The organism is Tunturiibacter psychrotolerans (genome assembly GCF_051013365.1).
GTDB classification, from domain to species: Bacteria; Acidobacteriota; Terriglobia; order Terriglobales; family Acidobacteriaceae; genus Edaphobacter; species Edaphobacter psychrotolerans_A.
In genome coordinates this window covers 5,355,916-5,413,586 of sequence record NZ_CP132941.1, presented here as the reverse complement: position 1 = coordinate 5,413,586, position 57,671 = coordinate 5,355,916, and the positions used below count along the sequence as shown (strand labels likewise).

At 55.2% G+C, this 57,671-nt stretch carries 42 protein-coding genes (2 of these 42 only partly in view); 16 read left to right on the top strand and 26 right to left on the bottom strand.

Annotated elements, in window-relative coordinates; translation table 11 throughout:
• A protein-coding gene (locus tag RBB76_RS23090; protein WP_429630808.1) for a glycoside hydrolase family 2 TIM barrel-domain containing protein crosses the window boundary here: on the top strand, positions 1 to 1,875 show its 3' portion. It extends 636 nt beyond the left edge of the window; the window shows 1,875 of its 2,511 coding nt (coding positions 637-2,511); its start codon lies beyond the left edge, outside the window; it ends in the stop codon at positions 1,873 to 1,875.
• Positions 1,876 to 1,887: 12 nt separating this feature from the next.
• Here the strand turns inward: RBB76_RS23090 and RBB76_RS23085 are convergent, their stop codons facing one another.
• From RBB76_RS23085 to RBB76_RS23075, 3 genes are all read right to left on the bottom strand, one after another.
• Entirely contained in the window at positions 1,888 to 4,818 is a 2,931-nt protein-coding gene (locus RBB76_RS23085) for a sensor histidine kinase (protein WP_429630810.1), read from the bottom strand.
• Positions 4,819 to 4,920: 102 nt separating this feature from the next.
• Positions 4,921 to 5,784: a TIM barrel protein gene (locus RBB76_RS23080; protein ID WP_429630812.1), complete on the bottom strand. Its 864-nt coding sequence runs from the start codon at positions 5,782 to 5,784 to the stop codon at positions 4,921 to 4,923.
• A 24-nt stretch (positions 5,785 to 5,808) separates the two neighbouring features.
• A complete protein-coding gene (locus tag RBB76_RS23075) occupies positions 5,809 to 6,630 on the bottom strand; it encodes a sugar phosphate isomerase/epimerase family protein (protein ID WP_429630814.1) in 822 nt (273 codons plus the stop codon).
• 312 nt (positions 6,631 to 6,942) lie between these two features.
• Here RBB76_RS23075 and RBB76_RS23070 point away from each other — a divergent pair, with 312 nt between their 5' ends.
• From RBB76_RS23070 to RBB76_RS23055, 4 genes are all read left to right on the top strand, one after another.
• A complete protein-coding gene (locus RBB76_RS23070) occupies positions 6,943 to 7,395 on the top strand; it encodes a hypothetical protein (protein WP_429630816.1) in 453 nt (150 codons plus the stop codon).
• 710 nt (positions 7,396 to 8,105) lie between these two features.
• Positions 8,106 to 9,839, top strand: a complete 1,734-nt coding sequence (locus tag RBB76_RS23065) for a CRTAC1 family protein (protein WP_429630818.1) — start codon at positions 8,106 to 8,108, stop codon at positions 9,837 to 9,839.
• A gap of 386 nt (positions 9,840 to 10,225) precedes the next feature.
• Positions 10,226 to 11,869 carry a multiheme c-type cytochrome gene (locus RBB76_RS23060; RefSeq protein ID WP_429630820.1) on the top strand — a complete coding sequence of 548 codons (1,644 nt, stop codon included), beginning with the start codon at positions 10,226 to 10,228 and terminating at the stop codon, positions 11,867 to 11,869.
• A gap of 125 nt (positions 11,870 to 11,994) precedes the next feature.
• Positions 11,995 to 13,017: a LacI family DNA-binding transcriptional regulator gene (locus RBB76_RS23055; protein WP_429630822.1), complete on the top strand. Its 1,023-nt coding sequence runs from the start codon at positions 11,995 to 11,997 to the stop codon at positions 13,015 to 13,017.
• 11 nt (positions 13,018 to 13,028) lie between these two features.
• Here RBB76_RS23055 and fucP read toward each other — a convergent pair whose 3' ends face one another.
• Genes fucP through RBB76_RS23035 form a run of 4 tightly spaced genes read right to left on the bottom strand, consistent with a single transcriptional unit; the run spans position 13,029 to position 17,295 of the window.
• A complete protein-coding gene (fucP, locus tag RBB76_RS23050) occupies positions 13,029 to 14,381 on the bottom strand; it encodes an L-fucose:H+ symporter permease (RefSeq protein WP_429630824.1) in 1,353 nt (450 codons plus the stop codon).
• A gap of 29 nt (positions 14,382 to 14,410) precedes the next feature.
• Positions 14,411 to 15,424 carry a zinc-binding alcohol dehydrogenase family protein gene (locus tag RBB76_RS23045; protein WP_429630826.1) on the bottom strand — a complete coding sequence of 338 codons (1,014 nt, stop codon included), beginning with the start codon at positions 15,422 to 15,424 and terminating at the stop codon, positions 14,411 to 14,413.
• Positions 15,425 to 15,452: 28 nt separating this feature from the next.
• Positions 15,453 to 16,370, bottom strand: a complete 918-nt coding sequence (locus tag RBB76_RS23040; RefSeq protein WP_429630828.1) for an amidohydrolase family protein — start codon at positions 16,368 to 16,370, stop codon at positions 15,453 to 15,455.
• Positions 16,363 to 17,295 (bottom strand): aldo/keto reductase, encoded by a 933-nt coding sequence (locus RBB76_RS23035; protein ID WP_429630829.1) that lies wholly within the window; start codon positions 17,293 to 17,295, stop codon positions 16,363 to 16,365. The genes RBB76_RS23040 and RBB76_RS23035 overlap by 8 nt, the downstream gene beginning before the upstream one ends.
• Positions 17,296 to 17,658: 363 nt before the next feature.
• Here RBB76_RS23035 and RBB76_RS23030 point away from each other — a divergent pair, with 363 nt between their 5' ends.
• Positions 17,659 to 19,170, top strand: coding sequence for an alpha-L-fucosidase (locus RBB76_RS23030; protein WP_429630831.1), 1,512 nt, complete (start codon positions 17,659 to 17,661; stop codon positions 19,168 to 19,170).
• A gap of 177 nt (positions 19,171 to 19,347) precedes the next feature.
• Here RBB76_RS23030 and RBB76_RS23025 read toward each other — a convergent pair whose 3' ends face one another.
• Positions 19,348 to 20,160, bottom strand: a complete 813-nt coding sequence (locus RBB76_RS23025) for a tetratricopeptide repeat protein (protein ID WP_429630833.1) — start codon at positions 20,158 to 20,160, stop codon at positions 19,348 to 19,350.
• 648 nt (positions 20,161 to 20,808) lie between these two features.
• Between RBB76_RS23025 and RBB76_RS23020 the strand changes: the two genes are divergently transcribed.
• Entirely contained in the window at positions 20,809 to 24,480 is a 3,672-nt protein-coding gene (locus tag RBB76_RS23020; RefSeq protein WP_429630835.1) for a carboxypeptidase regulatory-like domain-containing protein, read from the top strand.
• Positions 24,481 to 24,598: 118 nt separating this feature from the next.
• Here the strand turns inward: RBB76_RS23020 and RBB76_RS23015 are convergent, their stop codons facing one another.
• From RBB76_RS23015 to RBB76_RS22985, 7 genes are all read right to left on the bottom strand, one after another.
• Complete coding sequence (locus RBB76_RS23015; RefSeq protein WP_429630837.1) at positions 24,599 to 25,870, bottom strand: tagaturonate epimerase family protein; 1,272 nt, start codon at positions 25,868 to 25,870, stop codon at positions 24,599 to 24,601.
• Between the two features lie 405 nt (positions 25,871 to 26,275).
• A complete protein-coding gene (locus RBB76_RS23010; protein ID WP_429630839.1) occupies positions 26,276 to 28,159 on the bottom strand; it encodes an alpha-L-arabinofuranosidase C-terminal domain-containing protein in 1,884 nt (627 codons plus the stop codon).
• A gap of 130 nt (positions 28,160 to 28,289) precedes the next feature.
• On the bottom strand, positions 28,290 to 29,000 hold the full coding sequence (locus tag RBB76_RS23005; RefSeq protein ID WP_429631162.1) for an L-ribulose-5-phosphate 4-epimerase: 711 nt from the start codon (positions 28,998 to 29,000) through the stop codon (positions 28,290 to 28,292).
• Positions 29,001 to 29,043: 43 nt separating this feature from the next.
• The gene (gene araA, locus RBB76_RS23000) at positions 29,044 to 30,498 is read right to left on the bottom strand and encodes an L-arabinose isomerase (RefSeq protein ID WP_429630841.1); all 1,455 of its coding nucleotides are present in this window, start codon (positions 30,496 to 30,498) and stop codon (positions 29,044 to 29,046) included.
• Between the two features lie 21 nt (positions 30,499 to 30,519).
• The gene (locus RBB76_RS22995) at positions 30,520 to 30,762 is read right to left on the bottom strand and encodes a hypothetical protein (RefSeq protein WP_429630843.1); all 243 of its coding nucleotides are present in this window, start codon (positions 30,760 to 30,762) and stop codon (positions 30,520 to 30,522) included.
• A 38-nt stretch (positions 30,763 to 30,800) separates the two neighbouring features.
• Positions 30,801 to 32,543: a sodium:solute symporter family protein gene (locus RBB76_RS22990; RefSeq protein ID WP_429630845.1), complete on the bottom strand. Its 1,743-nt coding sequence runs from the start codon at positions 32,541 to 32,543 to the stop codon at positions 30,801 to 30,803.
• 566 nt (positions 32,544 to 33,109) lie between these two features.
• Entirely contained in the window at positions 33,110 to 34,717 is a 1,608-nt protein-coding gene (locus tag RBB76_RS22985) for a ribulokinase (protein ID WP_429630847.1), read from the bottom strand.
• Between the two features lie 182 nt (positions 34,718 to 34,899).
• Here RBB76_RS22985 and RBB76_RS22980 point away from each other — a divergent pair, with 182 nt between their 5' ends.
• Positions 34,900 to 35,976 carry a LacI family DNA-binding transcriptional regulator gene (locus tag RBB76_RS22980; RefSeq protein WP_429630848.1) on the top strand — a complete coding sequence of 359 codons (1,077 nt, stop codon included), beginning with the start codon at positions 34,900 to 34,902 and terminating at the stop codon, positions 35,974 to 35,976.
• 110 nt (positions 35,977 to 36,086) lie between these two features.
• Here RBB76_RS22980 and RBB76_RS22975 read toward each other — a convergent pair whose 3' ends face one another.
• Entirely contained in the window at positions 36,087 to 38,627 is a 2,541-nt protein-coding gene (locus RBB76_RS22975) for a glycoside hydrolase family 95 protein (protein WP_429630850.1), read from the bottom strand.
• A gap of 122 nt (positions 38,628 to 38,749) precedes the next feature.
• On the opposite strand from RBB76_RS22975, the gene RBB76_RS22970 reads away from it, so the two are divergent.
• Positions 38,750 to 40,201 carry a glycoside hydrolase family 27 protein gene (locus RBB76_RS22970; protein ID WP_429630852.1) on the top strand — a complete coding sequence of 484 codons (1,452 nt, stop codon included), beginning with the start codon at positions 38,750 to 38,752 and terminating at the stop codon, positions 40,199 to 40,201.
• A 68-nt stretch (positions 40,202 to 40,269) separates the two neighbouring features.
• Positions 40,270 to 40,539, top strand: a complete 270-nt coding sequence (locus RBB76_RS22965) for an SUMF1/EgtB/PvdO family nonheme iron enzyme (protein WP_429630853.1) — start codon at positions 40,270 to 40,272, stop codon at positions 40,537 to 40,539.
• Between the two features lie 575 nt (positions 40,540 to 41,114).
• Here RBB76_RS22965 and RBB76_RS22960 read toward each other — a convergent pair.
• The 7 genes from RBB76_RS22960 to RBB76_RS22930 all read right to left on the bottom strand — a co-directional run bounded on the left by RBB76_RS22960 (position 41,115) and on the right by RBB76_RS22930 (position 46,893).
• On the bottom strand, positions 41,115 to 41,396 hold the full coding sequence (locus RBB76_RS22960; RefSeq protein ID WP_429630855.1) for a hypothetical protein: 282 nt from the start codon (positions 41,394 to 41,396) through the stop codon (positions 41,115 to 41,117).
• A gap of 270 nt (positions 41,397 to 41,666) precedes the next feature.
• Positions 41,667 to 42,308 (bottom strand): VIT1/CCC1 transporter family protein, encoded by a 642-nt coding sequence (locus RBB76_RS22955; RefSeq protein WP_429630857.1) that lies wholly within the window; start codon positions 42,306 to 42,308, stop codon positions 41,667 to 41,669.
• The gene (locus tag RBB76_RS22950; RefSeq protein ID WP_429630858.1) at positions 42,305 to 42,856 is read right to left on the bottom strand and encodes a ferritin family protein; all 552 of its coding nucleotides are present in this window, start codon (positions 42,854 to 42,856) and stop codon (positions 42,305 to 42,307) included. Before RBB76_RS22950 ends, RBB76_RS22955 begins: the two co-directional genes overlap by 4 nt.
• Before the next feature lie 42 nt (positions 42,857 to 42,898).
• Positions 42,899 to 43,711: a hypothetical protein gene (locus RBB76_RS22945; RefSeq protein WP_429630860.1), complete on the bottom strand. Its 813-nt coding sequence runs from the start codon at positions 43,709 to 43,711 to the stop codon at positions 42,899 to 42,901.
• Positions 43,704 to 45,080 carry a multicopper oxidase family protein gene (locus tag RBB76_RS22940; RefSeq protein ID WP_429630862.1) on the bottom strand — a complete coding sequence of 459 codons (1,377 nt, stop codon included), beginning with the start codon at positions 45,078 to 45,080 and terminating at the stop codon, positions 43,704 to 43,706. The genes RBB76_RS22945 and RBB76_RS22940 overlap by 8 nt, the downstream gene beginning before the upstream one ends.
• A gap of 63 nt (positions 45,081 to 45,143) precedes the next feature.
• Positions 45,144 to 45,707 carry a YceI family protein gene (locus tag RBB76_RS22935; protein WP_429630864.1) on the bottom strand — a complete coding sequence of 188 codons (564 nt, stop codon included), beginning with the start codon at positions 45,705 to 45,707 and terminating at the stop codon, positions 45,144 to 45,146.
• 55 nt (positions 45,708 to 45,762) lie between these two features.
• Entirely contained in the window at positions 45,763 to 46,893 is a 1,131-nt protein-coding gene (locus tag RBB76_RS22930) for an NAD(P)/FAD-dependent oxidoreductase (RefSeq protein WP_429630866.1), read from the bottom strand.
• Positions 46,894 to 47,106: 213 nt separating this feature from the next.
• Here RBB76_RS22930 and RBB76_RS22925 point away from each other — a divergent pair, with 213 nt between their 5' ends.
• A complete protein-coding gene (locus tag RBB76_RS22925) occupies positions 47,107 to 47,886 on the top strand; it encodes a hypothetical protein (RefSeq protein WP_429630868.1) in 780 nt (259 codons plus the stop codon).
• Positions 47,887 to 47,977: 91 nt separating this feature from the next.
• Here the strand turns inward: RBB76_RS22925 and RBB76_RS22920 are convergent, their stop codons facing one another.
• From RBB76_RS22920 to RBB76_RS22910, 3 genes are all read right to left on the bottom strand, one after another.
• Complete coding sequence (locus tag RBB76_RS22920) at positions 47,978 to 48,613, bottom strand: DUF2306 domain-containing protein (RefSeq protein WP_429630870.1); 636 nt, start codon at positions 48,611 to 48,613, stop codon at positions 47,978 to 47,980.
• Between the two features lie 97 nt (positions 48,614 to 48,710).
• On the bottom strand, positions 48,711 to 49,424 hold the full coding sequence (locus tag RBB76_RS22915; protein WP_429630872.1) for a methyltransferase domain-containing protein: 714 nt from the start codon (positions 49,422 to 49,424) through the stop codon (positions 48,711 to 48,713).
• On the bottom strand, positions 49,414 to 50,475 hold the full coding sequence (locus RBB76_RS22910) for a type III polyketide synthase (protein ID WP_429630874.1): 1,062 nt from the start codon (positions 50,473 to 50,475) through the stop codon (positions 49,414 to 49,416). The genes RBB76_RS22915 and RBB76_RS22910 overlap by 11 nt, the downstream gene beginning before the upstream one ends.
• Before the next feature lie 394 nt (positions 50,476 to 50,869).
• On the opposite strand from RBB76_RS22910, the gene RBB76_RS22905 reads away from it, so the two are divergent.
• The 5 genes from RBB76_RS22905 to RBB76_RS22885 form a co-directional block, all read left to right on the top strand.
• Entirely contained in the window at positions 50,870 to 51,565 is a 696-nt protein-coding gene (locus RBB76_RS22905; protein WP_429630876.1) for a response regulator, read from the top strand.
• Positions 51,546 to 53,018 carry an ATP-binding protein gene (locus RBB76_RS22900; protein ID WP_429630878.1) on the top strand — a complete coding sequence of 491 codons (1,473 nt, stop codon included), beginning with the start codon at positions 51,546 to 51,548 and terminating at the stop codon, positions 53,016 to 53,018. Before RBB76_RS22905 ends, RBB76_RS22900 begins: the two co-directional genes overlap by 20 nt.
• Positions 53,019 to 53,117: 99 nt before the next feature.
• A complete protein-coding gene (locus RBB76_RS22895) occupies positions 53,118 to 53,435 on the top strand; it encodes a PadR family transcriptional regulator (RefSeq protein ID WP_429630880.1) in 318 nt (105 codons plus the stop codon).
• On the top strand, positions 53,422 to 54,867 hold the full coding sequence (locus tag RBB76_RS22890) for a TolC family protein (RefSeq protein WP_429630882.1): 1,446 nt from the start codon (positions 53,422 to 53,424) through the stop codon (positions 54,865 to 54,867). Before RBB76_RS22895 ends, RBB76_RS22890 begins: the two co-directional genes overlap by 14 nt.
• 18 nt (positions 54,868 to 54,885) lie before the next feature.
• A protein-coding gene (locus tag RBB76_RS22885; RefSeq protein WP_429630884.1) for an efflux RND transporter permease subunit crosses the window boundary here: on the top strand, positions 54,886 to 57,671 show its 5' portion. 361 nt of this gene lie beyond the right edge of the window; the window shows 2,786 of its 3,147 coding nt (coding positions 1-2,786); its start codon is at positions 54,886 to 54,888; its stop codon lies off the right edge, out of view.

The following is a 57,671-nucleotide window of genomic DNA, read 5'->3' as shown; positions in this document are numbered from 1 at the left end:
CGCACGCCTTCTGTAGATGCTCAGAGCGCAACGATCATCGTTTCGACGCGTCTCTCCAACCTCGGCACGCAAGACACAGACCTCAGCCTCACCGCCGAGATTCTCGACCCGTCCGGCAACGTCATTCAACACACCACAACGCCACATCCGCTTTCGAAGGGCACCGGTGCGGTAGTGGACCAGCAGTTCACCATTGCCGCTCCCTCGCTTTGGTCGCCACGAACGCCGCATCTCTACCAGACTCGTTGCACCATCCAAATCGGCGACGCGCAAATCGATCAGCAGACAACTACCTTCGGCATACGCTCTGTCCAATTTGACGTCGACCGCGGCTTTCTCCTCAACGGCGAACACATTAAGATGAAAGGCGTCTGCATCCACGGTGACGGAGGCTCAGTTGGCACTGCGGTGCCCGAACGCATCTGGCAACGCCGCCTGCAGCTTCTTCAGGAAATGGGCTGTAATGCAATCCGGCTAAGCCACAACCCCCCTGCGCCGGAGCTGCTGGATATTCTCGACCGCATGGGCTTCCTCGTCATGGCCGAAGCCTTCGATGAGTGGAGACAACCAAAACTTCAGACTCCCGACTTCGGTTATCACAAATACTTCGATGAGTGGTCCGAGCGCGATATGACCGCAATGATCGAGCGCGACAGAAACCATCCTTCCATCGTCATCTGGAGCGCAGGCAACGAAGTCCCGGATCAGAGCGAACCTCAGGGGCCCGCGACTCTGCAGACTCTTATGGATATCATTCGTAAGAATGATCCGACGCGGCTTATCACTGTCGCGTGCGATCAGATCGCCGCAGAGCCTAAAGCGGCGCTCCCGGCATTCCTCGAGAAACTCGACGTAATCGGTTACAACTACGTGGATCGATGGCGCGACCGTCGCGAAAAGGCCTACAGTATAGACCGTCATGATTACCCGCAACGCCGCTTTATTGGCACGGAAACGACCGCTCCCTATGGTGCGCGTGGAGTCTACGCAGTCGATCAGTCAGACGATCTCTTCTTCGAGCGAACCTCCAATAACGCCATCGAGGTAGAGCAACTGCAAAAATTCATTCAGACTTACGATTACGTATCCGGAGACTTCATATGGGTAGGCATCGACTATCTCGGAGAAGCACGTTGGCCAAATAAGCTCGCGGCGACCGGCCCTCTGGATACCTGTGGCTTTAGAAAAGACATCTTTTACTTCTATCAAAGCCTCTGGACAAAAGAAGCAGTTCTTCACCTCTCGCCGCACTGGAACTGGGTGGGTCAGGAAGGTAGAACAATTCCCGTGACCTGCTATACCAACTGTGACACAGTGGAGCTCTTCCTCAATGGAAAAAGTCTTGGCGTTAAAGGCTATGCCTTCCCGAGGCCAGGAATGGTGGGGACATATGGCAACTACCCACCTCGCGCAAAAGCACTTCAAACAACTGCAGATCTCCATCTCACCTGGGACGTCCCCTACGCCGCGGGAGTGCTCTCTGCCAGAGGCGTCAAGGATAGCAAGGTCGTCCTCACGTTTGAAAGAAAGACTACGGGTATTCCAGCTAAGATTCTGCTTACAGCCGACCGGGATCGCATTCGCACGTCGCCCGAGGATCTCTCTCACATCACGGTTTCGATCGTCGACGAACAAGGACATGTCGTACCGACTGCCAACGACGAGATCACCTTCTCCGTAAAGGGAGCGGGTCGAATTCTCGGTGTCGACAACGGTAAACCGGACAGCCACGAACCATATAAGGCCACGAGCCGACGCGCCTTCAGCGGTCTCGCGCTCGTTCTCCTTCAGTCCAGCGGAACTGCAGGCGCGATAACCCTATTCGCCTCTGGCCCTTCGCTGACCTCTGCGGACATCACAATCAACGCCAGCTGAAACTGCTCCGTCTCATCGCCATGCCTCGGCCTTCTTCAATACAAGCGCAGTTCGCGCAATAGACAGCTCGGCACGTGTTCCCTTCCCGGGCTCGCTCGTCAGCTCAAATTCGCCCGAGACGCGTTTCATCCGCTCATACATGCCTATGATCCCATAGTGTCCCTCGGCCGGCACAATCCCGATCTGAAACCCGACACCGTCATCGACCACAAGGATGCTCAGACGTTTCGCATCGTAGCAAGTCGTAATAGATATCTTGTTCGGTTGTCCATGCAGAGCCGCGTCATACACCGCCTCCCTCACAACCATCAAAAGTTCTCTCGAGATCGAGCCCGGTACAGAATAGACTTCACCCTCGACCTTACAATCCACCTCAACTTCAAACTCTTTAGTCGTCTGCTTTGAGATTGCCTCGATCGAAGTCGGCAGATCAATCGCCGCGCCATCATCATGTCTCAGATTCCACACCGCATAGCGGGCCTCATCGATAGTCGCGCGAACTTGTGTCCTCGCGTGTGACAGCAGGTCCTCGACCACTGGGTTAGGCTCTTGTCGTCGGCTCGCAACTGCCTCAAGCAACGCCGATACGCTGGTGCACCCCTGAATCACAGTGTCATGCATCTCCCGTGCCAGTCGTCCGCGCTCTTCCAGAACCGCCTTGAATCGTAGCCTTACCTGGTGCATCCGAAGCCGGTAGATGACCCATGTCAATAACAGCAGCCCCGCCACGCTCAGCACCAGGAACCACCAGGTCTGCCATAGAAACGGCTCGCGATGCACCTCCACATGAGCTTCCATCACCCTTGCAGGATCGCCTACGTCAAATGCCTCCACCTCGAACCGATAGCGGCCCGCAGGGAGGTTTGTATAGGAGGCGGTCAGATTGGTACCCGCATACACCCACTCTTTATCAAAACCCTTCAACCTATATTGGTAACGAATTCCGCCCTGCGGCTGTAATGAAAGCGGCGCATAGCCGAACTCCAGGCGAGTCATTCTTGCGGGCAACTCAACCGTGCCCGCAAACGGAAGGCTACGCCCATCGAGCGTTACGCTTTGCAACGAGATGCGCGGCAGCGACGGAGCGGAAGGCCTATTCAGCACGATATGCGTCGGGCCCTTGCTGCTCGGAAACCAGACGCTCCCGTCCGGTGCCAGGTACCCCGAAGGCTGACGTCCACCGTACATCTGTGCATCCTCCGCACCGTACGGCATCGTGTACAGCGACACGCTCAGATGATCCGCGGATATCGGAACTTTGTGCAGCTGCCGCTCATCCATCGATGAGATCGTGTTCGGACCGCTCAGCCAGAATCTCCGGTGAGGATCTTCCAGTATCTGATAGATGCTGTTGCTCACCAGGCCCTGCGCAGTGCTGAAGTGCGCAATCTGGCCATCCTGATACCGAAAGAGCCCATGGTCGCGCGTCCCATACCAGATCGTATGAGTCTGATCCTCGTAGATCGACCACACCTTCTCCTGCCGCAGTGTCTCGGTGGCCACATCCTTGACGAACCGGCCTTCATGCCAGTGACTGAGCCCCTGCTCCGTGCCGATCCAGACATCCCCCGTATGGTCTTCGAACAGGCTGCGAATGCTGAAGTGCACCAGACCATCCTTCATCGTCAGCTTGCGCATTCCCTGCGGTGTCAGATGACTTAGACCCTCGTCGGTACCGATCCACACCTCCCCCCGGCTAGTCTCCAGAAACCCTCTCACAAAATTGTTCGTAAGCTCACGCGGTGCCGAGTAGTGCACGGTCCCGTGCTTCGTGATGCGAAAAGCGCCGCTACCATCAGTGCCAACCCACAAATCGCCTTCATGGTCGCGAAACACATTCCGCACCATCACCCCCGGCAGCTCCTTGAACTGGTAAGGCCGCGCCACGCCGTCACTGATCTTGTAAACTCCAGAGCTCACCGCCCAAAGGCTTCCGTCGCCGTTCCCCGAGATCGTCGCAAAGTCCGCATCCGAGCCGCCCGGCAACGGTACGACATGTACGGACGTCTGGTTGAGCCGAACCAGTCCTGCCTGCAGCCCCAGCCATATCTGGTGATCGGAATCCTCAAAGATCTTTAGGACTGTGTTGCTCGGCAACAGTCCCGTAAGGTGCGAAAACACTCCCTGTTTATAAGTCCACAGACCATTTCCAATCGTGCCGATCCACAGTGTCCCATCGGCTGCCTGCTTCAGGGTACGAACAGTGCCTTCAACCTCTGGCACGCGTTTGAATTTTTCACCCTCTAGCCGTTCCAGGCCATTGACCGTCCCCACCCACAGCGCTCCATCCGTCGTCTGCAGAACCGTCTTGACCCGGTTGCTGCTATAACTGCCTGGCAAATCATAAAAATGAAGCTTCCCGTCTTCGATGGAGAGAAGCCGCGAGCCTCCCACCCAGATCCTGCCCTCTTTGTCTTCAGAGATCGCGTGAACCGCCAGCGGTTCCATTCCCTCCGCCATCTCCACGCGCTCCACCCTGTTCCCCTTAACCTTGAAGAGCCCGTTATCAGTGCCTACCCACACCGTCCCTTGCCGATCCTCAAGCACAGCCCGCACAAAGCCGTCTGTCAGACCGCTCGTCACCCCATAGCTCCTCACCTGCCCGTTCAACAGATGCAGCAGCCCTCCGCCCTCCGTCCCGATCCACAATCCGCCGTCACTCGAAGGCTCCAGGCAGAAGATGCTATTCACCCCTAACGCTGGCATGGACGACGACGCTTCGTACATCGAAGACCGAGTCCCGTCGAAGCGCGTCAGGCCACCCGTCGTTCCCACCCACAAATACCCTTCCTTCGTCTCAGCAAGTGCCTGTACGGTGTCCTCAGGCAGACCATCCTGCACTCTCCACACTGTCCGCGTGTACTGCGGCTGTGCGGGACTCACGCCAAACATCCCGTGCGTCATCATCAGCAGGAGCAACAGCCCTAACATGGAAACCCGCACTCTAGCGATCCTGTCTCTCTGATTCGGCAAGCGATTCGTTTCGGCCGTCGTGGACGACGCTCGATTCTACAACGCCTCACCGGCCAACAGGAACAACCGCCACTAAACCGTCCCAAGCGCCCTCTGCGCTTCCGCCTTCGTCTTCTTCAGCGAAGCCACAGGATCCTCCGTAGGGTAGTACTCCATCGCGATCCAACGGTTGTACTTCAGCTCCGCCAGCTTGCGATAGATCGTCGTATAGTCGATCTCTCCGGTTCCTGCCTCATGTCTTCCCGGAACGTCCGCTACATGAACCAGCCCCACCATGTCCACATTTTTCTCAAGCTTTTCGATCAGATTTCCGAAGCTCCTCTGCTCATGGTAGAAGTCATAAAGCACCTTCACCTGTGGCATATTCACCGCGCGCGCAATCTCAAACCCATCGCGCACGCTTGCCAGGTAGATCGGCGGATTCTCAATCAAATCGATCGGCTCGATCACGATCTCAATGCCTTCTTTCGCCGCAATCTCCGCCGCACGCTTCAGATTCTCGACCGCTGTCTCACGCTGCCCCGTCGCTCCCGCAACCCGTTTGCCGGACAGCAGAATCACCTGCGGGCACTCCAGCTCCTTTGCATAGCGCAAATGTTCAACGAACTGCTCCCGAAAAGCCTCCGTCTCCTCCGCCACCGCGAACCCGGCTCGAATCCCACTCATCGAATCCACCACCAGCCCCAGCGAACGTAGTCTCGCCATCACCCGCCGCCGCTCCTCCGGCGACCACTTCTGAAACTCTCCCGTCAGCTCAATCCCCTGGTAACCCGCCTCGGCAACGATCTCCACGCAGCGGTCGAAAGGTGCCTTAATCTCCAGCGCCCACAGCATAAAAGAAAATCTCACACCTTTCGCCACAGTCTCCCTGGCGTGAATCCACCCAGGATTCGCCAACGCAGCGGTCATCATTTGAGCAAACGCTCGACGGTTCATCTCTCTCCCAAATGGCAGCGCGATCTAGATCGCACGCAGATAACGATAGTCCACTCCAACTGCTTCCATCGCCGTCATCGAAATAAACGGCGGCTCCTGCTCAATGTAGTAGTCCTTGATTCCCGCCTTCGCCGCTGCCGCAAGAATCGGCTTGTAATCGATATGCCCTCGGCCCAGTTCCGTACCCTGCGGTCTCTGATCTTTGGCGAGCGAAAAAATCGGCTCAGGCGTCGCCACAAAGTCCTTCACATGCAGCATTCGAAAGCGCCCCGGATTCCGCACAAAAAGATCAGCCGGACTCACGCCTGCCGACACCGCCCACCCGCAGTCCAGCTCGAAGGCAACCGCCTCCGGATTAGTCTTCGTCAGCAAAATGTCATAACCGGATTGACCGCCCTGCAGCTTTTTAAACTCGAAGTTGTGATTGTGATACGCATACTGCAATCCTGCCTTCTTCGCCTGTCTCCCAATCTCGTTCAGTCGCTCCGCCATCATCGCGTAGTCCTCAACCGTCGCCCCCTGCCCGTCCAGCCTCTTGGGCAGTTGCGCAGAACTCACCACATAATGCGCGCCAACCGCGTGGGCATCGTCGAACAGGTGCCCCAGCTCACCATCGCCCAGCGGCATATGTGCGCTCGGGCATGTCAGTCCAGCCTGATCCAGACGTACCCGGAACTCTCTCGCTCCCAATCCCGCGAATCCCGCCGACTCAACCCTCGCATATCCAATCGCGCGTAGTTTCTTTAGCGTTCCGGTCACATCCTTTTGTAACTCATCGCCGACAGTATAGAGCTGCAGACCAATCGGCACACTCGCCGACAAAGACCTCATCGGCCGCGCTGCCATCGCTGCCGCTCCTCCGCACGCAACAAACCACCGCCTCGTATACAAACTCGTAGCCCTCGCATCCCCTTAGTCTTCGCGACGTTCACTTTATGCGCTCGGCCCGTGTCGCGAATCCGACGAAAGTCGAAGCGCACCTGCTTCGCAAACTCTCCTCTGTAACCCTCATTACAGAAAGGATTTGTTCGACTTTAGGAGGATGACACCTGAACCCACCGAATCCTACCATCCGCTTGCTTAGAAATCGTTACAACAATGCGTCTGGCTCATTTGCAACCCTCTTCCACAACCCAGAACCCTGACGAGAAAAACACAATGCGTCGCTTCCTTCCCGCTGCCTGTAACTGGAATCTGCTCTCCAAGCCTCTCCTCCTCCTTGCGCTTGCCGCAACTTCAGGGATCTGCCTCGCACCGGCAGACCACATACGGTCCGTGCGGCTCGACGATCAGGGCGTCGTCCGCTGGACCGACGACAACTCCGAAGTCAGGCTGCTTGGCACAAACTACTCCCCTATGCCCGCTCACGACTACATGACCTTCGGCTTCTACGCCAAAAACACCGAAGACCGCCACAAAACCATCGACCAGGACCTTGCCCACTTCGCCCGCATGGGTTGGCACATCGTCCGGCTAGCCACGTGGGGAGACTGGGAGAGCAACGACGAACAAGGCAATCTCATCCAAAACGACCACGTCGATCTCATGGACTGCCTCATCGCAAAAGGAGAGAGAGAGGAATCTACTTCCTCGCCTGGCTCACACTTGTAGAGATCGACGGAACCGGCTGAACTACCAATCTCGATCTGACAACAGAGTGGCAGCAGTTCAACATTCCTTTGGATCGGTTGACCGCCAGCCGAAGCGTCAAGCCTCCCCATGGCTACCCAGGCATGTGGTGGCTCTACTGGTGCGATCCTGCCGAAGGACGCGCCACCCGGGAGACAAGGTCCGACTAGCCAACGTAGAACGCCTCCAGCTATCGCACCGTCAAAAAGTAGACCCAGCCAACCACACAAGCATCCAGGACGATCCCTGGATCGAAATCAGCCCCGTAAAACTAGTCACGCAATAAACCAGGTGCCACTCGCGGAGGAAAGATCAGAGGGTGAGTGATGGGCAAATGGGTGAGGGGTAAAGCAAGAGTGATCCAAGCCCTGAGCAGCCTGCACTCAGGAAACACCCGCCGCCCCTACTCACACTCATCCGCAAATAAACTTGCGAAGGCTGCCACTTATTTCGACGCCAAAAAGAGCGCTGCCAAAACACCAGGTTTACCATGCAGAACACCACGATCTCACCACAAAAAAACCACGTCGTAACACGCGAGCAGCGACCGCACCCGGCAGGTATGCGTGCGGGTCTGCAAATGCTCCCTTTAGGGTAATACCGCCGATCCAAAGGCGGTCTGTTCACATGGCCATGACGAATCGTCCTGCATGTTATCTTCATTTCCTCTGCAAAAAAGGAGAATGGATCTGATGTTCAAGAGTTTGATGATTCTTTGTTTCCTGTGCGTGATCCTGGTCTCGATTGCGTCAGCGCAAACAAAAACGGCTGAAGACGTGACGTCTTCGGAACCCGCATCTACAATTGCGTCCCCGGGTACGTTTGTGGACATCACAGCAAAGAGCCATCTTCTCTTCAACGGTCAGGCGAGCCATACTCCAACAAAGTATCTGATCGAGACCATGGGGTCAGGGGTGGCCCTTTTTGACTACGACAACGACGGCTTGCTGGATATTTTCTTTGTGAATGGCGCACCCCTGTCCAGTCCAACGCCGAAGGGCACCATTCCGCAGAAGACCGATTCGAAGTACTGGAATCGACTCTTTCATCAGAAAAAGGATGGAACCTTTGAAGATGTTACAGAGAAGGCTGGCCTCCAGGGAATTGGCTATGGGATGGGCGTAGCCGTTGGCGACTACGATAACGACGGATATGAAGACCTGTACGTTACAGGCTACGGTGGAAACCGTCTCTATCACAACAACGGGAATGGCACCTTCACCGATGTCACCGAAAGATCCAGTACAGGTGGCGGCGGATGGTCAACCTCGGCTGCCTGGGTTGATCTCGATAATGATGGCCTTCTGGATCTCGTTGTCCTCCGCTATGTTAAGTGGGACTTTGACGAAGTCTGGTGCGGAGAGCACCGGGAGGGCTATCGATCGTACTGCCATCCCGATATCTTCCCCGCGATCTCTGCGCTGGTCTACCACAACGACGGGGACGGAAAATTCAGTGAAGTTTCGGCAAAGATGGGGCTCGACAAGCCTGGCAAGGGACTGGGTATCGCCATCGGTGATTTCGACAGGGATGGAAAGATTGACCTCGCAGTAGCGAATGATTCCATGCTGGAGTTCCTCTACCGAAATAAGGGTAATGGAACATTTGAGGAAGTCGGCTTGCCAGCAGAGATTGCCGTTGATGGCGAAGGCCGAACATACGCCGGCATGGGTATCGACTTCCAGGATTTCAACGGAGACGGTCTACCTGATCTGGTAATCACCAACCTTGCTAACCAAAAATATGCCCTGTACAGCAATAACGGAGACGGCAGCTTTACTTACGACAGTTACATGACGGGGATTGGCGGCATGACCCTGTTGCATTCAGGTTGGGGCATACACTTCCTCGACTACGACAACGATGGGCGAAAGGATCTGCTAGTCGCGCAAGGCCACGATCTTGACACGATCCAACTCAACTATCCTCAACTTCGCTATAAAGAACCGATGTTGCTGGCCCACAATACTGGCAAACGCTTTGTTGATGTTTCAAGTCAATCTGGAGACGTGTTCCATCAAGCTTGGGCTGGCCGAGGGCTGGCCGTAGGGGACATCGACAACGACGGTCGAATCGATGCTGTTGTCACGACCAATGACGGTCCTGCTTATCTGCTGCGCAACGAAACTCCAACTTCGAATCACTGGATCACTTTGACCCTGGTAGGTCACCGCAGCAACCGCGACGGGATTGGGGCAGAGATCAAGATTACTACCTCGCTTGGCCCTCAATACAACATCGTTTCTACAGCCGGAAGCTATCTCTCCTCCAGTGATCGGAGAGCTCACTTCGGCTTAGGTTCAGACACAACTGTAAAGACAATCGAAATTCATTGGCCGAGCGGAATTGTACAGACCCTCAACGACATCCCCGCGGATCAAATTCTCAAGATCGATGAGCCTGCAGGGACGCCTGCAAAACGATGAAACAGTTTCGTACCTCTTAAACCTGAGAATTCACTGTTCTGGCCCACATTTCAGCAGCGTAAAGTGGTGTCTACTATATCGTTTTCTGTAAGGTAATAACCGCTGACCACAAGGGTGGTTCTGTAGAAGCCAAAGATAACGTCTCACTGAGTGAGAGGAACATGACCTTCAACGAAGCTAACGGTCGTCAACTGGCAGCAGGACATCCTGGGATCAGGATCACCAAAAACCTTAGCTCGCTCGCCACGAACGCAGTCTTTCGCTCCATTCAGTTGAGAACGGTCCTCTTTTCGTTGACTTTGATTTGCCCGTTGGATTAGCGGATAACTAGACGCGTGATCGCTCCTCACCAATTAAGGTTCCCGTCATCTCGTCTGAAGCGGATTTTGCCGCTCCTAGCGATCGGTATCTTCACCCTGAGCGGGACTGCGCAGGATAGAGTCGCAAACGACGTCCGCGAAGCCGATGCTCCTTGTGGGCATTGCCACCGCCAAATCTTTGAGAGCTATCTCAAGACGCCCATGGCAAACGCGAGTGGCCTTGCCAACGAAAGACTCTACCCTGGCTCGTTTCGGCACGATCCGTCAGGCGTCGTATATGCAATCACCGATCAGTCTGGGCAAGCAACACTTGCTTATACCCTTCCTACCACACCTCCAATCCAAATTAGCGAACGGTTGCAGTACTTCCTAGGCTCCGGCCACCTCGGATTAACCTATCTCTACTCGAAGTCCGGCTATCTGTTGGAATCCCCCATAGCTTATTACTCAGCGCTGCGGGGCTACGCCATGAAGCCCGGCTTTCAGCGGAGTCGTGAACTTCCCCCGGCACTCACGCTTAACCCAAGTTGTCTCCGCTGTCACATGAGCAGTGTGCGGAAGCAAGTGAACGGCACTGATAATCTCTACACGGGGCTACCCTTTGAACACGCCGGCATTAGCTGTGAGAGTTGCCATGGTGACAGCCGTCAACATCTCGCATCCCGAGGACGAACACCGGTCGTAAACCCCATGAAACTATCCCCGCAGAAGAGAGACAGCACCTGTAGCGTCTGTCATCTCGAAGGCGACACCAGCGTTGAACACCGCGATCGCTCTGTACTCGACTTCAAGCCAGGCGATGACCTCAACGATTTCATGTCGTACTTCATCTACATCGGGGAGAACACCACTCGCCGCGCTGTCAGCGAGATCGAGCAGTTCAACTCCAGTAGGTGCAAGATTGCCAGCGGCCCTGGCATGTCGTGCATGAATTGTCATGACCCTCACATCTCGCCAGCGGCCGAAGAACGAGTAGATTTCTTCCGCACGAAATGCCTCGCATGTCACGCGCAGATCAAATACAAGACCCAGCACTACAGTTCGAGCCCTGACTGCACCAGTTGTCATATGCCCCGAACCGGGGCACAGAACATTCCCCATGTCGCATGGACCGACCACCGCATCCGCCAGCATCCCAACCAACCCGATCTTGCAGCAGTCCCCAATCATGCGCGAGAGTTAATCCCAATCCTGACCGAGAAGAGCAGCCAGCGCGATCTCGCTTTGGCTTACTACAACCTGGTGGTTGTCAAAGGGCTCACCGCCGAACGGCCAAGGGCGTGGCAGATGCTCATCGCTGCCGAGCGATCCGATCCCGATGATCTCGCTGTGCTCAGGGCGCTTGGAATTACAGCTGAGTTGAATGGGGACGACAGTCACGCAAAAAACTATTATTTGGCAGTCCTGAAGAAGACCCCGGAGAACCTGGCGGCTGGCACAAATCTAGGAACTCTTCTGGCAAAGTCAGGTGATCTCGAAGCAGCGGCGACTCTATGGCAACAGACCTTCCGTCAGAACGCAGACATCCCCGAGCTTGGCCAGAACCTCGCCAAGGCCCAATGCATGCTAGGGCAGAAAGAGGCCGCTGAATCGACCCTTAAAACTGTGCTCACCTACAGCCCCGGTTTAAGTCAGGCACGTCATTCACTCGCCGAGATGGAAGACGGCAGCGAGCCCTGCCTCAAGCGCCCAGCCAGCGAGAATAAATGAAATGGGCATCGCACCGCGGGCACTCTGTAAGAAGCTTTCTGAACTGAATCTAAGCAATCTGGCATTGCAGCCTTCGGATTCATGACGCGCTCCCATCTTGTATATTGCTCGTTATGCCTGTAAGGATGAAAGACATTGCCGCAGATCTCGGCCTCTCCGTCGTCACGATCTCAAAGGTCCTCCGCGATCATCCGGATATCGGGGATGAAACCCGTCAACGGGTCTTGCAGCGGGTAAAAGAGCTTCATTATCGGCCAAATGTCTCAGCCCGCAGCCTGGTGACTGGGCGCAGTTACCTTATAGGTCTTGTCGTCCCAGACCTCCTCCATCCTTTTTTCGCGGAGGTCGCAAAGTCTCTGGCCCGTGTCATCCGTATGCGTGGGTACTCGTTGATCATCGCATCGTCAGAGGAGGATCCCGAACTCGAAGAACAGGAGATCGAACACATGGTGGCGCGAGGTCCTGATGGCCTCATCATTGCCGCATCGACCCAATCGTCCGCGCTTCTTCAGAGACTGGACGAGCAGCAACAAGCTTATGTTCTGATCGATCGCAAATTTACCGGACTGTCTGCAAACTTCGTAGGTACAGACGATATCGCAGCGGGAGATCTCGCAACCACGCATCTCATCAACCGCGGCTGTAAACGCATCGCGCATATTCGCGGGCGGGAGAACAGCACGGGCGCGAAACGCCTGGAAGGATACAAGCGTGCGTTGGAGCGCGGCGGTCTGAAGTTCTCCGACAAGTACGTCATCCTACGAGAGACTGTGGACATCGAAAGCAGGCTTCAGGGGAACTCGGCCATGCAGCGTCTTTTGGCGATCCATCCAAAGCCTGATGGCGTCTTCTGCTACAACGACCCCATGGCCATTGGAGCGATGGAAGCAATACTCGCCGCAGGGCTTCGCATACCTCAAGACATCGCCATCATCGGATGTGGCAATCTGCATTACTCTGACCTATTGCGGGTGCCACTTTCGAGCATAGACCAGCAGAGCTCCCTAATAGGCGAGCGTGCGGGAAAGTTGATACTCAGTATTGTCGAGTCTAAGGTAACGCCGCGGCCGAAGAGTGTAGTGCTTGAACCCCATCTAGTAGAGCGCGCGTCCACTGCTCGTGCTCCGCGCCGCGCCGCGAAAGACTAAACGCCTGTTGTTCAGCTTCGGACGAACTCAGGCTCTCCGGACTTCGCCACTGCAGCTGAGAACGAGAACGCCGCCACGCATAGATACGATACCAGCGGAACGAGATATGCCAGCGCAATGCTATGGCGCCACTCGGAGATCAAACCCATCAGTGGGGTCAACACAGCGCCACCAACAATCGCCATTACCAGTAAAGAGCCACCGATCTTGGTATTCGGACCAAGCCCCTTCAACCCCAACGCAAAGATGGTGGGAAACATGATCGACATAAAGAAGCTGGTGAAGAACATGGCAAACAAACCAACCCATCCCGGGAAGAATATCGCAATAGCAACAAGTGCAACATTGACCAGGCTGTAGTAGCCCATGAGCTTCTGTGGCGCGATCCTTCGCATCAGCCAAGCAGACCCAAACCTTCCCAGGGCAAACGCGACAAGTGTGCCAGTCAGAAAGAGCCCGGCAAGCTTCTCGGTCTGATGCGCATAAGTTTGTACATATTGAATAAAGTAGCTCCAGGTTCCGACCTGAGCGCCCACATACATGAATTGAGCCGCGACCGCCATCAGGAAACGCGGATTGCCCAACAAGTCAGAGATCCGCCCATTGTTCCCCTCCGAGATCTCCATGGCGTCCTCGTTTGAAATTATTGGGAATTTAGTACACATCAGAATCACGGCTAGAACGATTGCAATCCCACCTAGTGCCAGGTAAGGCTTGACGACGCGCAAGGTCTCATAACGCAAGTAAATCTCATAAGTGTGTTGCGCCTTGCTTGAAGCAATTGCCGTCGGAGACAACTCCATCCCGGAGAAGATAAAGATAGTGCCGATAAGCACGCCGGTGATCGCGCCAAGAGGGTTGAACGCCTGGGCTAAATTAAGCCGCTGCTCAGAGCTTTCAGAAGGGCCTAACTGAGCAATAAAGGGATTCGAAGCTGTCTCCAGAAAAGCGAGCCCGCTCGCGATCACAAACAGTGCAGCCAAAAAAAACGAGTACCGCCCCGCGAGCGCTGCCGGCCAGAAGAGAAAGGTTCCGAGACCAAAGAGCAGAAGCCCGACGATCATCCCTATCTTGTACCCCGCCTTTCGCATCAACATGGCCGCGGGCATCGCCAGCAGGAAATACCCCATGTAGAAAGCCGATTGCACGAGTCCAGCTTCGAACCGGGTAATCGTAAAGGACTTCATGAATTGACGGATCAAAATGTCGTTCAGGTTGTTCGGAATACCCCACAGGAAAAACAGAGATGTCACCAAAACAAAAGGAACAGTACTGCCCTCTCTGATGAGTGTCTTGCGCGACGAAGGATCCAGCCTCTGCCTTGCGGCGGACTGTTCAACGGAGTGAGTAGGAACAGGGAGCATAGGTGTGTTCTCGCTGGGTAAGGATAAGGTTAGTCGAGACGAATCATAATCTTCGAGAAGCAAGAAGGATCGCTGCTCCATTCAGCAAGCGCTGCCGCCGCCTCCGCCAGGGGAACAACGATACTAACCGCTTCATCTACAGGAAAGCGACCCTGCTCCAGCATCCGAATGACAGCGCGAAAGTCTTCCGGAAGAGCATTCCTCGAGCCGAGGATATCCAGTTCTTTTTGTACGAAGAGCTTCGTCTCGTAGGCGACAGGCTCCTTCGCGTAGCCGATGTAAACAACGCGTCCCGTAAACGCTACCTCTTCCACTGCTGCACGAAACGTGTCCGGAAGGCCAATTGCCTCGATCACAACATCGGGACCGCGTCCGCCAGTCATCTCTGCCAGACGTTCATGCAACCCCTCACGTTTGGTGTTGATCGCGTCCGTCGCGCCAGCCTTCCGCGCGATATTCAACTTTTCATCGTCGACATCAATCGCAATGGTTCTCGCGCCCCTCGAGCCGGAAGCAGCCACGGCACCCAAACCCACGCCACCACAACCAATGATTGCCACAGTATCGGTCGCAGTAACACGCCCGCGTGCAACCGCGTGGAAGCCAACAGTCAGCGGCTCAACCAGGCAAAGCTCGTTCAACGAAAGGTTTGCCGGGTACAACTTCTCCGGCGGCAGTGCGATGTACTCCGTCAAAGCACCATCCCGCTGAACCCCAAGCGTCTGGTTGAACTGGCATGCGTTTGGCCGGCCGCGTTTGCAGGACGCGCATTGCCCGCAGCTTGTATAAGGCGAAACAGCGACGTTCGTCCCTGCGGACAGGGCAGGATGTCCCGGCGTATCCTCCAACACCGTAGCCGCGACCTCATGTCCAACAACGCGAGGAAATGAAACCATCGGATTCTTGCCGCGGTAACTGTTCAGATCGCTGCCACACAGGCCCACTCTCCTCACTTGCAACAGAACCTCACCTTTCAGGCATACCACACGCGGCACGTCTTCAATCGCCACCTCTCCCGGGCCCTTCAATACCAATGCCTGCATAGCAATCCCCTAACTCGAAGTCCATCTCTCAGTTTTTCGGATAAGAATCCAGTCTCGCGCCTAGCTGATAAACGTTTGCTGCGACCACTCCAAAGATGAGGTCCTTCTCCGAAGCGGTAAGCGCCGAAAGGAGCAGGTCCAGTGTTGCAAACCAACGCTCATAACTTGAGGCCACCGTGCACACAGGCCAATCGGAACCAGCCAGCAAACGCTGTGGGCCGAACGCTTCCAGGCCTATATCGAAATACGGTCTCAAATCATCCGTAGTCCATGTTTGCCAGGCCGCCTCAGTCACCAAGCCGGAGACCTTACAGTAGACGTGCTCCCGTTTCGCCAGTTCACGCATCTGGTTGCTCCAGGGCTTCAGAGCACCTGTTGCAATAAGGGGCTTTGCCATATGATCCAGTACAAAAATCTGATTAGGATGACGATCCACCATTTCAATCACCCGCGGCAGCATGTGGTTCACCACCAGAACGTCATACACGAGACCTGCTCTCCCGACGGCGGCAATTCCTTCATTGAAGTCAGCACGCAACATGTAATCGTCCGGCTCGGCCTGCAGAACATGGCGAAGCCCCTTCAGCAATCGATGCCGGCGAAGCTCCTCCAATACTGCTGGAAATTTAGAACTAGCAAGAGGCGCCCAACCAACCACGCCTAAGATCCAGCGTTCTGCATCCGTTTGTGCCTCCGCGAGTTCCAGCAGCCAACGTGTTTCCTCGAGGCTCTGTCGTGCTTGTACGCTCACCACACCATCTGTACCCGTGTTTTTCAACTCGAAAGCCAACTCCTCCGGAAGAAAGTCGCGTCGTAGCACGCCCATCGAATCGTCAATCCATCCATATTCTTCGGACGAGTAGCGCCAGAAGTGGTGATGAGCATCGATGCGTCTCCTCGTGCGACCTTCAGCGTTTCCCAGCTGGTCCTGACTCCGATCAACCATAATTTTCTTCCCGGCCGGAGGTCCACACCACGTTTTGGTCTCGCACAATGACCGCTTGTATCTCGGCGATCAACTCCTCATCGTCTACATCTTTGAGTGCTCTCAAATTCTCATCTACCTGCTGCCGTGTAGCCATACCGACTAGTGTGCTCGATACATAAAGATGGGCAAGACAAAAACGAAGCGCAACCTCCGGCAAACTCACACCATGCGCTCTGCAAACTGCCTCCGCTCGTCGACTTGCTGCATGCACTGCGGGCTCAGCGGGATGCCACTCGGGCGCTCCGTTCTCTGTGAGCATTCCCATGTGCAGCGGAGACGCGTTAATCAGGCCGATTTCGTGTTGGCGGGCGAACGGAACCAGAGCTTCGTCCATATCCGTGACCAGCAGGTTATAGCGGCAATAGCTCAACATAGCGTCTACAGGCACTGCAGCAGCCACGTGAAGCAACGTCTTCAGGGAATATCCTGTGATACCGATGTAACGAGTCTTTCCCTGTTTCTGTAAATGCTTCAACGCCGGAAGAGTTTCGTGAATAATTTGCTCCGTGTCGCCAAACTCTATGTCATGCACCTGCAGTAGGTCAACGTAGTCCGTGCGGAGTCGGCGCAGTGAGTCCTCCAGACCGCCGGCGACGCCTCTTGCGGAAAAATCAAATAAATCCACGCCATAGCGGCCGCATTTCGTAGCGAGAATAACGGAGTCGCGCCTCCCCGCAAGAGCAACCCCAAGACGTTCTTCCGCCAAAGTAACGCCATAGTAAGGAGAGACATCAAACAAGTTCACACCTTGATCGAGAGCGTGGTGGACAGCTCGTGTCCCCTCCTCTGGATCCGTCGGCGAAAATACATCGCCAAGAGGGGATGCCCCAAAGCCTAATAGAGAGACATTCAATTCAGTCAGGCCAAGCTTCCGGTAACGCATTCACAGACCCTTTCAAAAGTCGACAGCTCAAGCCTCGGATCGTAGTCAAAGAGTCTTCGAAGACAGCGCAGTAAGATTTCAGAATTGTGTGGTGCCGTTTAGAATGCTTCTCAGATTTCTGAGTGACGTGCAGAGCAAGGTCACATTTTATCGTTATAGTAAACGTTATAGTAAATCAGTGCCAGATAGACGGTGGAACAAATGATTCGAATTCGAAAGTCAGGAATGAACCGAGACTCCCCTACCCCGTTTCACGCAACATCCCTACTGGTCGCACCATGCCTTCTCGCTCTGAGCTCAGTCTGTCCGCCACTGCACGCTCAAGCTCCTCAGGCGGATCGTCCTACCGAACGTCAAAGCGCAATGGCAATCGACGAAGCATGGCAGAAGGCCAGCTCCAGATACGACAAACAGCGCGATGACATTCTTGCAACCGTTCAAAGAGTATCCGCCGCCGGCCCCTTCCAGCCCGACTGGCAGTCCTTCTCAAACTATGAAGTGCCCGAATGGTACAAGGACGCAAAGTTCGGCATCTTCATCCACTGGGGCGTCTACTCGGTTCCGGCATTCGGCAGTGAATGGTATCCCCGGGAGATGTACCTCAAAGGATCCGAGATCAATAAACACCACCTCGCAACATACGGCCCGTTGACCAGTTTTGGCTACAAGGACTTTATCCCCATGTTCAAGGCCGAAAAATTCGACCCCCAGGCATGGGCAAAACTCTTCAAAGAATCTGGCGCACGTTACGTCGTGCCCGTCTTCGAACACCACGATGGCTTTGCCATGTACGACAGCGATCTCTCTGACTGGACTGCGAAGAAAATGGGCCCCCATCGCGATGTGGATGGAGAACTCGCGGCAGCGATACGCGCAGAAGGCCTTCATCTCGGCGCCTCGTCACATCGTATCGAACACGATTGGTTCCTCGACGGAGGACGCAACCAAGACTCTGACGTTAACGATCCCAAGTATGCAGATTTCTACGGTCCAGCCCATCCCAGAATCGATGCCAACCACGACGTATTGGCAGAAGACTGGACATACGTCAGTCCCGCTTATGCCAGAGACTGGGTAGCACGCAATGCTGAAATTGTGCAGAAGTATAAGCCTGATTTGATCTACTTCGATTGGTGGATCGGACAGCCATCGGTACGTCCGTATCTCGCGCAGTTTGCCGCCTATTACTACAACGAGTCCTTGAAGCACGGTGCCGTCGGCATCATCAACTACAAGCTCGTCGATATGGAAGCGCACTCCGCGGTTCTCGATATCGAGCGCGGCCAGACCTCCTCAATTCTGCCAGTCACTTGGCAAACTGATACCTCCGTAAGCAACAAATCATGGGGCTATATAGAGAGTGACACCTTCAAAACTCCCTCCTTCATCATTCACCAGCTCACCGACGTCGTTAGTAAGAACGGTAATTTACTGATGAATATTGGCCCACGCTCCGATGGTACGATCCCGGATGAAGTGCAGCAGATCCTGCTGGGTGTAGGGAGTTGGCTAAAAGTAAACGGCGACGCTATCTACGGGACTCGCCCCTGGTCTGTCTTCGGAGAAGGTCCAACAAAAGTAAAGGAAGGCTCGTTCCACGACACAGACACCGTTCCCTATACCCCGCAGGATTTTCGCTTCACCACAAAGGGAGCTACCCTCTACGCGATTGAAATGGAATGGCCCGCAAACGGAGAGGCTGTGATACAAGCCCTCGGCAGCGGCAAAACTGGCGCGAGGAGTGTCCGCAGCGTAAGTCTTTTGGGGTATGACAGTAAATTGTCATTCACTCAGAAACCTGACGGTTTGCATATCCAGACTCCTTCCATCAACCCAGGCAGGTACGCCTACGCTTATAAGATCTCCTTTGAGTGACGGCGTGACCAACCGAATTGACGCCCTGAAATAAACCGAAGGTTGAAAGCTGCCAATCGACGCCCACATTCCGCAGTGCATCAGACCCTCGGCTGCGGTTTGTTCGTAGCTGTCCCTGCTGGTTTCGGATAAGCGGGAGTTACAGGACTCCCGAATCCAAGCCTTAGTATCCGACCTTCATTTGGTAGGCGTTGAGTGTGATCCGTAAAGTTCCGCACTCCGTCGCAGTTCGTTCCGGCTCTTTTCCATTTCACCGCTCTGCTTGTACGCCCGCCCCAGCACATAGTGAAACCGCGGGTTTGTCGGTTCCAGCTCTACGGCCTTCTCCATCGCTTTTTCCGCTTCGGGTAACCGCTTCAGAGCCAGCAAGGCTTGCCCCAACGCCTCCTGGCACTGCGCACAAGCTGGCGAAATTACGGTGGCCCGAATCAACTCCTCAGCAGCTTCCTGAGGTTGGTTATGGTCGATCAGCAGCAGTCCGAGGTTCAACAGCGGTTGCTCACTCTGTGACGCTGTGTTTTCCTGCAATCCAACAGCCCTGCGATACGCTTCCATCGCTTTCTCCGGCTGATTCTGAGCCGCAAGCGCCAGTCCCAGGTTGTTCTCTATCTTCACGCTACCGCTGTCGAAAGCAAGTGCTTGCCGAAACGAAGACTCCGCACTGCTATAGTCGCCTTTGCTGTACTGTGCGCGTCCCAGGCTGTACCAGGTTTCTGCATCGTTCGGAGAAAGCTCGGCTGCACGCTTCAGCCAACGGACAGCATCGACGTAATCCTCCAGGAGAATATAGTCAAGACCGACGAGACGCAGTTCTTTGCCCGTAGGACGGCGTTCAGCAGCCGCTTGCGTGAAGATGCGTAGCGATTCCTTTGGTTGATCTCTTCGCATCAGGACCTCCCCAAGTAGATACAGACCTTCCGCAGAATGTGGTGCCCGTTGTACAAACTCCCGCAGGATTTTCTCTGCGGCTGCAAAGTCAGAACGGTGCATGTCCTCCTTCGCGCTCCGTAACGGACCTTCGTCAGCGAGTTCCGTTCCGCGACTTGAAACCGTCTGATCAACACACGGAAGGGCAAAAACTAACACACCACTCAACCCGCTCAAACTCTTAAGCGGAGACGACGACAAACCCATTAACGGAACCGTGAGCGGCCCAACAACACAAACAACCAATAAGAGTAGCGAAGGCCTTACTCGCCCGCTCCGAAATGCAGTTGAAGTGCCGTTTGCTCGCATCATGCCCGTTTTGAAGTTATTCAGTGTAAACATTTTCTTAGACTGTCCTGGAACTCGCGGAGTAGCATGCAAATTCTACACAGCTTCGCGACTACTCATGAACTCTAGAGCTCCTCTTTGAGGTTGAATTTAACCCTTCGGCCCTCAAATAGAGGACCAAAGTAGGTAATCCTGGGCAATGCGCCCAAGAAACTAATACTTTTGATTGACATTTTCAATAACGACCGAATAGGATCGTCGCGTTGAAAATGTTTGAGTAATCGTTTACTTGAATCGTTTACTTGAACGCAAATAGTTTGCCAACACCGAAGCTTTAAAAGCCAAGGACCGGCTACTGAATCGCTTAGCACGGGCTCCATCAATCCTCTTCACGAAGGGCGCCCACATTCTGGAGGTCTATCAATGCGAATTCCCATGAAACACGCCTCTCTCCTCGGATTGTTGATCACACTTCTCCTGCCCTTCAGCAACTATGCCAACGCGCAGTCCAACCAAGGAGCGATCTCAGGACTTGTCACAGACGCTAGCGGAGCGACCGTCGCCGGAGCTGCTGTCGTCGCGCTCAACGTCGCCACAGGCCAGGCGCAAACAACCGTCAGCAGTTCCGCCGGTGACTACCACTTCCCGTCCCTTCAAATCGGCAGCTACACCGTCAGCATAGCCGCGCGCGGCTTTCGAAAGGTCGACAGGACGAACGTAGTCGTGCAGATCCAGTCCGTCACCACGCTCGATGTGACTCTCTCCATCGGTTCCGAAACCGAAACAGTTACGGTCAACGTCGACGCCCCTCAGGTTCAGACTGAGAGCGCCGACGTCGGAACGGTCGTCTCGCCCAAGCAAGTGCTTGATCTTCCACTATCTACAAATGGTTCTGCCATCCGGAATTCGCAGGACTTCGTCTTCCTCACTCCCGCGACCTACGGCACTGGAACCAGCGGCGGTACCTTTGAGGGCGGCGTCTCCGGTGGCCAGGCCTTCGGCAGCGAAATCCTCTTCGACGGAGCCAGCCTTCAGGTCGAAAGCTTCGGCGACGGATTCGCCAACGAAATCCTTCCCTCTGTCGAAGCGACCGGTGAGTTCAAGGTCCTGATCGGCGGCATCCCGGCCCAATATGGTCGAACCACCGGCGGTATCCAGAGCTACGCCTCCAAGTCCGGCACCAACGACTATCACGGCACAGCCTTCGAGATCTATCGCAACACAGATCTTGATGCCAACACCTGGTTCAACAATCTCGATCGCGGCATCAACGGCCCCACCTCCAGCAACGGCACCCCGCCCGACAACAAAAATGACTACGGCGTCGCCCTGGGGGGACCCGTTCGCATCCCGCACCTCTACAACGGCAAGGACAAGACCTTCTTCTTCTTCGCCTGGGAGCAGTTTCGTCAGACCCAGGGCTACTCCAACCTCATCACTTTGCCAACGCCAGCGAACCTAAAGGGCGACTTCTCGGCCAACATCGGCGCACCGATTCTCGACTCAAATAACAACCAGATCATCAACCCCTGCGACGGAACTGCGATCCGCGCAGGCCAGGTCTTTAACCCCGCGACCACCCAGACCGTTAACGGTCAGCAGTGTCGCACCGCCTATCCCAACAACATCATCAACTCTCCAATTAGCCCTGTAGCCCAAGCCATCGTGGGCTACATTCCGCAGGCGTCCAATGCGCTCACCAATAACTTCACCTTTGCCGGAACCTATCCGATTGTCAGCACTGTCGAATCCATCCGCATCGATCAGGCTTTCGGGCAGAACAACAGAGTGTTCGTCTCGTACAACGTCCGCGACAACGTCCGGAACAACAACAATCTTCCTCAATTCCAGCTCCCGGTCACCTCGTTTCTCACCTCCCAGGATCTCCCAACCCACCTGGTCCGCGTCGGGTACGATCACATCTTTTCGCCAACCCTGCTGAACCACGCCTTGATCGCCTTCACGCGCGTACTCAACAAGGAAGGCTTCATCACGCCATCGCAGGGCAAAGACTACTCTCAACTTGTCGGACTTCCAGGCGGCAGCGGGTTCTACTTTCCCGGCATTCTCATCAATGGTCCTAACAACAATGAAAGCAGTCGGGTAAACTTCGGCGATTACGTTGATCCGAACAACAACGGATTCAACTCAAAGATCTCCGACAACTCTTACTACATCAGCGACGCCATCTCCTTGACCAAGGGCCGTCACAACCTCACCGTCGGAGGCGAGTACCGTTACGCGGTCTCCATCTCCAGCTTCGTCAGCGTGGATAGCGGTAGCACTGTCTTCGGCCGGGCACAGACAGCCGGAACCGCCACCACCACCGCAAACAGCGGAGACGGCTTCGCCAGCTTCCTCCTCGGGCAGGTCGCTCAGGCCACGGTCAAGCAGAATTTCGTCACCATCCGGAACGTTGGCCAATACAGCGCGCTCTACATTCAGGATGAGTTCAAACTCAACAAGGATCTCAACCTGTCCCTCGGACTTCGCTACGACGTCGATCTTCCGTTCAAGGAGCTCCACAACTTCGGGTCCCAGTTCAACCCCAACATCATCAACACCGGCGCGCAAGGCACCAACACCCCAGGAGCTTTGGAGTTCGCAGGCGACGGCGCAGGAAAGGACGGCTTCAGCTCCCGCTACTCCAACGTCTACTACAAGAACATCGAGCCGCGCGTAGGCGTTACCTGGGCACCGAGTTCGCTCAATCACCAGACAGTCTTCTCCGCCGCTTACAGCGGCCTCAATGCTCCCATCCTCCAATGGCAGCAGATCTACGGTGGAGTGCCTGCTGGCTACTCCTCCATCAGCCAGATCAACAACAACGCGAACCCCTTCACCGCCGGCGAACTGCTCGATCCCGGCTCGCTCGTCACTCCCGGCATCGCCAACCCCGGAGCCTACGGTGTTCCAAACATACCCACCAACCCCAGCTTTGACCGCAGTCAGCTGAACGGCCAGAATGTCAACTACACCCAGCGCGACTTCGGCAAACCCGGCTACGATCAGACCTGGACCGCCACTGTTCAACAGCAGTTCGCGACCGACCTGATTCTTACCCTCGGCTACCTCGGTGAGCGGGGCGTTCACCTCGGCTCCAACCTGCTCTACCTCAACAATCTCCCTCAGCAAAACTTCACCCTCGGCTCCCAGCTCAGCGATCCCTTCACGGGCTCCGGTGCCCCGGTCGACGGAGTCACCGCTCCCTACGATGGCTTCCAGGGAACCGTCGCGCAGGCACTCCGCCCCTTCCCCCAATACCACACGGTCAATACCGGTGCTTATGGCGAAAACCACGGCCAGTTGTCCTACAACGCGCTGACGGCCAAGCTCGAGCGCCGCTACCACAACGGGCTCAACCTCCTAGCCTCCTACACCTGGTCCAAGATCCTCACCGATACCGGCAACATCATCGGTGGCAGCCTCGGCGGCGCCTACACCGCCAGCATCCAGAACCCTCTCAACCTTAAAGCAGAGAAAGCCGTCTCCCCGCAGGACACGCCGCAGATCTTCGTCGTCAGCTACATCTATGACCTGCCCTTTGGCAAGAACAAGTCCTTCCTGAGCCAAGGCCGCGCCCTCAACTACCTCGTCGGCGGATGGTCGGTCAGTGGCATCCAGAGATACCAAAGTGGCCAGCCCCTGAGCTTCGGCTGCGCAACTGCTATTCCCGGATACGACAACTGCATACGCTACAACTTCGTGCCTGGGCAGAGCCTGCGTTCCACTGCCAGAAGGAACGGATCGTTCAATCCTGCAGTCGCCGGATCGAACCTCTGGTACAACCCCGCTGGCGTTAGCGATCCCAACGCCAACATCACAAGAACAACCTCCTATGCCTTCGGCGACAAACCTGCATATGAGGCCGACGACCGCGCCTTCGGCTATCTCGAAGAAGACTTCGGCTTGATCAAGCGGACTTTCATCACCGAGCGCGTAGCTTTCCAGTTCCGTGCCGAAGCCTTCAACGCCTTCAACCGACACGTCTTCAATACTCCTGATAACAATCCCCACGACGCCGGCTTCGGTACCGTTGGGTCGACAGCCAATAGCCCACGTGCCCTCCAACTCACCTTCCGAGTGGAGTTCTAACCGCAAAGAAGTAAACCGCGGGGCCAGAACACTGTTCTGGCCCCGATCTCTTTAAGCACTCTGATTTCGAAATCTAAAAAACTTCAACAAGCCCTTCGACTCCAGGCCAGATGAGCGGTCACGATCCCAGAAACACAGGCCGCAGGTGCCGCTCAAATAAGTTGGCGGTCACGTTCCGCGAGATGACGGGCTCATGGCTCTCCAGCTCTTTGAGATAGCGGTCTCCCATCTTAGCCGCCACTTTAAACCCCACGTGAAGCAACTGACGAAAGCTGGGATTGTATTCCCGGTTGCTCTGATCGTGCCGGAGCGCCGAGGTGAACTGCCCGCTGCTCCATCCATTAACCGCCTCTGGCCTCGGCAGCATTGCCACGTCAATGTCTATCACCGTCGCGTAGGGCGCGCAAAGCTCAACGCGGTGACTGCAAGCCTCTGCATAGATCTCCCTTGCAATATCGAGACCTGAGCCCCCCGACTCTGCCAAGCCGATTAATTCTTCAAGCCACGTGGTGCCGGCAGTCTTCAAATGCAAACCCGCACCAGACCTCTCCACTGCATCATGAATCGATTGGTAGATCGAAAACTTATCCGAACCCGAGTGCACGCTCAGCTTCAGATTCTGCGGCAGGCCATAGGTCTTAACTGCGAAGGCAATCGTAGCAATGTCCTCGTTGAACTCCTTCGCAAACTGAGCCACATCGCCCACATAGTCCACACCTTTGTTAAACCGACCCGTAAACTTTGGAGCAATTGTCTGAATCGGAACACCTGCATCGGCAATCGCAGCAAGTATGATCAGCAGCTCCACCGGAGTCTGGGGCGAATCCGTCTCATCCATCGAGATCTCGGTCACGAACCGACCCTCACCCTTTTTCTCCGATAGAAAACGGTATATCTCTCCCGCATGTTTCACCGCCGCAAGAAACTTGTTTGCCACGTCCTCTACAAATTGCCGATCCGTTTTGAACGGAAGCTCTACATTTGGAATAGCTACCCTTCCGACCAACTCCGGATGACTCTGCACGAACGTCGCCACATCTTTCGGGTCGGCCGGCTTTCCGATTAAGTCTGCGACGTCCAACGTGAAAAAGTCGCACGGAGCAACAAATCGGCCAACAGTATTCAAATTGATATGGTCAGCGTCAACAAAATAGGGCTTTCTCCAGCCGAGTTCCCCCACGGCGGCATCTGCAGCTTTGCGAGTCGCATCCGGCTCTGATCCGATGATGAGGTGCTCGCGGTTGGACTTGTTCCACACCGGCGCGACCTCCACACCTTGCTGAGCCGCAAGCAGACACGCCGCAAGCTGGGCCTTCGCCTGATGCGCGAACCTATCACCTACACCTACCGAGAATCTTGGAAGTACTACTTTTTCCCGTTTTTCAGTCAACGTGAACCCCCTTTATTAGCTAGCCAATGAATGGCCTAAAAAAATCAACAGGCCTGCCGTGAAGCACTTCAACCCAGTATTGCAGACGCTGTCCCGCCAAAGATCTAACACGTTTTTCTTCGAAAGATCCTTGACATCGGTTGCAGGACTCCCACTATCAGATGTCGCCGGAAGCCAAAGGGCACATTGGTTAGCAAGAACGGACCAGCAAGTTCTAAGGGTCTAAAAGCGCGCCCGCGCGACGTCAATAGATGAGTGCAACTCGTTGGTCCAAGTATCCCATCCGCGCTCTCCTGATTGAAATTCAGCCCGAGTGGCAACAGAATGGATTTCGTTTCAAAAGAAACGGGACGAAATCCATTCAGCGAACGACTTCAAATCGGTCTCCACGTCAGCCTCCCCAACCTATTGCAGAGGAATGTCGATCACTTCAATCGTATTGCCAGCAAGATCGTGTCTCCAGTTCTTCGAAGTGATATTTACTTTTGAAGACATCGGTTTGATGACATCCGGCCTGTTGATGGTGTTTGTATCCCACCACGTTGCAGCATGAAGCGAATTCATAACTGCCGGACCATCTTTCGCCCCCACCAAATCCATCACGAGTTCCTGGGTCTTGTCCGAACCATTCACCAGCTTCAGGTGCAGCACCTTATCTTTTGTGGATACGGTTGCGGACCAGAAGAAACGCGAATTCACCTGCTCCGCTGCCGACTTCACCGTATGATCACCAAGATGTTGCGCAAACAAAACCTGAGCCCAGTAGCTTGGTGAACCGTACGAGGTAAGCGCATCGTAGCCGATCAAATCCGTCGACCACTGCATGCCACCTGGATTAACATTCGTCAGCAGTGGAGCATAGCTGGCCATCACGATAAGGTCGCTGTTTCGCTCCAAACTTGTCATCCACGCTGCATCTCCCAGCGCCGCCCCAAAATTCGGCGTTGGAGAGCCCATGCGCGTCGCCCACTCTCCCACAAATATCTTCGGCCCGTTCCGGTCCGCAGTGTCGTACTTATGAACGAGATCGAAGAACTCCTGGGGAGTCAGATAGTAGTGATCGTCAATAACGTCTGGTATCGCGCTTTTTACCGGTGTAGTCGCAATCAACTTGTACTGTGGATACTTTGACCGGATCGCCTTGGCAAAGCGCGCAAACCGCTCCTCATAGCTGCCCGACTTATCGAACTCATCTTCATTGCCAATCTCAACATAGTGCAATGCGAACGGCTCCGGATGTCCATCCTTCACCCGCACCGCACCCCACTTCGTGCTCGCATCTCCAGTGACATATTCGATCTCATCCAACGCATCTTGAATAAACGGCTCGAGCTCCTTACCTCCCACATGCTGTCCTTTTAAGGAGTATCCAGCGTAGACCGCCAGAACCGGATCCACCCTCAAGTCTTCGCACCACTCCAGAAACTCGAGCAAACCCATTCCATCGGTAGACTGATAGTTCCAGGGGCTTCGGTGCGTCGGACGATCAACCAGCGGACCCACAGTTTCCTTCCAATTAAATCGCTCTTCAACCGTGTCGCCCTCGAGGTAGTTGCCACCTGGCAATCGCAGAAAGTTCGGATGCATGGAAGCAAGCATCTCCATTAGGTCCGGACGGTTGCCATTCGGGCGATCGTGAAACGTCGGTGGAAACAGAGAGATCAGCTGAAAAGAAACGGTACCGGGATGGGCAAAGGTGATCTCAAGATGGTTCTTCAGGCTCGGTTTTACGCCCGCCGCAGTCTTCAGGCTGTAGCTGTACCGCTGCCAATCGCCATCCTTCACATCCACTGTAGTCTCGGCCAGCGTCGCCGCCGTCTCATCCGACACCAACTTCGCATGAGCAGTACCCACTCCATCCGCCTTCGCATAAAAGGATCCTCGATAGATCGTCGAAGGCCGCACTGCCATCCCCCAATAACCCGCGTTAGCCAAACCCGCCTCGTTCCCAGGAGAACTCTGTTTGATGGTCAGCCTCAGGCTCTTGTGCAGCGCCTCGCTCGGGCCAGTCTCGTCCGCGTCGAACTTCTCTTGCGCGTTACCTTGCGTCACCGTCACCCAATGCTCGAAGCGCGGCCAGTGCGCATCGAAGGTCCGGTTCCGCACCATCTCGCCATAGAGCCCTCCGTCGTAGGAAAAGTTGATCTCCTCCGTCATCAATCCATACAGCGTGGGGCTAACCGGCGATGTGTTCACCGAAGCATCTATCGTAAGTTTGGCGGTTTGAGCCGTCACACAAATCGAACCGGCCAGAAAGGTGTACGCAAAAAATCCGGAGACGCATTTCATAATTAAAATTCCCTTAGTGTTAGGTTTTTGAGGCGCGCCTGAGTATACGTTTCCCAACCACGCTGTACGACGAATCCGTTTCTCCTACCGACAGATACACTTGCCACATGGCAATCAACGCCTATGACGACTACCCCTGCCCGTACGTCGCATCTCTTCCGTGCTTGCGAAAATAATGCCTATCCAGCAGCGCCTGCGAAACCCCTATCGCATTTGCTTCAAGCGACACCGTCCGATAAGCCATGCGTGCCACCGCCTCCAGCACAACGGCATTGTGTGCGGCATCGTGCGGCGTCTTCCCCCACACAAACGGAGCGTGGCCGGCCACCAGGCACGCCGGGACTGCCATCGGATCAATCGCTTTCGAATCACCCTCGCCCTTGAAGCGCGCAACAATCGCCAATCCGGTCTCGTGAACATACTGGCCGCCGATCGCTTCATCCGAGAGCGGCAACGTCACCGGCACGGGCCCGTAAAAATAATCCGCATGCGTCGTGCCCAGCGCGGGGATTGGAAGTCTGGCCTGCGCAAAGCTCGTAGCAAACTCAGAGTGCGTATGCACCACTCCGCCGATTTCGGGGAACTCCCGGTACAACAAAGTATGTGTATCCAGATCTGACGATGGCCGCAGCTCACCCTCTACGATCTTTCCTTCAAGATCGGCGATGACCATATGCTCCGGCTTCATCTCATCGTAAGCAACGCCTGAAGGCTTGATCACGACTAGCCCCTGCTCCCGATCAACGCCCGAAGCATTTCCGAAGGTGTACAGAACGAGCCCTTGACGCACCAGCTCCAGGTTCGCCGCCAGCACCTCTTCCCTCAGCTTCTCCAGCAACATCGCTTCCTCGCTTCCCTTCTTCCAAGCCAAAACACACGCACGCTTATCGAAGTTGCCGGCGCAGCTCACGAAGCCGAGTCTCCCCATCAATAACGATCAGCTCGATCCCTGCAATCTCCGCAAAGTCTTCCATATGTTCCGTCGTCAAGGCCTGGCTGAAGCCCGTATGATGCGCTCCCCCGGCATAGATCCACGCAGCGGCAGCAACCTTCAGGCTCGGCTTTGGCAGCCACACGGCCCGCGCCACTGGCAGTTTCGGCAGAGGCTCATCCGGCTGAACAACATCCACTTCATTCACAATCAGCCGAAACCGATCTCCTATATCAATCATCGAAGCCACCACCGCCGGCCCGCTCGGAGCCGTAAACACAAGCCTCACCGGATCGGCCTTCCCGCCAATCCCAAGAGGGTGTACCTCAAGCGATGGCTTCCCTGCCGCAATCGATGGGCACACCTCCAGCATGTGCGATCCAAGAACCTTCGGAGTGCCGCTGAAATCGTACGTGTAATCCTCCATAAAGGACGTGCCACCCGGCAGGGCATGAGCCATCACCTTCATCGTGCGAACCAGGGCTGCGGTCTTCCAGTCTCCCTCACCGCCGAACCCATAACCGTCAGCCATCAGACGTTGTGTCGCAATTCCAGGAAGTTGTCCAATCCCATGCAGATCCTGGAAGGTATCGGTAAAGGCGCCAAAGTTACCGTCTTCGAGAAAAGCACGAAGACCTAGCTCAATCCTGGCCGCCTCGCGCAACGCATCGACCCTGTCATGTTCCTTCGCTATCGAATAGGACTCACGGTACTCCGCGACCAGCCTGTCCACCTCAGCGTCTGTAACCTCGTTCATCCGCACAACGAGATCGCCCACGCCATACCCGTTCACGCTATACCCAAGTTGTACCTCGGCGGAGACCTTGTTGCCCTCTGTCACCGCAACCTCGCGCATATTGTCACCGAAGCGAGCCACCTTCAGACTCTGGGATTCGTGCCAGCCCGCAGCGGCCCGCGTCCATGCAGCGATCTCCGCGATCGTCTCCGGATCCTGCCAGAAGCCCACCACCACCTTGCGTGCCAGCTTCAAACGCGCCGTAATGAATCCGAACTCCCGGTCTCCGTGCGCCGCCTGATTCAAATTCATGAAGTCCATATCGATGGAGGACCAGGGAAGCTCGCGGTTGAACTGCGTGTGAAAGTGCAGTATCGGTTTGACAAGCGAGCTCAGGCCCGAGATCCACATCTTTGCCGGAGAAAAAGTGTGCATCCATAGAACGAGCCCAATGCATCTCTCCGCGTTATTCGCCTCTCGGCAAAGTGCGCGCACCTCCTCTGCCGTCGTGAGAACGGGTTTGAACACGACTTTGAAAGGGATCGTAGCTTCTGCACTCAGAGACTTAGCAACGTTCTGAGAGTTCTCTGCCACCCGGGCCAGCGCTTCGGGACCATAAAGATGCTGGCTCCCAGTGACAAACCATATTTCAAGACCCTCAAGATTTTTCATGTTTCTCTTTTCTAAGCAGACCTAAGTTTTATTGATGTCACCCGTCCTCGGCCGGAAGCGAACGGTGTAAAAGCCGCCGAACAGAGTCAGTAGCAGGCCCCACCAGAAGGTGGGATGAAGCTGGTTGAGAACTGTCGGAGCTTCACGATGCGCAAACCACTCCCAGGCCCCGTACGGCAGCAGTACCAAACCGTAGACGAGCGTAAGCCCGCCCACGAAGAACCAGATCGAGAGCATCTCGCCGCGTCCTGTTCCCTCTGCCATCTCAAGTACCTCCGCGCACTCTATGCGCTTTGAAAAAACTAGAAAAAAACGATGTTGAGAATGAAAAAGATCACGATGACCACGACCGCCCAGAAAATCGGCTTCTGCCAAATACTCGCCGCACCGTCGTCTGGCAGAGTAGTAGCGCCATAAACCAGACCCGAGAGCTTCGCGACAGGCGTAGCTTCTGTGAAATAACTAACCGCCACAGTAACAACGACACAGATGATCCAGCTCCACAGGGCCCGATACAGATTCTCCGCCATGGGCCGCGCATCGACTGAGAGCGCGATACGGCTTAGCGCTGCCGCTCCGCCATAAGTCGTATAAAGCCACATCCCAATTGAACTGACGGTCCCGGCAAGCAGTCCCCAGAAGCCTCCGGCTCGTGTCGCCCCCTTCCACAGCATGCCCAGCACCACGGTGCCGAATAGAGGAGCGATGAAAAAGCTGAATAGCGCCTGAACGTAGTCCATGATCGATGCGGCGTTGGCAACCAGGTACGCGGTGCCGATCGAAATCAACATCCCGACCACCGTGGACCATCGGCCCATCGAAACATAGTGCTTGTCGGAAGCCCTCTTGTTGATAAAGGCGCCGTAGATGTCGTAGGTCCAGACCGTAGAGAAGGCGCTGACATTTCCAGCCATCCCGCTCATGAAACCCGCGATCAGAGCTGTGATGCCAAGCCCCAGCAAGCCAGGTCCGCAGTAGCGGATCAGCATCAGAGGCAGCACCTCGTTATAGCTGTAGGGGTGTTGTGCGTTCACCGCATTCTCCCCGACCAGGTGGAGGATTGAGCCGTCAGGGTTCTTCAGGACCGCCAGCGCAAGCAGGCCCGGAACGATCACGATGAAAGGAACTGCCATCTTGAACGCTGCTCCAATGATCGGAGCCATCTTGGCGGCGCGCAGGTTGTTGGCAGAAAGCACGCGTTGCACCACCAGAAAGTCAGTGGTCCAGTACCCGAAGCTGATCACAAACCCCAGGCCGAAGACGATGCCGGTCCAGTGAACGCCCATCGGATTGTCTCGGAAGTGGCCCAGCGTGGTCCACAGGTGCGTGTAATCGGAAGACCCGACGTTCTGCGCGATCTGGGCCTTCAGGTTTGTCCATCCGCCAGCCTCGACCAGGCCGAGGATCGGAATCAGCGCCGCTCCCGCCCAGATCAGGACGAACTGAAGAACTTCATTGATGATCGCTGATCGCAGGCCGCCCAGCATAACGTAGACCGCGACCGTGACCGCGCCAACCCAGATCGAAAAGCTTATATTCCAGCCGAGAACAACCTTCATCACCAAGGCCATCGAATACATGTTGACCCCCGACATCAGAATGGTCATGAAACCGAAACTGATCGCGCTAAGCCCCCGAGAGCCCTCGCCAAAGCGAAGCTGCAGATACCCAGGCACGGAGTGTGTCTTGGAGATGTAATAAAAAGGCATCATCACGACGCCCAGAAAGAGCATGGCCGGGATCGCGCCTATCCAATACCAATGCATCGCCAGCATGCCGTACTGGTAGGCCGCGCCTGCCCAGCCCATCAACTCCAGCGACCCGAGGTTGGCCGAAACGAAGCTTAGCCCGGCAATCCACGCCGTCATCTCACGGCCGGCGAGGAAGAACTCCTCACTGGTATTCGTAGACCCCTTCACATAAAAACCGATGAAGATCACGAGTACGAAGTACAGCGCGAGGATCAGAATGTCGATCGGCGCGAGATGCGTGAGCTGACGATTCATAAGGGTTATAGAGGCGAAAAGAGCTATGTCCAAATTCATAATTGAAGCGTATTCTCCAACGTACTTCTCGAACACAGCTCAGATGCTTTCATGTTCAGCCTGCAAGAAGGTGGCGGAATACCGACCGGGAATTCGCAAAGCTTCAATCTGGGAAACGTTTTCTGAAGCCCCACGTTACAGGGTCAACTTCTTCCCTGTCAATAGAAAAGCATTGGAAACGCTCTGTCCGATCGCATAGGTTTCGGCGCCCATAACCTTGATCTCAGAAAGCAACGTCACGTCGCCCGTCTTTCTAACTGTCCTCGGAAGACAGATCGAAATTTTGGCCTCAGCGACTTCTCCTGACCTCGCCCGCGGGCCCAGACTCGGACGCCTACCTCGTAGCGCCTGCATCTGACCACAAAAATAAACCCCTAAACCCTGTCACTTTTTTCGACCCAGAAAATCGCGCGTTTCCAGCCATACAAATCACCACAACTTCACCACATTTACCATGCAGAAACACCACGATTGCGCACCAGTTTTTTGAAAATACCCCATAAATCGCACGGAATCCTGCGTAAAAAAATACTTGAACAACGGGAAATCCGACCCCAGATTAAAGCTCACATCAACGACAATTTTGGCTCAGAAGTCGCGACGCGCGCCTGCGCAGCAATGCGGCGCAACTCCGGCAACACATGGCCCATCTCCGCAGCAGCGCTGCCAGGTCGGCCAAACGCAAAATAAACCTCTCGATAAAGCCGGAATAGCTCGTTATACCGCTCAACAGCTTCCGGACGCGGAGTGTACGCTTTGAGCGGAAGGCACATCTTCTGCTGCGCCTCTTCAATGGAGGCAAACACGCCAGCCGCGACCAGCGCGAAGATCCCAGACCCCAGGCTTGTTGGAACTCCATCCGGCACCAGCACGGTTTTGCCGAGCACATCCGCGTATACCTGATTCAGCACAACATTATTCTGGGGAATTCCACCTGAGTTGATCACTCTTTCAACCGGAACACCATACTCGGAGAGACGCTCCAAAATGATTCGCGTGTGAAATGCCGTGCCTTCAATCGCAGCGAAGAGTTCGTCCTTGGCAGTATGTATGAGGTTCCATCCAAGCGTCAGCCCCCCAAGATCGGGGTTCACCAGTACCGTGCGGTCCCCGTTATCCCAGCTCACGCGCAGCAATCCCGTTTGTCCTGGCGTGTACTCCTCCAATCCTGCGGAGAGGGTACGAACGTCTGTGCCTGCCCGTCGCGCGATTGCATCAAAAATATCCCCTGTAGCAGATAGGCCAGCTTCAATACCAGTGAACTCTGGGTGCACGCTTCCCGGAACGACTCCGCAGACCCCCGGGACAAGCCGTGTCTCGCGGCTCATAGCAATGATGCACGTAGATGTGCCCACGACATTCACAACATCACCCTCACGACAACCAGCGCCGATCGCGTCCCAGTGAGCATCGAATGCCCCCACTGGAATTGGTATTCCGGGTTTCAGCCCCATCTCTCTAGCCCAGTGATGGCTGAGATGGCCAGCAATGTAGTCCGATGTGCGGTAGATACCATCCAGCTTGGCACGAATTCCTTCGAACAGAGGATCCAGACGCGAAAGGAACTCCTGCGGCGGCAGTCCTCCCCAGCGTGGATTCCACAGCCACTTATGCCCCATCGCACATATACTGCGTGACACCAACGCCGGCTCGGTAACGCCGATAAGGGTTGCTGCGACCATATCGCAGTGTTCTAGCGCCGTGGCGAAACGTTTTCGCTTCTCTGGGTTGTTGCGCAGCCAATATAGCAGCTTCGCAAACCCCCATTCGTGGGAATAAACCCCCCCGCACCAATCGATCGCTTCGAGGCCTTCAGCACGGGCCAATGCAGTGATTTGCCGCGCCTCTTTGTGCGCACGGTGATCACACCATAGCAGATATTCATCCAGTGGTCGAACCTGCGCGTCGACCGCAATTACGCTTGAGCCAGTAGTATCAAGTGCAAGTGCGACAACATCGGTACCGTTCACCACACTCTGCTGAAGCACGTCACGCATTGCCTGAACCAGGGCGTGCATCTGGTCTTCGTGAGACTGGGTTGCAAAGTCTGGGTCTTCCCGTTTTCGGTGTAACGGATAGTTCACGGACGCAGTGCCCAGCCTCCCCCGTTCACTATCCAGAAGACTCACTCGGACACTTAACGTTCCAAAATCCACCCCGGCAGCTATTGTCATTTAAATCCTTGGTTGGAACTAAAACGATGGCAAACCCATTAATTATGGCCGTCTTAGAATTCAGTAAACGTTTCCTAGATGGGACAGTAGCGTTCTAGGGGCTTGGATGTCAAGCCTGAGTCTCTTCTCGCTTGTAACTGCATCACGCCTTATCCTTGTAGGATGTTTCAGGATCAAACACGATGAGACGTTCCGCAAAGACCCATGCCACACCCAAAATCGATATTCACGGCGTTGCCGCAAGAGCGCGCGTCTCCATCGCTACAGTATCGCGAACTATCAACCACGTACCCACGGTGGATTCACAGTTGGCCGAACGAGTCTGGAAGGCCGTAGCCGAGTTGGGATATTTTCCCAACACACAAGCGCGAGCCCTGGTCTCAGGCAAAAGCAAACTCCTTGGCTTGATTGTCTCCGAAATCACCAACCCATTTTTTCCGGAACTCATCCAAGAGTTCGAACAGGTAGCAGTAGAACATGGATACGAGATCCTAATCGGCTCAACCAACTATGAGACCACGAAAATGGAGCTGTGCGCGCGGCGGATGCTTGAGCGCAAGGTAGATGGTGTCGCCATTATGACCTTTGGCATCGAGGACTTCCTTCTCGATCGCTTCGCCGTCGACAACATACCCGTAGTTTTTATCGATCCTGCGCCCTCGCGCCCACTAAGCAGTGTTCTAGCAGTTGACTACAGTGCAGGCATCAATGAGGGCGTGCAGCATTTAGCCGTTCTAGGCCATCGCAAGATTGGATTCATTAGCGGCCCCCTTCGCTTGCGTTCCGCGGAAAGTCGAAAAGCGGCCTTTCTAAACTGCTTAAAGTCTGCGGGAATCAAAGTTGACCTCGCGTGGATGATCGAAGGAGATCATACGTTGGATGGCGGCCGAGATGCGATGCAAAAAATTCTCGCCCTGAAGCACTTACCCACTGCGATCATGTGTTCCAACGATATGACAGCCATCGGGGTGCAGCATGCTCTCTTTGAAGCGGGGTTCAAAGTTCCTGAAGACTTTTCACTGATTGGCTTCGATGACATTCACTTAGCTGAGTACACGATCCCACCGCTCACAACCGTCCGCATGTCCTGCAAAGATCTTGCACAAAATGCAGTGGGCGCTCTCTTGTCCAATCTGGACCCCGCAAACATAAAGGCAGGGGCTACTAACAAGATCAGTACGCGACTGATAGTACGCCAGACTACTGGCCTCCCCAAGAATGCCCTTTCTGACCTTAATTCAAAGAGACCCCGTCGCTAAATTTCATCGCCCGTTGGGACCTGTTGATTCGGATCGTTCAAGCATCTGCCGAATCAGCCAGTACCACGAATAAGGGCCAATTTACGATTGCCCATGTTGCACGCATTGACTTAGCTGGAAGTCAAATCAAGAAAATACCTTGATCCTCTCAGCACCGTGATTGAACAGACCGACGATTCAGCTGTTCGAACCAAAGGGACAGTACCACCTTCTTTTATCCGAAGGCCCTCGATTCTAGAGCCTTTCGGAACCCGTATCGAATGAGTGCCCCCTTGTAGTACATACAATTCCGCCTCAACCAGTCGCCCGCCGATCCATCGCATCGCCACTTCGAGGCCGCCGCGCGCCCGCAACCCCTTCACCGATCCTTGTTTCCAGGCAATCGGTAGTGCAGGCAGCAGCGCGATTTCCTCATCATGGCTCTGCAAAAGCAACTCAGCTATCGCTGCCGTCGCTCCGAAGTTTCCATCGATCTGGAAGATACTGCCGCTCTTCGCAGGATGTGTATCAAACAGGTTCGCGCCCGTGCTATGTTCCATGAGCATCTTTAACGACTCCCACGCCATATCCCCGTCTTCTAGGCGCGCCCATATTCCAATGGCCCATGCGCGACTCCATCCTGTATAAGCGCCACCGTGATCTAGGCGCCGCTCTAGTGACTTCCTCGCCGCTGCTGCCAGTCGTGGATTGTTTCGCGGCGTAATTGCCGATCCCGGATACACCGGGTACAAGTGCGACATGTGTCTTTGTCCCGGTTGGTTTTCCTCAAAGTCGACCGACCACTCCTGTAACTGTCCGTAGCGGCCAATTTGATAATCCGGCAGCCGATTCCGCGCAGCTTCCAGCTTCGCTGCAAAATCGTGGTCAACGTCTAACACATTAGTCGCTTCGACCACATTGTCGAACAGCTCTCTCAGCAGTGCCAGGTCCATCGTGCAGCCAGAGCTTACATTGGCAGACTTTCCATTCGGCGCCAGAAAGCTATTCTCAGTTGACACGGAGGGGCATGTCGTCAGATGGCCCGTCCCATCCTCCACAAGCCAACTCAGACAGAACTCTGCCGAACCTTTCATCACCGGGAAGGCTGTCTTGAGAAACTCCTCGTCGCCCGTAAACCGATAGTGTTCCCAGAAGTGAGCACAGAGCCAAGGTCCGCTCATGCAGAAATTCGCCCATGTAGGATCCGCAAATTGTGTCCCCATCCCCACCGGGGCCGACTGCCTCCACAGGTCAATATTATGGTGCGATACCCAGCCCTTTGCTCCGTAGTTAACCGCAGCCGTCTTCTCCCCGTTCCGGCTCAAGTCTGTCACCATGTCAAACAAAGGCAAGTGGCATTCCGAGAGGTTACACGTCTCCGCGTGCCAGTAGTTCATTTGCACATTGATATTCGAAGTCCAATTTGAACTCCACGGTGGACGTATTTCACCGTTCCACAAGCCTTGCAAGTTCGCCGGCTGAGTGCCCGGGCGCGAACTCGTCAGCAACAAGTACCGTCCAAGGTTGAAGTAGAGCGCCAATAGCGCCGGATCAGGGTCATCTGCAAATTTGCTCACCCGCTTGTCAGTTGGCAGGACCGGGCTGTACCTCTCTAGCCCGAGATCAAGCGACACGCGTTGGTAAAATTTCTGATGAGAGGCAAGATGATCGGCAAGCAGGCGCCTATACCCCACAGATCGTGCAGCCACCACGGGCTTCTCTGCCATAGTCAGCACGTCGACCAAGGGCATGTCCGGGGCTACCCCGTAGCCACGGTAACCAGTGGCCATACCCAACAGTATCAAGATGCTCGTAGCCCCATCAATCGAAACACTTCCATCCTCATGGCTTGCCAACTTTCCGTCTGAGGCCTGTACGTGAAGCGCCGCGGCAAAGTGCATTCCCTCCCCTTCCACACTGCTGTAACGAATAGGATCGTCACTCTGGAGGTAATTCGGCACAGAGTCACTGGGCGCTTTGCCGGTCAGCTGGATTGTTTGTGAATCCGGAGCAACACTCGATGATTGCATCTGACTCTTCAATCTCAATTCAGCCGTCAATCCCTTCCTCTTAGTACAGGTCAGACGCACAACGACCAGTTGAGCCGGAGCGGAGACAAAGATCTCTCGCAAATATCGATCAACTCCCACGTTGTAGCTCACGGTGGCCATTGCCGTATTTAGATTCAAGAGGCGTTTGTACGCCGTCACCTCCTCGCCATGCATGAGCTTGATCTCCAAATCGCCCAGCGGCTCGTAAGCCTGGTTATAAGGGCCCTGCATCTTCCGGATCTCTTGGTCGGCTGCAGTGTAGTTCTTGCGCTCTAGCACCAGGCGGCGCACAACAGGAAGATGCTCCTTCGCCCCTGGGTTGTTCCAATCGCCAAGTTCTCCATCGTTGCGGGGATACCCAGACCACAGTGTGTCTTCATTCAGCGCTATTCGTTCCATGTTTGTCTTGCCGAAGACCATGGCACCCAGACGCCCGTTCCCTACAGGCAGTGCATCCGCCCACTGCGGTGCAGGTTGATCAAACCAGAGAGTATGATTTGTGCCTGAAAATGAACTGACGAAAGTTCTATCCTCTGCAATAAGTCTCTTTTCGATCTCGTTCGAGGCAAGAGATGTCCCCACTAAACCAAGAAAACGTCGCCTTGTCATCTCCAAACTCATAATTCTCCAGAACTATCTCAAGTTGTGAAATACGACAAATCAGCATTCTTTTTATGCAGTAAACGATTACCGTTTCGTCAAGCGGCAATCAATTCCCGAAGTCTTGAAGTTTAATTTGACAGTTGCAAAGTCCGGACCTGATTATTGTTTTCGCTAAGAGTAAACGGTTACTCATAGAAAGTTCAACATCTAGTTTTGGCAATTGTGACTTTGGGAAAGGTTGTTTGATGAGATCGTTCTGCTGTTTGTTCACTGGTGTCGCAGTGCTGTGCTCGACGCTTTTACCAGGGCAAGAAAAGCACGCTACTCTGCTGGCACCCACTCCGCCAATGGGCTGGAATAGTTGGGACTCATTCGGTTCTTCAGTGAAAGAGGACGAAGTAAAGGCCAATACGGATTTCATGGCCACCAAGTTGGCAAACCACGGCTGGCAATACGTCATTGTAGATATCGAGTGGTATCAGCCGGACGCCAAGGCTCATGGGTACATTCCTCGTGGACGCGTGACCATGGATAACTTTGGCCGCTTTGTTCCATCAGACAATCGCTTCCCCTCCGCGGCGAATGGAGAGGGTTTCAAACCCCTTGCCGATTATGTCCATAGTAAAGGGTTGAGGTTTGGCATTCACATCATGAGGGGTATACCGCGTGAAGCGGTGGAAAAAAACCTTCCCATTGAAGGAACCAGCTTCCATGCCGCCGACATCGCAGACAAGATTAACGTCTGCAAATGGGACGGGATGCAAGACACCTATGGCGTAGATATGAAGAAGCCTGGCGCACAGGCCTACTACAGCTCAATCGCACGACTCTATGCTAAGTGGGGAGTCGACTACGTTAAAGCGGACGACATGAGTCAACCATATCGCGGGCCTGAGATCAACGCACTTAGTGTCGCCTTGAAGAAGACGGGAAGACCCATCGTGCTTAGTCTTTCGCCTGGACCGGCACCAGTGGAAAAATACAAAGATCTGAAAGCAAACGCGCAGTTGTGGCGCATCTCAAACGATTTTTGGGATCGATGGCAGGATGTCAGCAAACAGTTCGACTTGATTGCACTGTGGCAGGGCAAGGCGCATCCTGACGGATGGCCGGATGCCGACATGCTTCCGCTTGGACATATCGGAATTCGTGCCGAGAGAGGTAATGACCGCGCAAGTCTACTCACTCACGACGAACAGATTACGCTCATGTCACTGTGGTCGATCTTCCGTTCACCTCTAATGTTTGGCGGAGACCTTCCCACAAGCGATGCTTTTACTATCGGCCTTTTGACGAATCAAGAAGTACTAGATGTCGATCAGAAGAGCTCGAACGGACGCGAGGCGTATCGAAAAGCAGGCTTGATTGTCTGGACCGCGGATGCGCCCGGCGATGGAGCGAAGTATGTCGCGGTCTTCAATATAGGAAACTCGACAAAGTATGTAGATCTGCCCTGGGCGGCGCTTGGGCTGCACATTGGAAAGGCCCAGATTCGTGATGTTTGGGAAGGGAAAGAGCTCGGCGCGAAAGAGCATGTACAACTGCCACTACGCGCTCACGCGAGCGTCCTTTACAGAGTACGCGCGGAATGAGTCTTTGCATCTAAACCCTTACCTACAATCCAAACTCGCCCCAAAAGGCTGATCTTTTTTCGTGAGCCATGTTCATCCCGCTCCATGGCCAGGGAAAGATCAAGGCGTGTTGTGGGCCTGTCTCTAATCCGCGCATTGTGACGCCTGATTCGAGCTACGATCCGGCGCAACTTGAGTTTCACGTCCCGCGCAAGGTTGTAAAAGGCGGCTCATTTCTGTGCACACCGAACTGTTGTTTGCGCTACCGGCCAGCTGCGCGCCAGCCACAGACCATCGACAGCGGAATGAGCCATCTCGTTTTTCGTTGCATTTCACATCATGCGGTGACGCAACCATGACAGATCGGGCTCATGGGCGCGGATTCCCCGATCAAAACAATATTGATGTGTTAGGCGCAACTATGATCGACGCAAGGCACCGCTGCAGATCCCATGCAAATCTATGTGCCCCGAATTATCGATCCTCGAACTGTTTTTGCCGCGTAGTTTTTCAAACAAGTCCGCAGGATAAACTGGCGAACGGTTCTTTGCCAGCCAATCGGGTGTAGGCTTACGCGTCCGTAAAGGACGCGGAGACGGCGAGCGAAGGGAGGGATAGGTCCTCTTATTCAGATGTTTAAACAAGCAACATGATTCCATAACTACCTAGAATCGGACACTGGGGTTCTTTTCCTATTTTTGCTCAGGATCTAATTGTCGGAAACATAAGGTCTTGAGATAGACAACAGCCGATGAGACTGCAATATGCGAATGACTGCTATAGTCTGTCCGGACACCGCTCATCAAGGGCTAAGTCGATCTCAACTCAAGTAAGGGATTTCCGACGAAGCTTGGAGACACAAAATCGGATGCGCATTTGCCGGGACTGATCCGGGCCGACCGCCGCCCTGACATCATCGCTCCTACTTCAGCTTTTACTTACGTCTGAGTTCCTTGACCTTCTCCTCAGCCGGTGCGATCACTCGCTCGTTTAGATTCGCCAATAGCGTTTCGGCGGTCTGATACCTGTAGACTGGCAGCACGCAAGGATACTCTAGTAGGTCATCGAACATTGCAAACTCTCGCTTGCCTTCGAGGATGACCGCCTGTACCGGGACCTTAGTGTGCGGAATGACCGTGGCTAACTCGTAGGGAATGCTACTCGGGTCGGTCAGGTCAGCAATAATGAACCGTGCCAGGTTGGCAAGAGTAGACACGGTTCCAGTCAGGCTCCTGCTCCCGGTTTTTGGAAATCAAAGAGGATCGGCAGGTAATCGCGCTTCCGAAGCTGATCCCGAATTGCATCCAAAACAGCCTTCCGCTCAGGCGTAAATCTGCCAAGAATCAAGACGACCTTAACTGGAATAGGAATACAACAAATGGCAGCAGGAGGCAAGTAAAGGGGGAAGGTGTGGAATCGGCCCGACGTACCATCACCCTCATCAGTCAGTCATGCAGTGCAGGCTGAACTGGGCTGACCAGCTCTATTAACCGCCTCCAATTCTGCCTATGCCGATTCCAATTACGTAAGTTACGAGACCTTCAACCGCGCCAACAATCGTCATTTCAAGACCACTACTCCACCAGGAGCGAATGGTAATCAGAGACTTCGCGGCACCTACGGCGAAATGTGCGATCAGTGATACGATCGCGGCAACAATCACTGCCGGGATCCCTGCCATGAAGAAGAACGGGATAATCGGGATCAGGGCTCCAACTGCAGTGGAGAGCGCTCCTGAGAGCGCGGAGACCAGCGGTTTGCTGAGTCCTTCTTCGGTTGTATTCAGACGCTCACGCGCAAGCGCTTTGACGAGCTTTTCCTTGTTCTTCGCTAAATGCTCGACGAAGCGGTCTGCATCTTCTTCGGGGAGTCCCCGTATTTGATAGGTGAGGGAAAGCACCTCACGGGCCTCAGCTTCGTTATCCTCAACGGCCTCCCGCTCTCTTGCAAACTCTGCTTCGAAGATCTCCCGCTCGCTCTTCGCGGCAAGGTACGCGCCAGATCCCATGGAGAGCGCACTAGCCACCATTCCGGCCAATCCGGCAATGAGAACAAAGTGGCTGTTGCCAAGCGTCGCTCCCGAGACGCCGGAGACGATCCCGAAGATAGAGCCAAGACCATCGTTCACGCCGTAGATGGCATCGCCAACCCAACCTGCCGCTTGCGGATGACCTTCTTTCGGGCGTTGAGGAGACTATCGAGCTCTTCCTGTGCCTGCTCAGGAGACATTGCAGGCAGGGGGCGTCGAGAGCGGATGAGATTTCCCAAGGTCTGATAGTGCTCTCGTTCATCGGCGATCACTTCCTTGAGAATCGCGATGCTCGGTTCGTCGCCAAGCGCCTTCAATTGCTTTCCATACTTGGCAATGTCGCGACCCTCGTCGATCTCCAGGCGGCGCAAGGCAAGGTCCGCTCCACCTATCCGCGTTGCCAAGGATTCGGCCTGTCCAGATTCACTCCCTGTGTACTGGGGCACTTGTCCACCGAGTTCCAGAATGCGTCCAGCCCAAAGACCGGCATGATGCTTTTCTGCAGCCGCCAACCCTCGGAAAGCGTTTCGCCGCTGTGGATCATTCTCTCTTTTGGCTAAAGCAGAGTAGGTGTAATGGCCTTCCATCTCTGCCTGTAAGTTGGCCGCCAGCGCTGCGAGGAGTCTCTTATTGTCCGAATCGGTCATCGTCTCTCCTGCGGGCCTGAGCAAATATCAATATTTAACTACCTATTCGATCGCTGATTTTCTTCCCCAATCGAAGCGTCTGCCGAGGATGCCCTTCACAATGAGATGGTCCGTACTTGCGGTGGACCCAACTCCTACTCCGATGTTTATCTCCCACTTGGGCGAAGTGTTCAGATCTGTGACAACGAAGATTTGCTGTTGCTGGTAATGCAATGAGTCGAAGGCTCCGAGGCGTCCATAATCGGCGTAATACTCAACGCCGCCGCTCACTACTCGTGTGAAGTCATAGCTCACCTTTGCGGCCGGAGAAAAGCCGAGCCCTTGATTCACGTCGGGGCCGTGCAAGGTGCGTTCCAGTGCCGGATTCACTGCGAAATACCACCGGCCTGCGGTCTTATCAATGATGGGCCGTATCTCCCAGGTCCATGTGTCCGGCGAGTAAACGGCGCGCTGATAGCCGATTTCGGTAGATAGACTGAGACCCACCGGAAGATGCCAGCTATCGGGTGCGCGGACGCGCGGGCGTATGTGATCGCCTACCCACTGAACACCGTGACTGTCCTGTTCGCTGGTGAAAACATAGAAGCCGATCTCCGACCAGTTCGTAATGCCTTCCGTAAGTTCGAGCGTCTCATGCTGCTGATGATTGGTCGGAATGACGCGATTGATGTAGTACTTCTGACCTTCCGGCGTGAAGTTGGAATGCAATTCAGTCATTAACGTCTTCGGCGGAACGGTGGCTGCTCCGTAGACCTGAATTTCATAGTTACCTTGGGCCACAGCGGATCGCACGCACAAGATGGCCGCGATTGCGAGTACCGCGTTGGCACCGAGCTTGATCGTGGAGTTACGCATAATCGAAGACCATCATGAATCCCCGGTCCATGTGATCCTGCTGGTGACAGTGAAAGAGTGTCTTGCCCGGATTGTCGGCCACAAACTCTACCTCGACGGTTCCACCGGCGTGCACCAACACCACATCTTTGTGCACACCGGCGATCTCAGCGCCATCTTCAAGCCGCCGAATCTCAAATGTGTGCCTGTGCAGATGAAGCGGGTGATCATCCATGCTCTTATTTTTCATGACTAGGCGATAACGCTGTCCGGCTTGCAACAAGGGCGAGTGCTCTGGCGTCGAATTCTGCGGATAGCCCAGACCGTTAATACGCCAGAGCTCTTCCCTGCCGTGCCCTTGGAACTTGGAGTCAAAAACAAGCTCGATCTTTTTTGCGTCTTGATGTTGTGTGGCATCGCCAGCCGCTGCGAACTGGCGATAGTTCCACACAAGATCATCCGGTTGCGTCCACACCGGCTTGCCGGAAGAGTTGGCGTATTCGATGACAGCGCCCATTCCGCTGGCTTGAACATGCTTGCGGACTTCACCGAGGACCCATACGCCGGGATTGTTCATCTCGACGATGGCAGAGACGCGCTCCGCGGGTGCGAGCCGAAGCATGGAAACTGTCTGAGCCTGAGCTACCGGATTTCCATCCAGTGCCACCACCTTGAAGCTGTGCCCTGAGAACGAAATCCAGTGAACCTCGGTCGGGCTGCTATTGAGGATATGCATCATGACGCGCTCGCCTTGTTTGACCTTCACTGGATCTCCAGAGCCGAGCATCTTGCCGTTGATCGTTGCCACGTCGTAGACCGGATTCATATAACCGTCGTCGCTGCTCAGAAATTGCCCGTTCCAGTCATGGAGTCCAAGGAAAACCTCCCGATCGTAAGCAGCGGGGTTGTCACGCGCTTCGATCATCAGGAAACCGTGCAGCCCACCGTACTGCGCTTTAGTGAGATTCTTTCCCGCAAACGTATGCGTGTGATACCAGCGGAAACCTGCCGGCTTGGCGGTCATGGTGTAACGCGTAGACGCGCCAGGCTCGATCATCGGTGTGCCTTCTTCCATGGCTCCATCGATATTCGGCGGCAAATAGAGGCCGTGCCAGTGAACGACCTCCGAATCTTTTGTGAGGTTCCGAATCTCAATAGACTGCGTTTCTCCTTCAAGCATGCGGAACAACGGTCCGGGAATCTGCCCGTTGTAAGCTACCGTCCGTATGTGATGTTTCGACGAAGCCTCTAGAGTGTGCGGCGCAATCTCAAGCGTCACGTCCGGCGCTGCAGCGGCCGCGCCGGACAGCGCGAATGATCCGACCGTAATTCCAGAAAGTTGAGTGAAACGTCTGCGTGTCAGTGAATGGGGAGACACGGAGTTGGGCATAGTTCTTTGTAGCTCCGATTGAGTTCAATGAAAAGCGAGTGCAGTTAGAACGGAATGGTCCTATTACTCAGAAACCTGGCCAACGAGATTAAGATCAATCGCGACGTCATTGTCAGCTTTCCAGATCAGGAAGCTCGGGTTCTTAAGACCCCACTGAACATAGGGAACGATGAATTGCGCCTTCGCCGTTCCCTTCGATCCATCGATGTGAATCTGCGTCGGAATCGTCAGGTCGTGGGCAGTGCCGAGTAGAGTGAATACTCCGCTCACCCGAATAGTCGAGTCGCCTGAAGCAGCAATTGTCCCGTTGTATGCTTTAGGCGCGAAAGAGACGGTGGCGAACTGATCCACCTTGAGGATATCTTTGTTCATCTTCTTATCGCGGCTGTCGTTTCCCGTCTTGCCGCTGCCCGCTGCAACGATGACTATCCCCGATATATGGGAAGCGGTGCGATCGAAATTGATCGATCCAGATTGAATATGAAACGTGCCGTCGACGACCTCGTGGGTCGTGTTCAGTTTCATCTTGACCTCGCTGGCATCGGGGTTGACGGCGAAGGTCTGATGCTGGGCGAGCGCGGCTGGAGCGAATATGAGCGCGAGGGCTACGACTGCGAAGGATTTCATTGCATCATCTCCCTAAAGGGTTAACTGCCGAGAGTTGTTTTGGCGGCGCTCGATTTCAGTTCGCGAACACCTGTGGAGCCACAGCGGCGGGCTGAGTGACACGCGTGAGTCTAGCCGTTACGCGCATCGCACCGGGCCAGACCCTGAGGCAGAACGGTAGTACAGCGCGCGCGAGTGCGTTGTTCAAGCCGTCGGCAGCGACCTCGGCAAGACGCATCTGGGGCAGCATTGCGAAGCGCAGTTTTGGCTGGAAGACCGTCGCCGGCTCCGCGGCAAGGTAGGCAGCGGCGGCACGGCGGGCAGTATGAAGGGCGATGGATATGCCATCGCCGGTGAATGAGGGGATTACGGCTGCCTGATCCCCAATACAGTAGAGCCCCTCCTCTGTTGCGCGGCGGATATAACCGTACGGGATATGAGTGATGGTGATCGGTTTGTCGAGCAGCGGCTCCGCACCGTCAAGCCGCATCGCGAGGTGGGGACAGTCCTGTTGCATCTTTACAAGGAGGCCATCCCAGCGAAGACCCGCACGTGCAAAATACCGCCGTTGCACCACACAGCAGAAATTCGTAATGCCGTCTTCCACCGGTTGGATACCACCGTAGCCTCCGGAATAGAGCGTTAACTCGGAGGCGTCCGCCAGGTCAGCAGTCTGGGCAGCGGACAGTCGGTAATACATCTTGAAGGCGACCCATTGGTGAGGGTCCTTCGGGCGACCGTGGCCGCGCAGATCGTGCTTTCCCGTCGCGAGAAGGGCGGTCGGAGCTTCGTATGTGGTGCCGTCGTCGAGCGTAGCCCGCCAGAGGTTGCTGGTCGCACGGCTGAGCGACTGCACACTGTGACCACGTTTAACGCGGACTCCCGCGGCGATGGCTGCGGCGATGAGCGCTGTATCCAATGCTTTGCGCGTGAGCGAGGCCGCGGGAAAAGGCAACGGAGCCTCCGCGGCACGTCTGGAGGCGGCAAGGCGAACGTAACAGATGGGCACAGCGCCAAGCAAGGCCACGTCGATGCCGAGCGCGTGCAGGTCCTCAAGAGCCTCACCGCTTAGGAACTCTCCGCAAACCTTATGGCGCGGCGTGGGCTCGCGTTCAATCAGCGTGACGCTTCGTCCCTTTCGAGCGAGTGCGATCGAAGCCGCACAACCTGCCACTCCACCACCGAGGACCAGTACTTCGTCTTGCAAAGCATTCCCTCCTAATTCATTGGATAATCAATTAATTTGTAGCGGACTCCATCTCTAGTAGACGTCCTGAAAACAGTTCGGGACGTCATTCTGTCCAAATCGTCATTTTGGAGACGGTAGAGCCCTTCAGGGCGGATGCTCTTGTCGGTAGGAGATAAATGCCGGGTTCACTGGGGACCGGAAGACGCCTAAGGTGTTAGAACGAGGTATTTGATGAGGCGAAACGATTTCCTGGTAGCTGCCTTTTGGGCGATAGTGCTAGGCCCCGCAGCGTCGGCTGAACAAATTTCAGTAAGACATATTCAAGTCCCGATGCATCGGTTTATGGTGGCGCGCTCCGAGGCTGGAAAAATCATCGCCAGCGGTGAGTTTTCGCAGGTGGTGCAGGGCGATGAAGTGACGATGCGCCTGACCTATCACTTTGTGGATGGATCGATTGACGATGAGACGACGACATACCAGCAGCGGGGCACGTTTCGATTAGTACGCAACCATCACATACAGAATGGACCGTTCTTTGTGAAGCCGGTCGACTTTACAGTAGAAGCTGCCACCGGCTTAGTAACCAGCCGCACGGAGGACAAGAGTGGGAAGATACACATCGAGAGCCACCACATCGACATGCCGGATGATCTGGCGAATGGATTCGTTGGAACCTTGCTGCTGAATCTGCCGCAAAATGCGGCGCCGTTTCGCGTGGGGATGCTGGCGCCAGTCGCCGGAGGGCGGTTGATTCAGCTCCTCATCTCTTCGGAGGGCGAGCAGCCGTTTCACACGACAGGACAAACACTCAAGGCGACGGTGTTTCGCATCCATCCCGAGTTGGGCGGTGTCGTGGGCGTGATCGCGCGGCTGATCGGCCTGCAGCCCAAAGACGTGATGGTATGGGTGTTCGAAGGTCAGGAGCCTGCCGTAATGAGGATAGTCGGACAACTAGGAGGTTACGGCCCTCTGGTCAGCTCGGATCTCGAAGGAATCAGCTTTGAGAAATAGGACATCTGCAAACCTAGTTCACTAGGGCGAGATGTGGATAGCCTGGATTTACGACATTGCTCTGAAGATCCCATGGCCTCCTGGCAAACGATCAGTCACGCCGGGTGGTGAGTTCATGCCAGTTGAGGCCGAGGTCCACGATCAGCAGCGAGGCGAGTGTGAAGGCAATCACGCCGACTGCGGATAACACGTCGCCTAGGTGGCTCCAGTAACGCGGCCAGAGGTTGAGCACCCGGCTGGAGACGAAGGTAAAGGTAACTGCATAGGAGCGCGCCATCCATTGGCGGTGCTGTGTGATTTGGCGGTTGCGCGCGGTGATGAAGGCGGCCGTTGTGCAGACCATCCAAGCCGCGGCCTGCATGGAGGTTCCGGGAAGACCGGGCCGGCCGGCTGCAAGAGCGATCCCCGTGAAGGAACCAACAAACACGGAGATGACGTAGATGCGGCCCAGGATGCGATGGAGTTGAAGGTGACGCTGGCGGATCCGTGAGGAGAAATTGATGGGGCCGATCAGAAGAGCGAAGATTCCGGCGAGTGTATGCGGGATGAGGAGATGGCGGTCCGCGATGACCTGCAGACGGTAGGCGTGGTACATCGGATAGTCGGTGACGAGGAGAAGCTCTGAGGTGATGAAGACAAAGAGTACGACGAGACCGAGCGAGACCCAGAGAATCGTCTTGAATCTGGAACCGGCGGAGCTTGGCGCTAGCACAGTGGAAGTTGGCATGATTCGCCTCCCAGATAATTAGAAGTGAGTTTGTGCGCCATGAGGCCGACGGCCTTCATCTCTCTTAGTCTAACGAGATGCTTCAGAATCACCGGCCTCACTTCCATCGCCCCACGCACAATCGCCCAGGACGCGCCTTCTCAACCGTCGCCGCCTCTCTCGGGACCTCAGCCGCAGCCAGCAGGCGTACCCAATCCTCCTTCCGGAAGGACCGCCGGAACGACACCGGACCATCATGCCTCACAAGCCAGTGCCACCGCACCCACCCAAACATCCGACTAGTCCACTCCGCCCTCTCCAAATCATTGATAAACCACCCGACCTGCGCGGTCGCTTCCATCCACCTCAGCAACGCAACGATCTCCTCGTCCTCCAGATGATGTGCCAGCAGCGAGCTGACGACGATGTCGACCGGCTTCTTCGGTCGATACTCCAGAGCATCGCCGATCACCCATTCGATTCCGAACTCCTTTGGCGTTGACTCCGCTGCTGCACGCGCAGCATAAGGATTCAAGTCGATCCCTGTTAACTGCACAGCAATGCCCCGTCTCCGTGCCCAGCCTGAAATCTGCCGCAGTAGATCACCGCCGCCACTGCCCACATCGACGATGTGTACCGGATCATGCAATCCATACGGCAACTGCTCCAGCCAAGCGAGTGTCGGCCGATAACCCAGCAGCCAGCGATTGACTGTTTCCAGACTACGCAGGCAGTCACGGAAATCCTCATAACTACAGGCGCCATCCATGAGTTCGGGTAACTCACGTGGAGAGGCGCGCCGACTGAAGTCAATCTGTGCACTAGACCCCATGGAAGCGCATCGTCTCCGCTGTTAGGCCTGGCCCAAACGACATCGCACACCCACGCTGCCCCGGGCGCGCTTGTTGCATTATTCGCTGCAACACAAACATCACTGTCGCGGACGACATATTTCCGAAGCGCGATAGCACTTCACGCGACGCTGCCAGCGCATCCGTCGGCAGTTCCAGTCCCTTCTGCACCGCGTCCAGAATCGACCGTCCGCCGGGATGCACCGCCCACAGGTCGATGCCGTCGCGCTCCGCCATCAGTTCGCCCTCATGCAGCGCGCGGCCCAGCTGTCCCGGCACCTGTCCTGAGAGCAGCATGTCGAACCCGAGATCGCGGATCTTCCAGGTAATCAGCCCACGTGTCTCTGGCACCATCACCGCCTTGAAGCTGTCCAACGCGAGACCCTGTTCTCGGGCAGTAATCAGGCTCGCCGCCGCACCATCGGCAAAGACCAGGAAAGAGAGCACTTGCTCCAGCTCCTGCGTCTCCTGGAAGTGCAGCGTACACAGCTCCAAGTTGACCATCAGAACACCCGCCTTCGGATCTGAGCGCACTATGTGCCGCGCCAGCTTCAGCGCATTGATCGCGGCATAGCATCCCATGAATCCAACCATCGTGCGCTCCACACCCGCCGAAAGCCCGAGGTGGTCGACGATCTCAAAGTCCAACCCCGGCGCATAGAGCCCCGTGCAGCAGGTCACCAGTACATGCGTAATACCGGAGCGTTCCATCTCATTGAGCGCAAGCCGATCTACGGCCTTCTTCATCAGCACAGGAGCGCTCTGCTCAAACAGTTCCATACGCCGCGTCGTGTTGGGAAAGTTACCTAGCCGATAAAACTCCTTCGCGTCATGCGGCGAGAATTGGCCGGAACCTCTCTGCGGATCGAGGAACGAATAGCGATGGGCGATGTCGGCGCGACTCACCATGCGGCGGAAGACCGTACGTAACCGCGGGTCGGCGAGCATCTTCTCTGCAAAGACGACGAAGGTATCATGCACATCGTGCTCTGGTACGGCAGTAGCAATGCGGTTCAGGTAAGCCGTAGTCAAGCGGAATATGTCCTCAGCCCGGATAATCGAGATTAAATGTCGCGTTTGTGTAATTGGGGAAGCTGGACCACGAAGAGACGACAACCCGGCGACGGTCGACTACTTGAGAGAACAGGCTCCGTATTCTCAATACAACGGCTACTCGTTGAGACGAGACCTTTGTTCTTTTGATAGCACTTTGGAGGAAGGGATAGGATGACGATTCGTTCATGGAGGATGCAATTGCCGGAGCGCGCGTCGGAAATTGATCATTCTGCTCACCTTGCGGCAGGAGTCGTTATTCTGACTATGCTGTTCTTTGTCTAGCCTTTCTCGATTCGTCCATCGCTGAGTGGACGCAGATGACCGAATCGTCATCTTGCAGCCTCCTGGAGCATTCGAATCGTGAATCAAAATGGCTTACCATCACTCCATGCAACTCCTGCTTGTGGAGGACGAACTCGAGATCCAAAGTTTCCTCAAGCAATCGCTCACTGATGCGGGTTACGAGGTGGATGCCGCCAAAGATGGGCGAGCCGCCGCTCAACTTGCGTCTGGAAAGAAGTATGACGTTCTAATCGTCGACCTTGGCCTTCCGGATCAAGATGGCATTGACCTGATTCTTCAGCTTCGACGCTCTGGCATAAGCAGCCCCGTATTGATACTTTCGGCCAGAAGATCAGTCGACGATAGAGTTAAGGGACTGGAACAAGGTGGCGACGACTACCTGACCAAACCCTTTGCTCTCGCCGAATTGCTGGCTCGGCTGCGCAACCTCTTGAGACGAAATTTGGCTGCGAGCGAAGAAGCCTCACGTTTGCGTGTACTCGACCTGGAACTGGACTTCATCAGGCGTAGAGCCTCCCGTGGAGGCGAAGTTCTGAATCTAAGCCCACAGGAGTTTGTACTCCTGGAGTACCTCTGTCGCCATGCCGGAAGAGTTGTCACTCGATCCATGCTTCTCTCCGAAGTATGGGGAATGAGAATTCAACCGGATACTAACGTTGTCGACGTGCACATCTACCGGTTGCGCGGCAAGGTGGATATTGAAGGCCGCGAGCCGCTGATCAAGACTTTACGAGGTATTGGTTATGTCCTCAAAGACCGCTAATCCCATCATGCACAGTGCAGCATGGCGTATATCCCTCTGGGCAACTCTAGCCTTTGCCATTGGAACATTGCTGGTTTTTGCGATGCTCCATCGCTTCGTAGCGAACGATATTCAGCGTCGGAGCGACGCGTGGCTCACTGGAGAGGTGGCAGTACTCGGTGATGTAGCCGGGCGAACACCAAAGGACCGCCTCTACGGCCGGGTAGTGGGAGAAGTCGCGGAACTTGCAAGTAGAGAGGTGCCAAACAAACTGCGCTCGAATGGCAATGAGAACGACTCGGTCTTCTTCCTTCAGGCCGGAAACGATGGTACTCCGAGACTTTGGGTTGGTGTTGGTGACGGAACACCGCACTTAGCCGCCATTCGCGCATATAAGGTCGTCTCCGATTTGCCTTACGACTTGAATGTCAAAGGATTCAAGCATCCCTTTCGGGTGGCGTCTGTGCGCATGGAGGACGGGAGCCACATCTATCTAGGCCTTTCGGAACGAGACGAATTGCGTGTACTCAGGAACCTCCGCTTCCGTTTCCTCTGCCTTTGGCTGGTCATTGTCCTGTTTGGCTTTGCGATCGTCTTCTATGCTACCCGACGCATGCTCAATTATGTCCGCGAGATCACTGAAGCGGCATCCAGGATTGGACAATCTGACTTGAGCAGTAGAGTTCCAACCAACAAGCGCAACGACGAAGTAGGGCATCTGGCGTTAACGCTCAACCACATGCTGGACCGGATAGAAAGCTCAATGCACCAGCTGCACACTATTACGGAGTCCCTCGCCCACGATCTTCGAAGCCCGTTGACGGCGATTCGGGGGAAGCTGGAGATCGCGCTGTCGGGCGATCTAAAAGTTGAGCAGAGTGAACCAATCGTTTCGGCCATCGATGAACTGGACCGACTAACGGAATTCCTGAATACTTCGCTTGATGTTGCGGAAGCCAAAGCTGATGCACTAAGACTTTCGCTCACGGAAGTAGATCTCGAAGAACTACTTCGAGTCATGATCGATCTGTACGAGCCTTGTATGTCGGAGAAGGGACTTCGGATGAATCTGCACAGCGGCGGTCCTGTCACAGTCGTGGCAGACGCTGCCCTTCTTCATCGAGTAATAGCTAACCTGCTCGATAACGAACTCAAACACCTACCTGCAGCATGCACTGTTTCCATACGACTTGCAGCAAGCGAGGACTCCGCGATCTTGACTGTGGAGGATGATGGCCCGGGATTTTCCTCGGAGATCGGCCTCCAGATGTTCGAGCAGCGGGTGAAAGGAAGAGATTCGAAGGGTCGTGGGTTGGGGCTTGCATTTGTTGAAGCGGTGGTGCGCGCTCACGGAGGAAGTGTAACGGCATCAAACCCTCCACAGGGAGGGGCTCTTCTGACAATAAACTGGCCTCGCGCTGCAGGAGAGACGGTTGATGCTCCGCACGCTCTGACATTGGTCGGCGACCGGTAGAGGGTGCCCCTAAATTTAGCCGGGGCTTTAGATCTTGATGAGGCTTCATCCAAGCTTAATAATTTTTCTGATATCGTATCTCGATAACGCGGTTCGATAATGAAGGATGATCTGAACAACCGCGATTTGTACTCCGGCATGATCCGACTTCACATTCTTCATCATGCGGAGCATGAAGCCATCTTTGGGGCGGGAATGGCGGAGGAGCTTGCCCGGCATGGATACAAGATCAGCCCAGGAACTCTCTATCCGATCCTCCACAGTTTAGAAAAGCGCGGCTATCTCAAATCAGAGGAAGAGCGGTCCGGTAGGAGTGTTCGCCGCCTTTACAAGATCACGGCTTCCGGTCGGCGTGCGCTCAAGATAGCAAAGCTCCGGGTCCGCGAGCTTTTTGGAGAGTTGATTGAAGGCAAATAGCTCATTCATGCGAGATGTCCGCAGAATTCGAGGCATCGTTGTCGGCTGCCTCCTCGCAGCGAGTGGCTCTACCGTTGCCTTAGCGCAAGCGTCGGTCACAGCTACTCCCTCGGTGACACCTGATCTCACGATTGTTCAAGTCGTTCAGGATGCCGAGCAGAACTATCCTGCGATTCATGTCTCTGAGCAGGATCTCAACGCGGCTGTGGCAAATATCCGATTAGCAAGGACTGCCTATCTTCCACGTCTCGACGGGATCGTAGAGATCAACAGGGCTACACGAAACAACGTCTTCGGCACTCTGTTTCCACAGAACACGCTGCCTAGCATGTCCGGGCCGGTGATCGGCACGAACAATGCCGGCTCCGTATGGGGGAGCGCTGCAGGGCTTCTGATCAACTGGCAGCCATTCGACTTCGGTTTACGGAACGCCAAAGTGGAAGCGGCCGCAGCAGCACGTGACCGAGCTAGTGCGTCCATTCAGAGGAGCCAGCTTGAGGTCTCAAGTGCGGCGGCGGACGCGTTTCTAACGGTCGTTGCGGCTCGTCAGACTCAGAACTCGGCTCAGGTTGCCGTCGACAATTGGGAAATCCTACGGAAAAGTATCCACGCCCTCACGGCTGCGGAGTTGCGTCCCGGCGCCGACGAATCGCGGATTGAAGCGGAAAAGGCGGCTGCAAATACCCAATTGGCTCTAGCCACAGGAGCGGTCGAAATGGGGGAGGCTACTCTCGCGAAGTTTCTCTCGAAGCCGGATGAGATAACGGCACCACTTAACTCCGAACATCTTCTTGGAGAGGTCCCAATGACAGTCGAAGATGACGGAGCATTTCATCCCGAAAGTACCCCTACGATGCTCCAGCAACATGCGGCCGTCTCTCAATCCGCCTCGGAACTTCGCGCCACAGACCGAAGCTGGGTGCCAGAGTTCAATCTTGAAGCGGCAGGGTACGGTCGAGGCACCGGCGCGGAGACAAACGGACAGCGCCTGAGCGGAGCCAACGGCCTCGCTCCAACCGTAGGAAACTACGCGGTCGGGTTGAACGTCACCTTTGGCTTTCTTGATTTTGCCAATATCCACGCCCGTGAAGCCTCGCAAGCGGCCACCTTGAAGGCCGAACAATCTCGCGAGACACTGATTGGCCGACAGCTCCAGGAGCAGTTCAGCCAAGCACAAGCCGCCTTACGGGCGATGCGCAGCGTTGCGAAGAATACTCCTATCCAGGTCGAGGCCGCTCGAACCGTCCTTTCTCAAGCCACAGCTCGTTACAAGGCCGGCCTTACGTCAATCGACGATGTGGCACAGGCGCAGCGGCTTGTAGTGCAGGCAGAGATGGATGATTCGATTGCACGCTTGAGCGTCTGGCGTGCATTTCTTCAATTGCAGTCAGTACGTGGCGATCTTCAGCCCTTTCTTCAGGCAGCTCAGTAGTTCAGGTGATCATTTGACATGCGTTTAGTCCTTGCAGCTCTGAGTCGTCCCCTCACCGTGGTCGTCGCGTTGATTGCGATCATCGCCGGATTCTTTATCGCGGTTGGAAGGATGCGCATGGACATCTTTCCAGAGGTTGGCAATCCTGTGATCTACGTCGCGCAGCCCTACGGCGGCATGACGCCCGCGCAGATGGAAGGGTTCCTAACTTACTACTACGAGTATCACTTCCTCTACATCACGGGCATTCAGTCCGTGGATAGCAAGAGTGTTCAAGGCGCAGCTCTGATGAAACTGACGTTCCGCGAAGGAACGAATATGCAGCAGGCAATGGCTGAGACGGTTGGTTATGTAAATCGCGCTCGCGCCTTCATGCCGCCTGGTACCGTTCCACCCTTCATCACGCGTTTCGATCCTGGAAGTGTTGCTGTTGGTGTGCTTTTGTTTACGAGCAACAGTCACACTCAAGGCGAACTGCAAAATATCGCTTTGAATCAGGTGCGCCCGCTGTTTGCGACCCTTCCCGGCGTCTCAGCGCCTCCTCCTTTTGGCGGCAACCAGCGCACTATCGTTGTCACGCTCGATCCTGACAAACTCAAGCAATATGGTGTCTCCCCTGAACAGGCGATCGCGGCCGTAACCAGCGGCACGGTCGTATCGCCCTCCGGCAATCTCTACGACGGAACGTTGAATCGCATCGTGAGGACGAACTCCACACTCGGGCCAGAACTGAACGACTTGATGGAAGCACCTATCCATCCCCGCTCTGGTGCCAACATCTATTTACGTGACATCGGAACCATCGAGAACGGAACGGATATTGTCACGGCATACGCTCATGTCGATGGCCGCCGCACAGTCTACATCCCGGTTACAAAGCGCTCGGACGCATCCACGCTGGCGGCCATTCAGGCGGTGAAAGCGGCAATCCCAAGTTTTAAAAAGGTCATGCCGGATGATGTCGATGTGCAGCTTGCCTTCGATCAGTCCGGCTATGTCTCGAATGCCATCCGTGGTCTAGTCAGAGAAGCGGCGCTTGGCGCCGTCCTTACCGGGTTAGTTGTCCTGCTGTTTCTGAGAGACTGGCGCGGCGCTCTGATTGTCGTGGCCAATATCCCGTTCGCTCTCTTTACTGCCGTACTCCTCTTGTGGGCGACAGGCCAGACGATCAACATCATGACCCTGGGTGGATTGGCACTCGCGGTTGGAGTCCTCGTGGACGAGGCAACGGTCGAAGTCGAAAACATCCATACTCAGTTGCTTCCAGGTGTCTCTCGGGCAAGAGCGATTCTCGAAGCCTGCCGCCGCACTGTTTTGGCGCGCCTCCTCTCGATGCTCTGCGTGCTGGCGGTGTTTGTTCCGTCCTTCTTCATGAACGGGGTGGGACGGCAACTCTTTGTCCCGTTGTCCCTCGCCGTGGGCTTTGCGATGGTCGCCTCATACTTTCTGTCGAGCAGTCTGGTGCCGGTCTTCGCCACGTGGATCATGAAGGAGTCGCATAAGGGAGAAGAGAAAGAAGGCAGCTTCGGCAAGTTGAGAACACGCTATGAACGGTATCTGAATGTCATATTGGATCGCCGTTGGCCCATCATCATCGGATACTTCGCGGTGACCGTCCTCATTCTCGTTTTCGTCGCGCCTCGCATCGGAAGTGAGATATTTCCGGATTCCAATGGACCTGTTTTAAGGATGCGGGTTAAGGCGCCCATTGGGACGAGAATCGAAGAGACAGAGCCTATGGTGATGCAGGCTCTCGATCTGATCCGCAAGACAGTGGGCAAGGATAACGTAGAGATCACCTCCGACTATGTAGGCGTTCAACCATCAAGCTATCCGGTCAATCTCATTCATCTCTTCACAAGCGGCCCGGAAGAGGCTCTGGTGCAGGTCCAACTCCGGCCTGGACATCCCGACGATGAGAAGCTACGAGAGAATCTTCGCGCCGCGTTTCACAAAGAGATGCCGAAGCTCACAGTGGCATTCGAAGCAGGGGACATCATTTCTCAGGTTATGAGCTTCGGATCGCCCACGCCCATTCAGATCGACGTTCAAGGCGTAGATATCGATCAGGACTACTCGTACCTCACAAAAGTGGAAACCGAGCTTCGAAAGCTCGACTTCCTGCGGGACGTTTCCATCGTTCAGCCTCACCTCTATCCCACGGTCGAGGTGACGGTAAACCGCGATTATGCTGGCCAGTTCGGTCTGACGATGGCCGACGTGACGAACTCCCTGACGCCGGCTACAGGCTCGTCTCGATTCACATCCCCCAACTACTGGCGCGATCCCAGGACGGGTAACGCATTTCAGATTCAAGTGCAACTTCCTCCAAACCGCATGCAAGGTCTCGGCGCGCTTTCTACCTTGCCGCTGATGCGCGATGGACAATCTCAGCCGCAGCTTGATCAGGTTGCCAAGCTCGAATACGGGACGATGCCCGAGATGATCGAACGCTTGAGCGGGCAGCGGATCGTCAGCGTCACTGCCAACCTGCACGGAATGCCTCTTGGCGAAGCTCAGCATCGCATCGCCGCACTCTTGAAGAACCTTCCAGCGGCTCCAAAGGGTTCAACCATTACTGTACGAGGACAAATACCCGCTCTTGAAGAGACAATATCAGGCCTGCGCACAGGACTCCTTTTGGCCATCGCCGCAATATTCTTGCTGCTCATGGCGAACTTCCAGTCTCTTCGTCTTCCTCTCGCCATACTGGCGACAATACCCGGTGTCCTCTGCGGTGTGGTTCTTATGCTGCTCTTCACAGGAACCACACTCAATATCCAGTCCTTCATGGGAGCGATCAT

Coding starts and splice junctions, on each gene's coding strand:
- RBB76_RS23075 (WP_429630814.1), bottom strand. CDS start 6,630: ATGGCAGCGCGGCCGATGAGGTCTTTGTCGGCGAGTGTGCCGATTGGT.
- RBB76_RS23065 (WP_429630818.1), top strand. CDS start 8,106: ATGTTCAAGAGTTTGATGATTCTTTGTTTCCTGTGCGTGATCCTGGTC.
- RBB76_RS22935 (WP_429630864.1), bottom strand. CDS start 45,707: ATGAAATCCTTCGCAGTCGTAGCCCTCGCGCTCATATTCGCTCCAGCC.
- RBB76_RS22950 (WP_429630858.1), bottom strand. CDS start 42,856: ATGACCGATTCGGACAATAAGAGACTCCTCGCAGCGCTGGCGGCCAAC.
- RBB76_RS22995 (WP_429630843.1), bottom strand. CDS start 30,762: ATGGCAGAGGGAACAGGACGCGGCGAGATGCTCTCGATCTGGTTCTTC.
- RBB76_RS22945 (WP_429630860.1), bottom strand. CDS start 43,711: ATGCGTAACTCCACGATCAAGCTCGGTGCCAACGCGGTACTCGCAATC.
- RBB76_RS22895 (WP_429630880.1), top strand. CDS start 53,118: ATGAAGGATGATCTGAACAACCGCGATTTGTACTCCGGCATGATCCGA.
- RBB76_RS23045 (WP_429630826.1), bottom strand. CDS start 15,424: ATGCAGGCATTGGTATTGAAGGGCCCGGGAGAGGTGGCGATTGAAGAC.
- RBB76_RS22975 (WP_429630850.1), bottom strand. CDS start 38,627: ATGAGTTTGGAGATGACAAGGCGACGTTTTCTTGGTTTAGTGGGGACA.
- RBB76_RS22985 (WP_429630847.1), bottom strand. CDS start 34,717: ATGACAATAGCTGCCGGGGTGGATTTTGGAACGTTAAGTGTCCGAGTG.
- araA (WP_429630841.1), bottom strand. CDS start 30,498: ATGAAAAATCTTGAGGGTCTTGAAATATGGTTTGTCACTGGGAGCCAG.
- RBB76_RS23040 (WP_429630828.1), bottom strand. CDS start 16,370: ATGGTTGATCGGAGTCAGGACCAGCTGGGAAACGCTGAAGGTCGCACG.
- RBB76_RS22925 (WP_429630868.1), top strand. CDS start 47,107: ATGAGGCGAAACGATTTCCTGGTAGCTGCCTTTTGGGCGATAGTGCTA.
- RBB76_RS23020 (WP_429630835.1), top strand. CDS start 20,809: ATGCGAATTCCCATGAAACACGCCTCTCTCCTCGGATTGTTGATCACA.
- RBB76_RS23025 (WP_429630833.1), bottom strand. CDS start 20,160: ATGCACCGTTCTGACTTTGCAGCCGCAGAGAAAATCCTGCGGGAGTTT.
- RBB76_RS23030 (WP_429630831.1), top strand. CDS start 17,659: ATGGCAATCGACGAAGCATGGCAGAAGGCCAGCTCCAGATACGACAAA.
- RBB76_RS22990 (WP_429630845.1), bottom strand. CDS start 32,543: ATGAATTTGGACATAGCTCTTTTCGCCTCTATAACCCTTATGAATCGT.
- RBB76_RS22980 (WP_429630848.1), top strand. CDS start 34,900: ATGAGACGTTCCGCAAAGACCCATGCCACACCCAAAATCGATATTCAC.
- RBB76_RS22905 (WP_429630876.1), top strand. CDS start 50,870: ATGGCTTACCATCACTCCATGCAACTCCTGCTTGTGGAGGACGAACTC.
- RBB76_RS23035 (WP_429630829.1), bottom strand. CDS start 17,295: ATGCGTTACCGGAAGCTTGGCCTGACTGAATTGAATGTCTCTCTATTA.
- RBB76_RS22940 (WP_429630862.1), bottom strand. CDS start 45,080: ATGCCCAACTCCGTGTCTCCCCATTCACTGACACGCAGACGTTTCACT.
- RBB76_RS23055 (WP_429630822.1), top strand. CDS start 11,995: ATGAAAGACATTGCCGCAGATCTCGGCCTCTCCGTCGTCACGATCTCA.
- RBB76_RS22965 (WP_429630853.1), top strand. CDS start 40,270: ATGTTCATCCCGCTCCATGGCCAGGGAAAGATCAAGGCGTGTTGTGGG.
- RBB76_RS23080 (WP_429630812.1), bottom strand. CDS start 5,784: ATGAACCGTCGAGCGTTTGCTCAAATGATGACCGCTGCGTTGGCGAAT.
- RBB76_RS23005 (WP_429631162.1), bottom strand. CDS start 29,000: ATGTTGCTGGAGAAGCTGAGGGAAGAGGTGCTGGCGGCGAACCTGGAG.
- RBB76_RS22900 (WP_429630878.1), top strand. CDS start 51,546: ATGTCCTCAAAGACCGCTAATCCCATCATGCACAGTGCAGCATGGCGT.
- RBB76_RS22915 (WP_429630872.1), bottom strand. CDS start 49,424: ATGGGGTCTAGTGCACAGATTGACTTCAGTCGGCGCGCCTCTCCACGT.
- RBB76_RS22920 (WP_429630870.1), bottom strand. CDS start 48,613: ATGCCAACTTCCACTGTGCTAGCGCCAAGCTCCGCCGGTTCCAGATTC.
- fucP (WP_429630824.1), bottom strand. CDS start 14,381: ATGCTCCCTGTTCCTACTCACTCCGTTGAACAGTCCGCCGCAAGGCAG.
- RBB76_RS23070 (WP_429630816.1), top strand. CDS start 6,943: ATGCGTCGCTTCCTTCCCGCTGCCTGTAACTGGAATCTGCTCTCCAAG.
- RBB76_RS23010 (WP_429630839.1), bottom strand. CDS start 28,159: ATGAAATGCGTCTCCGGATTTTTTGCGTACACCTTTCTGGCCGGTTCG.